Annotated in this window: 40 protein-coding genes; 32 read left to right on the top strand and 8 right to left on the bottom strand. The window is 37.1% G+C overall.

Annotated elements, in window-relative coordinates; genetic code table 11:
• Positions 1 to 7,458 (top strand): PKD domain-containing protein (locus BVC88_RS20580; protein ID WP_083639241.1); only part of this gene is annotated, 7,458 nt, incomplete at its 5' end.
• A gap of 80 nt (positions 7,459 to 7,538) precedes the next feature.
• Here the strand turns inward: BVC88_RS20580 and asnB are convergent.
• Positions 7,539 to 9,416 (bottom strand): asparagine synthase (glutamine-hydrolyzing), encoded by a 1,878-nt coding sequence (asnB, locus tag BVC88_RS20575; protein WP_075352625.1) that lies wholly within the window; start codon positions 9,414 to 9,416, stop codon positions 7,539 to 7,541.
• A gap of 530 nt (positions 9,417 to 9,946) precedes the next feature.
• Here asnB and BVC88_RS20570 point away from each other — a divergent pair.
• The 6 genes from BVC88_RS20570 to BVC88_RS20545 all read left to right on the top strand — a co-directional run bounded on the left by BVC88_RS20570 (position 9,947) and on the right by BVC88_RS20545 (position 15,441).
• Entirely contained in the window at positions 9,947 to 10,642 is a 696-nt protein-coding gene (locus BVC88_RS20570) for an acylneuraminate cytidylyltransferase family protein (protein WP_075352624.1), read from the top strand.
• Positions 10,629 to 11,666, top strand: coding sequence for an N-acetylneuraminate synthase family protein (locus BVC88_RS20565; RefSeq protein WP_075352623.1), 1,038 nt, complete (start codon positions 10,629 to 10,631; stop codon positions 11,664 to 11,666). Before BVC88_RS20570 ends, BVC88_RS20565 begins: the two co-directional genes overlap by 14 nt.
• A complete protein-coding gene (locus BVC88_RS20560; protein ID WP_075352622.1) occupies positions 11,659 to 12,450 on the top strand; it encodes a glycosyltransferase in 792 nt (263 codons plus the stop codon). Before BVC88_RS20565 ends, BVC88_RS20560 begins: the two co-directional genes overlap by 8 nt.
• Entirely contained in the window at positions 12,447 to 13,568 is a 1,122-nt protein-coding gene (gene neuC / locus BVC88_RS20555; RefSeq protein ID WP_075352621.1) for a UDP-N-acetylglucosamine 2-epimerase, read from the top strand. Before BVC88_RS20560 ends, neuC begins: the two co-directional genes overlap by 4 nt.
• A 29-nt stretch (positions 13,569 to 13,597) precedes the next feature.
• Entirely contained in the window at positions 13,598 to 14,479 is an 882-nt protein-coding gene (locus BVC88_RS20550) for a glycosyltransferase family 2 protein (RefSeq protein WP_075352620.1), read from the top strand.
• Between the two features lie 194 nt (positions 14,480 to 14,673).
• Positions 14,674 to 15,441, top strand: a complete 768-nt coding sequence (locus BVC88_RS20545) for a class I SAM-dependent methyltransferase (protein WP_075352619.1) — start codon at positions 14,674 to 14,676, stop codon at positions 15,439 to 15,441.
• Between the two features lie 57 nt (positions 15,442 to 15,498).
• Here BVC88_RS20545 and BVC88_RS20540 read toward each other — a convergent pair whose 3' ends face one another.
• From BVC88_RS20540 to BVC88_RS20515, 6 genes are all read right to left on the bottom strand, one after another.
• Positions 15,499 to 16,599, bottom strand: coding sequence for a DegT/DnrJ/EryC1/StrS family aminotransferase (locus tag BVC88_RS20540; protein WP_075352618.1), 1,101 nt, complete (start codon positions 16,597 to 16,599; stop codon positions 15,499 to 15,501).
• Positions 16,596 to 17,174, bottom strand: coding sequence for an acyltransferase (locus BVC88_RS20535; RefSeq protein WP_075352617.1), 579 nt, complete (start codon positions 17,172 to 17,174; stop codon positions 16,596 to 16,598). Before BVC88_RS20535 ends, BVC88_RS20540 begins: the two co-directional genes overlap by 4 nt.
• Positions 17,128 to 17,499 (bottom strand): sugar 3,4-ketoisomerase, encoded by a 372-nt coding sequence (locus BVC88_RS20530; RefSeq protein WP_245803693.1) that lies wholly within the window; start codon positions 17,497 to 17,499, stop codon positions 17,128 to 17,130. Before BVC88_RS20530 ends, BVC88_RS20535 begins: the two co-directional genes overlap by 47 nt.
• 61 nt (positions 17,500 to 17,560) lie before the next feature.
• Entirely contained in the window at positions 17,561 to 17,956 is a 396-nt protein-coding gene (locus tag BVC88_RS20525; protein WP_075352615.1) for a sugar 3,4-ketoisomerase, read from the bottom strand.
• The gene (locus tag BVC88_RS20520; protein ID WP_075352614.1) at positions 17,953 to 18,915 is read right to left on the bottom strand and encodes a polysaccharide deacetylase family protein; all 963 of its coding nucleotides are present in this window, start codon (positions 18,913 to 18,915) and stop codon (positions 17,953 to 17,955) included. Before BVC88_RS20520 ends, BVC88_RS20525 begins: the two co-directional genes overlap by 4 nt.
• Positions 18,916 to 18,917: 2 nt before the next feature.
• On the bottom strand, positions 18,918 to 19,730 hold the full coding sequence (locus tag BVC88_RS20515) for a formyltransferase family protein (protein ID WP_075352613.1): 813 nt from the start codon (positions 19,728 to 19,730) through the stop codon (positions 18,918 to 18,920).
• 177 nt (positions 19,731 to 19,907) lie between these two features.
• On the opposite strand from BVC88_RS20515, the gene BVC88_RS20510 reads away from it, so the two are divergent.
• From BVC88_RS20510 to BVC88_RS20465, 10 genes are all read left to right on the top strand, one after another.
• Positions 19,908 to 20,849 carry a hypothetical protein gene (locus BVC88_RS20510; RefSeq protein WP_075352612.1) on the top strand — a complete coding sequence of 314 codons (942 nt, stop codon included), beginning with the start codon at positions 19,908 to 19,910 and terminating at the stop codon, positions 20,847 to 20,849.
• Positions 20,850 to 20,876: 27 nt separating this feature from the next.
• Positions 20,877 to 22,043, top strand: a complete 1,167-nt coding sequence (gene wecB / locus BVC88_RS20505; protein WP_075352611.1) for a non-hydrolyzing UDP-N-acetylglucosamine 2-epimerase — start codon at positions 20,877 to 20,879, stop codon at positions 22,041 to 22,043.
• A gap of 17 nt (positions 22,044 to 22,060) precedes the next feature.
• Positions 22,061 to 23,023: an MraY family glycosyltransferase gene (locus tag BVC88_RS20500; protein ID WP_075352610.1), complete on the top strand. Its 963-nt coding sequence runs from the start codon at positions 22,061 to 22,063 to the stop codon at positions 23,021 to 23,023.
• A gap of 637 nt (positions 23,024 to 23,660) precedes the next feature.
• Entirely contained in the window at positions 23,661 to 24,131 is a 471-nt protein-coding gene (locus BVC88_RS20495) for a nucleoid-structuring protein H-NS (protein ID WP_075352609.1), read from the top strand.
• Between the two features lie 26 nt (positions 24,132 to 24,157).
• Positions 24,158 to 24,736, top strand: coding sequence for a hypothetical protein (locus BVC88_RS20490; RefSeq protein WP_075352608.1), 579 nt, complete (start codon positions 24,158 to 24,160; stop codon positions 24,734 to 24,736).
• On the top strand, positions 24,733 to 25,572 hold the full coding sequence (locus tag BVC88_RS20485) for a hypothetical protein (protein WP_075352607.1): 840 nt from the start codon (positions 24,733 to 24,735) through the stop codon (positions 25,570 to 25,572). Before BVC88_RS20490 ends, BVC88_RS20485 begins: the two co-directional genes overlap by 4 nt.
• Positions 25,559 to 28,009: a leucine-rich repeat domain-containing protein gene (locus BVC88_RS20480; RefSeq protein WP_075352606.1), complete on the top strand. Its 2,451-nt coding sequence runs from the start codon at positions 25,559 to 25,561 to the stop codon at positions 28,007 to 28,009. The genes BVC88_RS20485 and BVC88_RS20480 overlap by 14 nt, the downstream gene beginning before the upstream one ends.
• 606 nt (positions 28,010 to 28,615) lie before the next feature.
• A complete protein-coding gene (locus tag BVC88_RS20475) occupies positions 28,616 to 30,139 on the top strand; it encodes a hypothetical protein (protein ID WP_075352605.1) in 1,524 nt (507 codons plus the stop codon).
• Positions 30,140 to 30,732: 593 nt separating this feature from the next.
• Complete coding sequence (locus tag BVC88_RS21240) at positions 30,733 to 31,620, top strand: hypothetical protein (protein ID WP_139316617.1); 888 nt, start codon at positions 30,733 to 30,735, stop codon at positions 31,618 to 31,620.
• A gap of 347 nt (positions 31,621 to 31,967) precedes the next feature.
• The gene (locus BVC88_RS20465) at positions 31,968 to 32,783 is read left to right on the top strand and encodes a hypothetical protein (protein WP_139316616.1); all 816 of its coding nucleotides are present in this window, start codon (positions 31,968 to 31,970) and stop codon (positions 32,781 to 32,783) included.
• Here the strand turns inward: BVC88_RS20465 and BVC88_RS20460 are convergent.
• Positions 32,744 to 34,117, bottom strand: a complete 1,374-nt coding sequence (locus BVC88_RS20460) for a hypothetical protein (RefSeq protein WP_075352602.1) — start codon at positions 34,115 to 34,117, stop codon at positions 32,744 to 32,746. The genes BVC88_RS20465 and BVC88_RS20460 overlap by 40 nt on opposite strands.
• Before the next feature lie 613 nt (positions 34,118 to 34,730).
• Here BVC88_RS20460 and BVC88_RS20450 point away from each other — a divergent pair.
• The 15 genes from BVC88_RS20450 to BVC88_RS21500 form a co-directional block, all read left to right on the top strand.
• A complete protein-coding gene (locus BVC88_RS20450) occupies positions 34,731 to 35,084 on the top strand; it encodes a four helix bundle protein (protein ID WP_075352600.1) in 354 nt (117 codons plus the stop codon).
• Positions 35,085 to 35,207: 123 nt separating this feature from the next.
• Positions 35,208 to 35,714, top strand: coding sequence for a winged helix-turn-helix domain-containing protein (locus tag BVC88_RS20445; RefSeq protein WP_075352599.1), 507 nt, complete (start codon positions 35,208 to 35,210; stop codon positions 35,712 to 35,714).
• 229 nt (positions 35,715 to 35,943) lie between these two features.
• The gene (locus tag BVC88_RS20440) at positions 35,944 to 36,837 is read left to right on the top strand and encodes a glycosyltransferase family 2 protein (RefSeq protein ID WP_075352598.1); all 894 of its coding nucleotides are present in this window, start codon (positions 35,944 to 35,946) and stop codon (positions 36,835 to 36,837) included.
• Between the two features lie 27 nt (positions 36,838 to 36,864).
• Positions 36,865 to 37,830 (top strand): ATP-grasp fold amidoligase family protein, encoded by a 966-nt coding sequence (locus BVC88_RS20435; RefSeq protein ID WP_075352597.1) that lies wholly within the window; start codon positions 36,865 to 36,867, stop codon positions 37,828 to 37,830.
• A gap of 47 nt (positions 37,831 to 37,877) precedes the next feature.
• The gene (locus BVC88_RS20430; protein ID WP_075352627.1) at positions 37,878 to 38,654 is read left to right on the top strand and encodes an ABC transporter permease; all 777 of its coding nucleotides are present in this window, start codon (positions 37,878 to 37,880) and stop codon (positions 38,652 to 38,654) included.
• A gap of 485 nt (positions 38,655 to 39,139) precedes the next feature.
• The gene (locus tag BVC88_RS20425; protein ID WP_075352596.1) at positions 39,140 to 39,418 is read left to right on the top strand and encodes a GIY-YIG nuclease family protein; all 279 of its coding nucleotides are present in this window, start codon (positions 39,140 to 39,142) and stop codon (positions 39,416 to 39,418) included.
• A 448-nt stretch (positions 39,419 to 39,866) separates the two neighbouring features.
• Positions 39,867 to 40,781: a glycosyltransferase family 2 protein gene (locus tag BVC88_RS20420; protein WP_075352595.1), complete on the top strand. Its 915-nt coding sequence runs from the start codon at positions 39,867 to 39,869 to the stop codon at positions 40,779 to 40,781.
• A gap of 203 nt (positions 40,782 to 40,984) precedes the next feature.
• On the top strand, positions 40,985 to 41,653 hold the full coding sequence (locus tag BVC88_RS20415) for a GNAT family N-acetyltransferase (RefSeq protein ID WP_075352594.1): 669 nt from the start codon (positions 40,985 to 40,987) through the stop codon (positions 41,651 to 41,653).
• A 527-nt stretch (positions 41,654 to 42,180) separates the two neighbouring features.
• A complete protein-coding gene (gene rffA / locus BVC88_RS21635; protein ID WP_245803694.1) occupies positions 42,181 to 43,437 on the top strand; it encodes a dTDP-4-amino-4,6-dideoxygalactose transaminase in 1,257 nt (418 codons plus the stop codon).
• A 299-nt stretch (positions 43,438 to 43,736) separates the two neighbouring features.
• Complete coding sequence (locus tag BVC88_RS20405) at positions 43,737 to 44,927, top strand: ATP-binding protein (RefSeq protein ID WP_075352592.1); 1,191 nt, start codon at positions 43,737 to 43,739, stop codon at positions 44,925 to 44,927.
• A gap of 774 nt (positions 44,928 to 45,701) precedes the next feature.
• Complete coding sequence (locus BVC88_RS20400) at positions 45,702 to 46,787, top strand: DegT/DnrJ/EryC1/StrS family aminotransferase (protein ID WP_075352591.1); 1,086 nt, start codon at positions 45,702 to 45,704, stop codon at positions 46,785 to 46,787.
• Complete coding sequence (locus BVC88_RS20395; protein WP_075352590.1) at positions 46,784 to 47,386, top strand: acetyltransferase; 603 nt, start codon at positions 46,784 to 46,786, stop codon at positions 47,384 to 47,386. Before BVC88_RS20400 ends, BVC88_RS20395 begins: the two co-directional genes overlap by 4 nt.
• An 87-nt stretch (positions 47,387 to 47,473) precedes the next feature.
• On the top strand, positions 47,474 to 48,151 hold the full coding sequence (locus BVC88_RS20390) for a class I SAM-dependent methyltransferase (RefSeq protein WP_075352589.1): 678 nt from the start codon (positions 47,474 to 47,476) through the stop codon (positions 48,149 to 48,151).
• A 16-nt stretch (positions 48,152 to 48,167) separates the two neighbouring features.
• Positions 48,168 to 48,824, top strand: coding sequence for a class I SAM-dependent methyltransferase (locus tag BVC88_RS20385; RefSeq protein ID WP_083639238.1), 657 nt, complete (start codon positions 48,168 to 48,170; stop codon positions 48,822 to 48,824).
• 14 nt (positions 48,825 to 48,838) lie between these two features.
• A partial coding sequence (locus tag BVC88_RS21500; protein WP_217694778.1) for a hypothetical protein occupies positions 48,839 to 49,134 on the top strand: 296 nt, incomplete at its 3' end.

Below are 49,134 nucleotides of genomic sequence, written 5' to 3'. Positions count from 1 at the left end.
GGTGGAGTTGCCCTGAGTGGATCTAGCGGAAATTTTGCTGGAGGTACCTATACCGTCACACCTGGAATTGGGATTGAGCCTCCGACGCTGACTTTAGAAAATATTGCCCCAGCAGATTATATTTTTACTCTGGAAGTAAGGGGAGGAGGAAGTTGTGATCTGGATTTCCCAATTGATATCACTGTCAATCCTTTGCCAGTCACTGATTTTGAAGTCCTAGATGTGCTTTGTTTTGGTGGTACAGGGTCTATAAATTTGATTTCAGGTTCTGAAGCTGGGCATACTTACACCTTGAGCAATGGTGCAACCAACAATACTGGAATTTTCTCAGGTTTACCTGCTGGGGATTATACAGTTACTATTACAAGTGCATTGGGATGTTCTCAAATTCTGGATTATACTATCAATCAACCGGCTGAGCTTTTAATAAATGCTATTGATTCTAAAGATCCGACCTGTGGAGCTGCCAATGGTGAAATTGTTTTTGACATCATTGGAGGTATAAAGGAGTATGAAATCACAGTTAATGGAACTGAATTAAATACTTCAAATTTTGATGTGGCTATCAGTGGCGACACTTACACTATTCGAGGTTTGGCTCCAGACTTTTATTCAATTGCTGTTATTGATGCAAACTCTTGTCCCGTTGATGCTCCAAATCTTTTTGAATTAGTCAATGATGATGGGTTTGCAATTAGCATACTCCCTATGGAGGATCAGATTTGCGAAGGAGGAACTGCTGAACTTACTCCACAATTGACAGTTCCAGCTGGTGCAAGCCCTGTTTTGAATTGGTACCTCGATAATTCGCTTACACAAGAAATCACTTCATCCACTAGCCCTGCGCCTGATGGGAATATCTACCAGATTTCAGGAACTGGTACCTTAAGTATATCGGGCTTACCTGTAGGTACCAGTACTTACTATCTGGTAATCTCTGGAGACAATATTTGTGATTTTGTCACAGAGGCCACGGTTACAGTTGTTCCTCCAATCCAAACGAATGCTAGCGCTACTCCGGTTATTTGTTTTGGGGATCCTTCGGGAACAATTCAAGTGGATACTCCATCTGGAGGAAGTGGAGTGTATGAATTTAGCTTGGATGGAAATACATGGCAGACTAACACACTTTTCGAAAATCTTCCAGCTGGAAATTATACAGTTTTTGTAAGAGATGATAGTGGATTAAATGGCTGTGAACTCCAGATTCCAGATTTAATTGTAGATACTCCATCTGGGCCAATTGAAGAAAACCAAGCGGTCACACTACCTGTTTCTTGCGGTTTGGATAATGGAGCAGTTCGTGACGTTTTGGTGACGGGGGGCTGGGGTAATTATACCTTTGAATGGAGGAAAGATGATCCACAAAATGGTCAGGTTTTGGCTCAGGGGACAATTACAGGAATTGAGGACTTAGCATCCGGAGATTATTTCCTAATTATCACGGATGAGAAAGGATGTATTGAGATTTTTGAATATACTGTCGGAATAGCCTCTGATCCTGTATATGAACTAGTCGATCCAATAGATAATTGCCTAGGGGAATTAATTGAAATCAAGCCTGTACATATTGCTCCGGATCCTAGTCTGCCTCCTTCAGCAGGAACAGAGATAAGATGGTATAAAGAAGCAAATCAGGTTGATTTAATAAGTAATGGCCCGGATTCAACAGATCCTTCCATTGTTTACACTATTGATGACACGGATTGGCTAAACCCAGTTCTTCAAATTGAAAACTTACCTATAGGCATTCATGATTTTTATTTCTATGTGGTCTGTACGGGTCAGGAAATCAAAATTGAAGTTGAAGTATTTGATAAGCCTAATGTAGTTTTTGAGACAGACCCAGTCAGTTGCTTTGGCGGTACAGATGGAAAGATCAGATCTATTTCGGGTACTACTCCTGAATATACCTACTCGGTAGATGGAGCATCTCCAATTTCAATCACTGATTTGGAAGCTCTAAATCTTGCTGCAGGAACTTATGAAATTCAAGTTTTAACACCTGCAGGATGCCCGCAAGTAGTTAGTTTAGTTGTTGAAGAGCCTTCTGGACTCCTCGAAATACAACTGGTATCTGAATTAGATCCTTCCTGTAGTCTGGAAAATGGAGAAATTCGATTAAGCCTTTTGGGAGGAAATCCTGATTATACGCTTACCATGAATGGTATCGCTGTGACAGGATTTGATCCTTCAGTAGATGGAACTGAAGTGATAATCCAAAATTTGGCAGGAGGTACTTATACCTTTGAGCTGAATGATTCTAAAAACTGTACTTCGGCAACTCTTGCTGTGACTTTAGATCCATTGGAAGTTCCTGAATTCAGTGCTAAAGGGGATGAAATTTGTGCTTTTGATCCAGTTTCTGGCTTGGCGAATACAGGGATTCTGAGACCTGTGGTGGTTAATCTGGCAGGTTCTTCTCCTGCTTATACTTGGTATTATGAAAATCAATCAGGAAATGAGGTTCAAATTACCGATGGAGATCAATTATTCGGAGGGACAGCTGTAATAAATGGATCAGGTGAACTGGAGTTGACTGGCGTCGTTGCCTCAGATACACCTTATAAATTCTTCCTTGAGGTAACAGGAGATTTGGTTTGCCCTATTCCAAAGATTGAAGTTGACTTAAAAGTCAATTTTACTCCGGAGGTAACTTTTGAAAAAACAGATATCATTTGTTTTGGTGAAACTACCGGGGAAATAAGAGTGCAGTCTGGAGGTTTGGCAGGCTATGTTTATACGCTTAATACCGGAGAAACTAATACCAACGGGGAATTCCAGAATTTACCAGCTGGTAATTATACTATTGAAATCAGTAATGGAACCAGCTGTATTCAAACGGTAGATGTTGAGATTGTTCAACCTCAAGAACTCTTAATCGCTGCTGTAGACTTCACCGATCCTACTTGCGATGCAATCAATGGTGAAATCAGATTTGAGATTTCAGGTGGAACCCAAGCTTATGATATCTTCGTCAATGGCGATGCTCTAAACTCATCCAATTTTTCCTTCACTGAAGCGGGAGGAGTTTATACTTTACAAAATCTTGCTCCTGGACAATTCTCGATTCGTGTACTTGATGCGAACGGTTGTGAGGTCGAGTCAACGGATTTGTTTTCCTTAACAAATAATGCCGGGATTGATATTATTTCAAATCCTGTCTCTGATGAAGTCTGTGAAGGTGAGACTGCCCAGTTGACTCCGGACCTTACTTTGCCAGGTGGAGTCACACCAGTTTTGCGTTGGTATAAGGATGCTGCTACTACTCAAATAATCAATTCTTCTCCAACACCTGATGCAAATGGCATCATCTATCAAATCGATGCTCAGGGTGTTTTGAGCATAAGTAATTTGCAGGCAGGAGATTATAAGTATTATTTGAGAATAAGTGGACCTGGAATCTGTACTCAGGTGACAGAGGCTACCGTCACAGTAGTAGCTCTTCCTGCCGTGACTATAGATATTTCTAATATTTCCTGTTTTGGGGCAAATGATGGTTCAATTCAGATTTCTTCAGGTAATGACCCATCTTATAGCTACACACTTAGCAATGGAGAGTCCAACTCTACTGGGATCTTTGTAAATCTTACGCCAGGAATTTATTCGCTTGAAGTTGCAACTCCTTCTGGTTGCCCTCAACTGCTGAATTTTGAAATTCTTGAACCTGCCGATTTGATCATTAACGACCTTGACTTTGTCAATCCATCTTGTGATGAAGACAATGGTCAAATTACCTTTGAAGTTATTGGTGGAACGGGAGATTATAGTATCAGTATTAACGGCCAACTGTTAAATGACTCGAACTTTAACTTTATTGAAAACGGGCAAGAGTATACGGTAAAAGGACTTTCTCCAGGGGATTATTCAATTCAAGTGACGGATGAAAACGGATGTTCTGAAATAGAAACTGATCTTTTCACCTTGGTAAATGAATCAGGTATCTTAATCGGATCTAATCCATTGTTGGAAGAAATCATGCTAGGAGAGGTGGCCACCTTAACCCCTGACCTCACTATTCCAAGTGGTGCAGTGTTTACCTTGTCCTGGTATTTTAATTCTACTGCAACTCAAATCATAACTTCCGATTCAAACCCAGCTCCAGATGGGGTTATTTATGAAATAGATGCTAACGACGTACTTACAATTACTGGCCTCAATCCAGGAACATACACTTATTATTATGAAATAAGTGGACCAGGTATATGCGTGACTATTACAGAAGCGATTGTAGTTGTGAAATCTCCACTGACTGCAGATATTGTCAGCACTCCGGTAACCTGCTTTGGAGGAAGTGATGGTAGTATCTCTGTAGAAAATATTGTGGGTGGTAATCCTCCATTGAGCTTTAGTCTTGATGGAATCACTTGGCAATCCTCACCGGTCTTTGAAAATTTACCGGTAGGTACCTATACCGTTTACATTACCGATCCTTCAATTACTGTTGGTTTCTTGACCACTTTCCCTAATGTGCTTATTGAAACTACAGCTACTCAAATTGAAATTAATACTCCTGATCTGATCAGCGCCTCCTGTGATCTGCCTAATGGTGCAATCAGGAATTTGCAGGTGATTGGCGGGACAGGAAGTTATTCTTTTGAATGGAGAAAAGACGACGCCCTTTCAGGAGAACTTCTTTCCAACGGAACTTTGACTGGACTTGAAGATATTTTTCCAGGTGAGTATTTTATTACAATTACAGATAGCAACGGTTGTTCAGAGACTTTTTCTTTTGTAATCGACGAACTGCCTGATCCTGTTTATGAATTAGTACCTCCAATCGATATTTGTATCGGAGAGGAAGCTACAATTCGTCCTGTTTTCATTGCTCCTAATCCTCCTGTACCTACTTCTCCCACAGATATCATGTGGTACAAGGATGCTGGGCAAGTAGGCTTGATTTCTAATGGACCTGATCCTGATGATGCTTCTATTATTTATACTATAGATGATACGGATTGGATTAATCCTCAATTGACAATAGCTAATCTACCTATTGGTGTACATGACTTCTATTTCTATGTTGTTTGTACTGGACAGGAGATCAAAGTTGAGGTAACTGTATTTGACAACCCTGACATGGTATTTGAGACTTCTCCAGTCTCATGTTTTGGGGGAACAGATGGTAAAATACTATCGATTTCAGGTGATATGCCTGAATATACTTATTCATTGGATGGTGCTGCTGCCCTTACGCTTTCAGAATTAGAGGCGCTTGAACTTGCAGCTGGTAATTATTCTCTTGAAGTTTTGACTCCTGCGGGCTGTAATCAAATAATTCCTATTACAATTGAAGGACCTGACTCAGAACTTTTACTTTCTGGAATAACTCAACTAGACCCAGGGTGTGGCGCTGATAATGGAAAAATACAAGGACAAATTACTGGAGGATGGGCTCCTTACACGGTAAATGTATTTAAAGATGGTCTACTGCTTAACTCCTTTTCTCAGAGTGTAAATTCTTTCAGCCTTAATGATCTTGGCATTGGTCAATATACTATTGAAGTGATTGATGATAAGGGTTGTACAATTGTTTCTGACATCATAGAATTGGTTGATGGACCAACGCAATTGCTGATTGAAAATGAAGAAATATGTGAGGGTTCTCCTGTGACCTTGATCCCTAGATTGGATCCTCCTGTATCTGATTTTACGATTCAATGGTTTTTTGATCAAGCAGGTAACCAACCAATAATCTCGAGTCCAAACCCAGCTTCAGATGGAGTGATTTATGAAATTTCTGCGACCGGGGAGTTGACGATTACAGGTCTTCCTTATAGTTCCAGTCCTTATGCATTCTATGCAACAGCTACGGGACCGGATGTTTGTCCGGGTTTTGTTGAAAATTCTTTAGTCCAAGTCAATGAGGTGCCAAATGTAACTATTTCTATCACAGCTGAGCAGTGTTTTGGTGAAGGAGGAATAATCACAGTCAATGCATCAGGCGGATCCGGCGGTCTTCAATACAGCTTAGATGGAGTGAATTTCCAAAGTTCTAATGTGTTTAATGTGCCTCAGGGTATTTATTCTGTTACTGTTCGTTCTGGTCAAGGTTGTGATTTGATTATTTCGGATCAAGAGGTGACTGGTCCAGCCAGTCCAATTGAGGTTGAAGATTTAATCCAAATCGATGCGACTTGTGGGGAATCAGACGGTTCAATTAGCTTTAGCTTAATAGGTGGATTTGGAGGGTATGAAGTGGATTTGATAAGAAACTCTACGGTGATTTCTACTCAGAATACGCAAGCTGATGGTTCAATCTCCTTCACTGGCTTAGGCGCAGGTACCTACTCTATACAAGTAAGGGATGCAGGTTCTTGTAGTATCACTTTTGATAATTTGGTACAAGTTGAAAATATCCCAACTCCAATTCTGGTCGATGATGTAAGTATTTGTGAGGGCGAGATAGCCACATTGATTCCAACAACATTGGTTAATAACGGCGACACCCAATTTACATGGTATTTTGATGCCCAAGCTACCAATCCTATTCCGGTAGGTGCTTCTGGCGATCTTACCTACTCGATTTCTCCGGAAGGACATTTAGCTGTAGCAGGACTTCCTGCCAAATCAACACCATACGAGTATTTTGTTTTGGCTAGTGGAACAGATATTTGTAGTACAATTCCTGAAAAAGCGCAAGTAAAGGTGATTGAAATTCCAAATCTTAGAGTTTCAAACCCATCAATTGTTTGTGATCCAACAGGCACAGTTGATCTCACTGCCTATATTGAAGGATTTAATCCGGCTGTATACGATTACAATGTAGTTTCACCAAATGGATCACCAATGAGACTTGATGAATTGGATTCTGTAGATCTTTCGGGTGATTATAGAGTAAGCAGTGCGGTTAAAGGAACCTCTTGTTGGAATCAGCCTCAACGTATTCTTGTCATCATTTCACAAAGTTTACTTGAAGCTGAGTTTAATTATCTTGTTGATTTTGGTGGAGGAAATATCTTCCAAAATGAAGATATCCCCTTGGGTGAAGATGTCTATTTTAATGATCTCTCTAGAGGTAATGCAGTGATTTGGAATTGGGATTTTGGAGATGGATTTACAAGTAATGAAGAGAATCCGGTTCACACCTATAATGAAGTTGGTTCATTTAACGTCAAGCTAAGAGTAGTAGATGACATAGGATGTGAATCTATTTATGAAATGGTAGTCAACGTCATAGATGATTTTGAAGTTATTATACCAAATGCATTTACTCCAAAGGGTAATAAAAACCAATATTTCAAACCTGAATATAGAGGGATTGCAAGTATGGAATTCTACATCTTTAACACATGGGGTGAATTGATCTATAAGGCCACTTCACTAGAAGACATAGGTTGGGATGGAACACTTAATGGAAAGGACGCACCAAATGGAAATTATGTGTATAGAGGAATTTTTACCTCTAGAAATGGTATAAAAATTGAAAAAGCTGGAGTATTTATTCTGATTAGATAAATTTCCAAGCCTGTCATAAATGGTAAAAAAAACGGATAGCCGCTAAGCAGCTATCCGTTTTTTTTTAAGCCTCATCTATATCAAGGAACCATTTTAATATGACTCATAATCCTATCCTCAACTTCTTCCATAGACTGATTTGAAAAGAAAAGACTTCCCCATATTTCTACTGAAGCTAACTTGGCCAGTAAGTAAGGATGACAATTTCTTTTAAGTAGGGTTAGACTTTTTTCGTTGAGATCAAGAGCTGTTTCCAAAAAACCGTTTTTGAAAAAGTCTTTTTCGACTTGAACATTCATAAGCCCCGAAACTGGGAATCCTTTTTTCTGGATGTAGGCAAGCTTTTCGTTTAAAACCTTTTGGGTTAATTTTCGGACGATGTGCTTATCAATACGGAATGGGTGTTTGAAATTGTGGAATTTGGAGCTATTCCCAACTTTATATTTTACGGGAAGGTTAACTGCGAACTCTAGAACATCCTCGTATAAAAAGGGAAATCTTGATTCAATACTATGCATCATTCCCATTCGATCGTTTCTCCAAAGTAAGCTATGAATGCTTCTTTCCAGCATGTTCAAAGTCATAGCTTGATCAATCTGATTATTTTTATCCTTTATAAACCCGTAGACTTCCTGGTTTTTTACTTCCTTTTCTGAGAATTCATATCCTGTTAACAGTTTTGAAAAATCTTCTTGGAAGTTGTTCTTATCAAGATTGAGGTAGCGAGGCAGGCCAGGTACTTTCTTGTACACACTAGTAATTAATGTGAAAGGGAACTGAATAAATTTATCAAGCCTGCGGGTTAGCAGTCTCGGATAGCCTAGGAAAAGTTCATCAGAGCCCTCACCGGTTAACACTGCCTTACAGGAATTTGTATTTGCCAGTTGGCTTACAAATTGAAATGGGATTGCATTTGGATGAGATAGAATAGGTGATTCATAATACCAAGTTGTTTTTGCCCATAGTTTCAGAAACAAGTCAGGAGTAAAATCATGTTGATGTAATTCGGCATCTAATACTTTAGCCAAATAGGTTGAGTTTTCAAGTTCAGAATGTTTTCCTACAACGTTAGACGTGAATAAGGAAATTGGGCTTTTTTGAAAAGCGATTCCCGCACATAGGGAGGAATCAACACCACCACTGACAAAGGCACCCATTTTGGCATCTGCAGCCATGACCGAATGGACAGTTTTAGTGAAAATATTTTCAAATTCAGAATGTACTTCAGATTCTTTTTGAAGTTCTCTTTTTAGGAATTTTTCTTCTGAGACATAGTCTGACATTCTGAAGTAAAACTCAATTTCACTTTTTCCTGTAGGTATATCATAAACCAAAAAAGTACCTGGTTCCAATTGTTTTACATTTGTCAGCGCAGTGATAATTCTTGAGTATTCATATTCCCCAAAAGCTGCCAGACTCAAGAATCTGTCGTTGAGATTCCTGTACTCGTCTAGACACCATATCCCTTTTAATTCAGAAGAAAAGATTAGTTTACTATTTTTTGTACTATAAAATAGGGGCTTCATTCCTGTACGATCTCTTGCGAGTAAGACTTTGCCCTCAAGAAAATCATAGAAAGCAAAGGCAAACATTCCTTTGAGTTTTTTTAGAGTTAACTCCAGACCCCAATGAATTAACCCAAAGAATAACACCTCAGTATCCGAGGTGGTTACAAAAACCTGCTGATGGTTCTGTATCAACTCCTGTTTAAGATCAAGATAATTGTAGATCTCACCGTTGAAGACCAAGGCAAACTTATCATTCTCAAATGGTTGGTTTGACCTTTCGTTCAAATCGACTAAGGAGAGGCGGTTATGCCCAAATACGGCATCTTTGTAAGAAGAGATAGTGGTGTTGTCAGGTCCTCTGTGATGGAGGATTTTACACATTTTCTCTACAGATTCTTTGGTATTCTCTGGCCTTGAAGAATAGCTTGCAATACCTGAAATTCCACACATAAAATGTAAGAGATTAGAAATTTGACGCGAATGTAGAGGGAATTTTTCAATTCAAAATCTGACCTAAAAGAATAATATTTTGTGAATGCAATTATAAAACAATAATTATTAATCGTGGTTTGTTTTTGATTCGAATATTAATTTTTAACTAATTGAAATTCAGTGTTTTGAAATTGATTTTCTCAATTAGTGTCCCATAAACTTCGACTTAATTATTTTTAATTTTTTTTAGAAATTTTATAAAATTACCTGTGGAAATTCACAGAGAAGCACTTGATTAATCGAACTGCGAAAAATTTAAGAATTTATGAGTTTTTCACTCCGTTGAAGCTGCTTCATTTAAAGCTTTATTTCCACTAAACTTGTTTTTCGAAAACTAGGTTTCAAAAGCAAAAATAACTTTTGCAAATGAACAGGTTTGTGTTTTGGATCAAAATCTAAAGGCAATGTAACCTTCTTTTAGATTTTTTAAAGTATTTTTGAAAATTATCCCATAAGGTAAAAGCACAAAGTGATTTTCGAAATCCAGCATGTCCCTACTGAACTATCAGGTAATTATTCCCGCTCGAAAAGGATCAAAAAGATTTCCAGGAAAAAATAAAACACATTTAGCCGGAAAACCTTTGTTCCAGCATTCTATTGAATTTGCGCTCAAAGAAGGAATTCCCGCCAATCAGATCTGGATAAATTCGGATGATGAAGAGCTGTTGGAACTAGCCAAAGGATTTGATGTTAATACTTATCGTAGAGAAGAGGCATTGGCAGGCGACCTCACATCCACAGCGGCAGTGCTACGGGATCAGGTGGTATTTTTTCAAAATAAGAATATTGCCTGTGATGCAGTTATTTTATTACAGGTCACAAATCCGCTTAGACCGACAGAACTACTTTCAAAAAGTCTTGAGATTTTCAATTCCTCAGATAGATCAAGTCTTTGTACGTTTAGTCGACTCAATAAGAAGTTTGGATCCATAGATAAGGATTACTTCTTTCCCAAAAACTATCTTCCAGGTCAGAGAATGCAGGATCTTGAGCCTTTGTTCTTTGAAAATGGACTTCTCTATATCACTAAAGTAGACTTACTCCTTCAGGCTGAAAAAATCATTGGTGACGATGTGTTTCCCATGGTAATGGACCATATCTATGCTCAAGTAGATATAGATGAGCCGGATGATCTTATTCTCGCAGAATATTTAATAGAAAATTATATAAATGAAACCTTTTAAAATAAAAGACAGAGAAATTGGAATAAATTTCCCTCCCTTAGTAATCGCTGAATTAGGTATTAATCATGAAGGAAGTCTGAAAACAGCTTTTGAAATGGTGGATGCTGCGGCTAGAGCAGGTGTAGAAGTTCTCAAGCATCAAACTCATATTGTCGAAGATGAAATGAGTGCGGAAGCCAAAAATGTAATTCCCGGCAACGCAAAAGTGTCCATATATGAGATTATGGAGCGCTGTGCACTAAATGAAGAGGATGAGATTCGACTCAAAAATTATGTGGAGTCCAAAGGGATGATTTTTATTTCCACTCCATTTTCAAGAGCAGCAGCTGACCGCCTTCAGGCAATGGATGTTCCGGCCTTCAAAATTGGTAGTGGAGAGTGTAATAACCTGCCACTCTTAGAGCACATCGCTTCCTTTGGAAAACCAATGATCCTAAGTACAGGAATGAACACTTTGGAAAGTGTAAGAAAGTCAGTGGAGACAATCAGCAAATTTGATGTTCCCTTGGCCTTGCTGCATACTACCAATTTATATCCTACTCCTTATCATTTGGTAAGATTAGGTGCTATGCAACAGTTAATGGAGACTTTTCCAGGAATACCTGTAGGCCTTAGTGATCATACGGTTAGCAATCATGCTTGCTTTGCTGCTGTAGCTTTGGGAGCATCTATTTTGGAAAGGCATTTTACTGATTCCATGGATAGAAATGGACCGGATATTATTTGTTCTATGGATGAATCAGAAACTGCAGAACTGATCAAAGGCTCAAATCTGATCTTTCAAATGCGAGGTGGAAAGAAAGAACCTGCCAAAGAGGAAAAGGTAACCAGCGATTTTGCTTTTGCTACTGTTGTGGCAATTAAAGATATTAAAGAAGGAGAGGAGTTTACAAAGGATAATATCTGGGTAAAAAGACCAGGAACTGGTCAGGTTTTGGCTGAGAGATTTAATGAAGTCTTGGGGAAAAACTCAAAAAATTTCATCAAAAAAGATCAGCACCTAAAATTCTCTGACTATGAGTAAGAAAGTTTCGGTTCTCATCCGAAATAAAAATCAGAAGGATAGTCTTAAATTCTTGCTTAAGAATTTAAATAATCGGTATAAAGAGGATATCGATGAGATCATAGTGATTGATAATGAGTCTACCGATGGAAGTATCCAAATAGCAGAAGAGATGGGGGCAAAAGTCGTCACTATCGTGGATTTCGGCTATGGAAGTAGTGCTAACCTCGCGGCTACTTCAGCATCACATGAAATTGTAGTCATGTTTAGTGCACATTCCTTTCCGGTGAGCCAGGATTTCTTTCAGATTATAAAAGCCAAATTCAACGAGAACGATAACCTCGCTGGAGTAAGAGCTGTTCATAGATCAGGTGATTACAAACTAATGATCAATGGAGTAAAATCAAAAGATGAGCCTAATCTGGCAGGATTAATGTTTTGTGGCTCTGCTTTTTCCAAAGAGGTATGGAGAAAACATCCTTTTCAAGATGATATTGTGACTTTTGAGGATAAGGAATGGACGCTAAGAGTATTAAATGAGGGCTATGATATTGAAATGGTTCCCGCGGTATTTTGTTATGATCTCAAAAGAACTCAGGCTTCCAATTACAAAAGATTTAAGGACGAAACATTAGGAAATAGGGATATATGGGGGAAAAAAGTCACAATAGGTCAAGTCTTCCTTAAAATGGGAAGAAGCTGGTTCGGTTATTTAAAGATTTTTCTAGTAGAAACTTTTTATGTTTTTAAAACCGGGTTTTTCCTTTTGCGGTACGTCCTCTTCGAACAATCAAAAAATAAATGAAAAGATTATTATTTCTGACTGGAACCAGGGCAGATTTCGGTAAAATCAAATCCTTGATTGAAGTATGTCGAAATAATCCTGAATTTGAGGTCCATATCTTCGCTACAGGTATGCATATGCATAAGCAATATGGAGAGACCGTAATTGAAATTGAAAAATCAGGATTCAAAAATATATTCAAATTCATCAACTATACTTCTGAAGCAAGTATGGATCTTACTTTGGCAAAAACCATTGATGGGCTATCAGGCTTTGTCAAAGAAAATAAGCCGGATTTGATAATGGTACATGGTGATAGAGTAGAAGCTTTAGCCGGAGCCATAGTAGGAGCCTTGAATAATATTCTTGTTGGCCATATTGAAGGGGGAGAAGTTTCCGGTACTATCGATGAATTGATCCGACACTCTGTGAGTAAACTAAGTCATATCCATTTTGTGTCGAATGAGCAGGCTAAAAAACGACTCATTCAAATGGGGGAATTGGAAAATCAGGTTTTTGTAATCGGCTCGCCCGACATAGATATTATGTTTTCCGATAAATTACCTGATCTGGATACTGTTTGCGATTACTATCAAATCCCATTTAGGAAGTTCTCTGTCTTAATGTTTCATCCGGTTACCACTGAGTATAATCAGATTGGAGAGTATGCCAGAACCCTGGTGGACGCACTCCTGGCGGACGACTCTAACTATGTGGTAATCTATCCGAACAATGATATGGGGACTTCTAAAATTCTTGATGAATTTAAAAGACTCTCTAATAACAACAGGTTTAAAATATTTCCATCCCTAAGATTTGAATACTTTCTCACAATTTTAAAAAAATCCGATTTTATCATTGGAAATAGTAGTGCTGGCATTAGAGAAGCTCCTTATTATGGGATTCCAAGCATCAATCTAGGTACCAGACAGCAAAACAGAGCCTTTGGAGAGACTATCATTCATGCTGACTTTGACTTGGAATCCATTCAAAAGTCGATAGAAAAAGCTCGGACAATGGGGAAATCCGAACCTGTTTTTGGTTTTGGAAAGGGGGATAGCTTTATGCTATTTAATGAAATTCTATCAGATCCAAACTTTTGGAATTCTTCCCATCAGAAACTCTTTAATGACCTCTAATCTGAAATAAGTGAGGTAACTTTCGAGATATGCATAAGCCATTGATATCCATAATAATTGCATCGTATAATCAGGGTCAATTTTTAGATGAATGCCTGAAAAGCGTGGCTGATCAGGTGTATCAGGATTGGGAATGTATTATCGTCGATGATGCAAGTTTGGATCAAAGTGTTTCGATTGCAGAATCATGGGTAAAGAAAGATCAAAGATTTAAATTGATTGCTCTTCCAAAAAACATGGGGGTTAGTTATGTCAGGAATAAAGGATTAAAAATTTCGAAAGGTGATTTCTTTCAGTTTTTGGATGCTGATGATGTTTTATCATCAAACAAACTCAACCACCACGTTTCATTTATAGAAGGGGATCTTATTACGGTTTCCGGTTCTAGGTATTTCTATAATCAGGAAGGGAAAAATCATCAACGCATAATTGGAAAAAATGGGGCCTTCACTGAAGTAGTGATTTCCCGATGGGATCAGACAGACGTTTTAGAGGTTTTCAAAGAGAGAAATCCTTTTGTAGTAAGTGCACCTTTATTTCCAAGATCAGTATTGACTCAGGTTGGATATCAGAACGAAAATCTTAAAGCTTTCGAAGATTGGGAGTTTAATTTCAGGTGTGCTTTAAAAGGTTATAAATTTCATCATATCGGATATGCTCAAGACGCTCAAGTACTGGTGAGGTTACATTCTTCGAGTATGACCACACAGCGGGAAGAGATGCTTCAAAGAAGAAGAGAGTTTAATTATACCATCCGAAGTAATAAAGATTATCAGGCTGTTTTTGGATATTCTCCCACACTTTCTGATCGCCCGCTTTACCAAAAGGGAAAAACGCTTCTTAGATCTCTGATACCACCATTATTTTTAGATTTCACAAGAAAATTCAGTGGATTCCTTAAGAGGAAATAAAATCATTGGATCCTGTAGTTAAGTAGAGGATCTAATAGATGTATCGGCTCTCTCGCTAGTAAGAATATATAATCTGCTAGAAATTGAGTGAAAATCTGATTTTAAAGCCTCTTCTATCTATATGATCTAAGGTTAATCGAATGTGGACAGATTATGAAAGAATAATATTTACATTTGAAATAACCCATTTCTAAATGAATTTCATAAAACGTTTCTATTCTTATTTTTCTTTTGGTAGACAGTTTTTTCAAGGCAAACATTTTCTTTCTACCCAAGAATCAAGCCTCTTTGAGGAAAAGAAAAAGCCAAAAAGGACCGATATAATTAATTATTTGATCAAGTTTTTAAATAGAGATATCTGCTATTTGGAGATAGGAGTTAGAGACCCAAATTCCAATTTTTCTAAGATCCTAGCCAAGCAAAAATACAGTGTAGACCCTGGATATGAGCAAGATGTCAATAAGGCCGACTTTCCTTTTACGAGTGATGACTTTTTTTTAAAACTTCAAAACGGAGAACTCTTAAACCCTCAAATCAAATTTGATGTCATTTTCATCGATGGTCTTCATTTGGCCGAACAAGTAGATAGAGATATCCAAAATTCTTTAAAACATTTGAAATCTGACGGATTTCTAGTTTTACATGACTGTAACCCTCCAAGTGAGTGGCATGCAAGAGAAACGTATTCTCATATGCTTTCCCCGGCTCTTGTTAAATGGAATGGGACTACTTGGAAGGCATTTTTCAAATGGAGACAAAATAAAGAGCTAAACTCATGTTGTGTAGACACAGATTGGGGAGTAGGGATATTTTCGAAAACCCATCCAATTGGTAAGGCCTTGACCGAAAATTCTAACCCATTTTATGAATTTGATTCCCTGGATAAAAACAGGAAGGAGTGGTTAAACTTGGTTTCCTTTGATCAATTGAAAACTTCCTTGAATCTGGAAAAGCATAATTAAAACCATCGACTTAAGAATTAATAAATCAATAGGTCCCAACTCTTTTTAGTACATAACTTATTGAAAATCATTGATTTTTTGACATACAAAATCAATCATTTCTTCATCCATTCCTGGCCAAATAGGAAGACTAAGGGAAGTCTCAGCTAATTCTTCAGCAATAGGGAAGTCTCCTTTTTGATATCCAAGCCCAGCATAAGCTTCCTGAAGATGTGGGGGAGTTGGATAATGGATTAAGGTTCCTACTCCTTCTTTCTGTAGATGCTGCTGTAATAAATCCCGGGATTGATGGCGAATGACAAATAAGTGATAAACATGCGTCGCACCCTCTGCTGTTTGAGGAAGAATAATTTGCTTGTTGGAGCTTAGTTTACTTTTATATTGCGCTGCAATCGACTGCCTTTCTGCAATCCAATTATTTAAATATTTTAATTTAATTGATAAAAATGCGGCCTGTAATTCATCAAGTCGCATATTGTGACCAATAGACTCATTTTTGTATTTTTCACGACTTCCATAGTTGCGAAGTTTTCGGACTTCAGCAGCTAATTCAATACTGTTTGTCGTTACTCCTCCAGCATCTCCAAGTGCACCTAAATTTTTTCCGGGATAAAAACTTGTTGCATTTATATCACCCCAGCTCCCGGTAATTTTATCCAGGTATTTAGCTCCATGAGCTTGCGCATTGTCCTCAACAATAAATAAAGAATGCTGCTCGGCGATCGATTGGATAGCCTGCATTTCACAAGCCTGCCCGTATAAATGTACAGGAATGATAGCCTTGGTATTTGAAGTGATTACTTTAGAAATACCAGTCGGATCAATATTGTAGGTGTGCTTGTCAGGTTCGACAAATACTGGTTTTGCTCCCACAAAAGAGATAGCCAAAACTGATGCGATGAAAGTATTTGATGGCACGATCACCTCATCCCCAGGTCCAATTCCCAAAGCCTTTAAGGAAAGATAGATTGCATCTAGACCATTTGATATTCCAACACAATGGTCTACCTCATTGAATAATGCATATTCGTTTTCAAATTTTTCTAAAGAAGAACCTAAAACATAGTATTGTCTATCATAAAAATCAGTAAATGCACCAATCATCTCTTCGCGGATTGGGTCATGCATACCTCCGAATTTTAAAAAAGGAACGATCATAGTTTTTTTACCAATTCATTATTTAATACTTGCCAAAGAGTCCCGAATTGATCCTCAAATTCATCTCCTTTTTGATACATTCTACTTCCATCTTCATTCACCCAGCCCACCTGCTTTGCAGGATTCCCCAAGACCAGCGCTCTAGCGGGCACATTTTTGGTCACTAAGGCCCCTGCTGCAACAAGTGCGTGTTTTCCAATTTCAACACCACCTAAAATCACAGCTGCGGCACCTATACTACAACCTTCTCTCAAAATGGTTTTTTCAATTTTAAAATCTTTGTTCTTTGAGCGAGGGTATTTATCGTTTGTAAAAGTTACGTTAGGACCTACCATAACCTTATTTTCAATTTGTAATCCATCCCAAAGATAAACGCCGGATTTGATAGTCACTTGATCTCCCAAAACCACATTATTTTCTATGAATGTGTGGCAGTTGATGTTACATTCCTTACCGATTTTTGCGCCTTTTAGAATTACAGAAAATTGCCAAATGGTAGTCCCTTCACCAATCTCCTGAGATTGGACATCAGCGCTGGGGTGGAGGTAATATTTTTGATTCTCTGAACTCTTCATAATTTCTAATGTAATCTTCTTCCAAATAAACCTCCGATGCAAGTACCAAACAAATTGCCCCACTGGAAAAGTTTACTAATTCTCTCCAGATTCCGGGGGGTAAAAGTACTCCTTGATAAGGTCTGGCCAAATGCATCTTCATTTTAGAAATACCATCACTTAATTCTAAATCAAAACTTCCACTTCCTGCAATTATTAGCTGTTGAAGCCCCTTATGTGCATGACCTCCTCTTGACTCTCCACCCGGTATATCATATAGGTAATAAACCCGCTTAATAGCAAAAGGCACCTCACTATGTTCATTGATCGAGGTGATATTCCCCATGAGCCTATGGTTTTTTTCAAACTCAATCAGTTTACAGTCTGATAATGAAGTGTATCGAAAGTCAATCATTAGAACTTAGAAGATTAATGTCTCTAATATAATCCTGCTCATCAAAGACATGACTACTAAGGTGAAGACTAAATGAATTGGTTGAAAAATTCTCCATATGTCTCCAGGTTTCTGGGGGTAGATATAGCCCATAATAGGACCTATTCAAGGAATATTTGGTTGTATCTCCAAATTTATCGGTAATGATGATATCAAAACTGCCACTCAAAGCAATTATGACTTCACTTTGAGTTTTATAAGCATGTCCCCCTCTTTGTTCACCTCCCGGAATATCGTAAGTCCAAAAAACTCTTTTAATGTCAAAGGGGATCTGATCATAACCTTGAACAAAAGTGAGGTTGCCTCTGGGATCTGAAATTTTGGGAAACTCTATTATTCTGACACTCATATTGAATAACTTGAAGAATGAACCTTTCCAATTCTTCTTACTTGACCAAATGGAAATTCATTACAATCGTAACGCGGGAGGGCCTGTTTTCTTTCCGTCAGATCCTTTTTGGAAATATCTCTTGACTCCACATTAAAAGAAAAACGACATTTTTCCATTTCCAGTAAGGCCTCTGTTTCCTTTGTAAAAGTATGAAACCCTCCGTAAGGATAACAGAAAGATTTGCAGGAGAGCTTTAACCCAAAGTTTTTTAAGTCACTAAAAGAAGATTGTATTTCTATTTTCTGGGTTTCCAAGTCTAATTTCGACATTACTGGGTGACTTGCGGAATGACTTCCAATGATCATACCCGCATTTTCCATTTCTACCATTTCTTCCGCAGTTAGGTAAAAATCAAGGACATTCAAATCCTCCTTTTTCAAAAATAGCTCACACAAATCATCTATCACCTTTTCTCTATAGGTATATGAAATGTAATAATTAAGTATTTTTTTCACCATTTTGGTAAAATCGTCATTTATCTGTCTGGTGTAGGTGAGTTTTTTAAAATCCTCTCTCACAAAATCTACCAAATAATCCTGAGGTATTTTTTCGTTTAAATACTCATAAATCTTTTGATTATTCTCTTGCCCCAAAAGTAGATGAATACGGTGGACATCCGAAAGTTTTTGGGTTCTATACATTTCTGTTGCTACATAAAATATTCCCCAAAGTCCTCTTTCCTTTAGCACCGGAAAAACTTGATCATAATGACATTTCAATCCATCGTCAAAAGTTAAAACCACCCCTTTTGGTGGATCTCCTGATTCTAGCGCATCTTGAAAATCTTTTTTGGTCACAAAGCCAAACTTGTTCCCCAGATAATCCAATTGTTTTTTAAAATCTTCAATATGTAAGTGGTTGAAATTCGGAAAGCTAGGGTCATCCTCTTTTACATAGTGGTACATTATAGCTTTCATAATTAGAAAAAATTTGAATTTTGAATAATTGGACTTGATTTCGTGATTTTCTCTACGTTTTCAAGATATTCACTAATCATCCCATTTTCAAAATTATTGTACAATTTCACTACGGACTCTTCACTAAAATCTTTATTCATATAATATCTTTGTTCATTTTCCGGAAGGGGTAAATCATCAAAGCCAATGATTTTTTCGGCATTTTCAATAATCTTTTCAGCAACGGCTGCTGTATCCTGAATCAACCGGTTTCCTATCGTATGTACTGTGTCAAGAGGATAGACCCGCCCTCTGATTTGGTGAATTATTTGTCCAGTATCCACTCCTTCATCTATGTACATAAATGTAGTACCTACAAATTGAGGCTCTTTATTTACCAAAGGCCAGTAATTAGTACCACTTCCTCTATAATAAGGAGATAGCCCAAGGTGTATATTGATAAATCTGTTTGGAAAAGCAGATATCAGATCACCTTTAATGATTGAGCAACCATAAGACAAAATGTAGTCTGGATTGAGAAGAATTATTTCCTCTTGAATTTTTGGATCATTTATCATCCCCCTAGGAATAAATTTTGGGTTAGAATGATCCTGAATCTTTTCTGTAAAAACTCCAAAAAAATCAAGTTCAGTTTGTTTTCTACTTTGCAAGTGGATTCGACGTAATTCAGATGTCGATCCTGATTTAATTATCCGTTCTGGTTCTGATTGTTCACAATAACTTTTCAAAACTTGAAAATGTCTTGAAGATCCCATATACTTCCTGAAAAATTCATGACGCTTTTCATCCCCGGTTAGAATTATTACTTTATTCATTCAAAGGCCTCTATTTGTTTCATTAATTTTTAAGTCAAGTGCAAAAATCTAAAAAAATTGGTATTTACAGGTGGATTAGTCTTCTTAAATTATCTATTTTCGTTCAATTTTAATCAGAAACATCATATAATACTCAAAATATGTTAAAAGATATAGTTCCACTAATTTGTTTTTAACATGATTTTGCATCTACTAAACGTGCCCAATTTTTATTGCACGTACTACCTGAAATCACTTTCAATTCTTGCAAAGATCAATTATACCCCTTCTTCAGAATTCGAAAAATATGATTTTTCCCCATTATTAATCTTTGGAATAAATGATAAGCTTATAGTAATTGATAATAATGATCCGGTTGGAATTGACCCTGCCTTATACCAATTGGTTGATTATTATTTTGTAACCAACAAGCTGATCGATCATCCGGATTATTCCCAGGAGAAAGTTTTTCCTTTGTTTCCTCATTATCCGATTAATGTTAAGACTCTTTTTTTCAACATTTTCGCGTTTAAATTACCCCTGAAAAAATACCCTCGATTTTTTTTGGAAGTCTATCGAATTAGTAAAAGACCTTTTTATTCTGATATAATGGTCAAAAAGAGCAGTAGGAATTTTGTCTTTTTCTCCGGATCGATTTGGGAGAAAGAATCTGATGCAAACAAGGCTAGAGCTGATTTCATAAAATACTGTATAGAAAGTGATTTTATCGAATTCGAGGGAGGTTTTATTTCAAGAAATGACGGAAAGAACCAAGGATTTGACAGCTACTTGAATTCAAAAAGTTATTCTCCAAAGGAATTCACAAAGCTTAGCAGAGAATCAGTATTGGGTTTTAACAATCCCGCTGTTTTGGGAGCGGTCAGTTGGAGATTTGCTGAATATCTTAATATGGGAGTATCAGTTGTTTCCCTACCTTTTAAAATTGAATTACCGGTTTTACCAAAACACGGGAGCGAAATTTATTATATAAAAGATACCAACTTTTTAGCTGATGAATTAGACCCTATCTTATCTGATAGTTCTGCTTTAAATCGGCTTAGCTTTGGAGGGAAAAAGTATTTTCAGGATTATTGTACAATTGAAAAGCAGGCAAATTATTTAGAGAAATTTATTTTCTAAAAACCTGCATATTTTACCTTTCTTAAAATGAAAAAAATTCTGGTGGTCTTTGGAACACGGCCCGAAGCAATAAAAATGGCGCCTTTGATTTTAGAGATCAGGAAATTCCAACACCTTGTAGATTTAGAAATTTGTGTGACCGGGCAACATCGGGGTATGCTAGATCAGGTTTTGAAATTATTTGAAATCAAACCTGATTATGATCTTCAAATCATGAAAAAAGAGCAGGACCTTTTCGACGTTTTTACAAATACAATGATGGGAATGCGGGAAGTCTTGAAGAAGTCTAGCCCGGATTTAGTATTGGTTCATGGTGACACCTCTTCTTCTTCGGCGGCTGCTCTTAGTGCCTTCTATTTTAAAATCCCCGTAGGCCATGTAGAAGCTGGACTTCGAACTTATCAGATATACAGCCCTTGGCCTGAAGAAATTAATAGACAGTTAACAGGCAGAATAGCAACTTATCATTTCTCACCTACTAAGTCCACAGAAATAAACCTGATAAGTGAAGGGGTAAATCCTGATAATATTTATGTTACCGGAAATACTGTAATAGACGCTTTAAAACTTGCAGTAGAGAAAATCGAAGATTCCTTAAAAGAAGGGGATGTTTTCCTAAGTGAAAATTTCCCTGAGATTCACCAAGAGAAATTGTTGTCCTGGATTAACCATAAAAGAAAATTGGTTTTGATTACAGGCCATAGGAGAGAGAATTTTGGGAAAGGGTTTATTAATATCTGCGAAGCAATTCTAGAACTGGCAAATCTTCATCCGGATGTTGATTTTCTATACCCTCTTCATTTAAATCCAAATGTGAGATCGGCCGTTTCTGATGTGTTTGATTCGAGTTCATTACCCAAAAACGTTATTTTTACAGATCCAATGGATTATTTGCCCTTCATATTTCTTATGAAGCAAGCATATATTGTATTGACAGATTCAGGAGGAATACAAGAAGAAGCCCCTGGCCTCGGTAAACCGGTTCTTGTTTTTCGGGATACAACCGAGAGGCCAGAAGCAGTGGAAGCCGGAACTGTTCTGTTGGTTGGAACTGAGAAGGATAAGATAATAGAGTACACCTCCGATTTGTTGACCAATGAGGATTCTTACCAAAATATGGCGCAGAAGAAAAATCCCTATGGAGATGGATTCGCTGCAGAACGTATAATCTCAAAAATTTTAGAGTTTATTTAGCCTGAGAAAAAAAATTAATGTTGAGCCACTTTGTAGTCTTTTTAGTTTTATTGGTACTGGCATTGATCTATCAAAAACTTGCCAAAAAGTTTAAGATCATTGATGTTCCAAACCATCGTAGTTCCCATACTCAATCTACAGTAAGGGGAGGGGGTATACTTTTTCCGCTTGCAGTGATTCTTTGGTGGTTTGTCTTCGGCTTTCAGCATACTTGGATGCTGCTGGGCTTGATTATGATTTCAGGTATCAGTCTTTTAGACGATTTATATGAATTATCCCGAAAACTGAGATTTGGAATCCAATTCCTAGCCATTTCCTTCAGTTTCTATGATTTAGATTTGTTCTCTACTTTTCCAGCTTACACCTGGCCAGTGTTTTTCTTTATAGCATTGGGAATTATTAATGCGATTAATTTCATGGATGGAATTAATGGAATTACAGGAGTTTACGGAATTGTATTTTTCGGAAGTTTAATGGTCCTAAATGTCAGTCTGCAAATTTTTGATGAGGATCTTGTTCAATATATTCTTCTTTCACTTTTAGTATTCCTGCTATTTAACTTTAGAAAAAAGGCACTCATGTTTGCCGGTGATATCGGAAGTATTTCCATCGCTTACCTCATGATATATTTTATGACTCAATGGTATATTAAAACAGGGAGCTGGACTGTTATCTTGGTTCTAATGATCTATGGAATAGATGTATTTCTTACGATGATTCAAAGATACCGTAGAGGAGAAAAGTTGACAGAACCTCACAGAAGTCACCTGTATCAGCTTCTGGTGAATCAGAAAAAAATCCCTCACATTCTAATTGCTATTCTCTATTCCTTCCTTCAGTTGCTGGTTAATATTTTACTTTTCTTTAACTCTCCTACAGGTTTACCGAATTTCTATTTGGCAATAGGATTATTGGTTGGGACAGCTATCGCGTATTTGCTTGTTAAGAGTAGTATAAATAAAGCCCCTGTTTCGAATTAGCCTTGCCGCTGATAGCTCCAAATGATTTTCTGGCCTAAAGGGCAAACTGCACTTAAGTTCAGGTTAACCTAATTTTCTTTTGGACGGATCATATTACTGCTATCCAAAGGGCAATTAATAAATTCGATGATGCTTTTTAATGGGAAAAGAATTGTCGATCCCAATTCGATTGGAAAATACAATTAGCCACATTTGGCCTTTGAATAGTTGATTTTGCAATAAAAAATATAAATAAAAAGGCCTTGGGATCCCCAAGGCCTTTTATGTTTCGGCTTATGCCTGATATAAAACTTAACACTGGATCAAAGTTGGGCCCAAATTTCGGTTAAAAAAATACCCATTTATGGGTATTTTTTGAATGTTTTAAAGTTTTAAGAGCGGTTTTTCAGCACTTTTCCCCTTTAAATCTTTAGGTCTCTTGAAAATCCTGTAAGCTAGAATAATCCTACTAAATGTTTAAATTTTACAATGGTACTTACCGTTTAAACCAGATTAAATTTTATTAACAAAAAGCTTCTTGGAATTGGAATTGGATTTGCTCTTATAGATTTGATTTTTATTACTTTTGGGTCAAGTTTCGAGCAAATATTAGAAATCAAACAAAACCTTTTCCTTAAATCACAATTAAAACCCTAAAATGAAGCAAAAACTTATTTCCTTCTCGGTAAATCGCTCGCTATTGATTGCTATGGTTGCAATGCTTGCAATGGGCGCATGTAAAAGTAAAAAGAAGGTTGTGGAACCAACTCCTGTTCCGGCTAAAGTCGAGCAAGTGGCACCAACACCTCCTCCAGCGCCTCCAGCAAGATCTGCAGAGGAAATTGCTGCAGAAAATCTTGAAAATGCATTCAACAGTGTAGCTAATGCAGGCAATGTGACTGTAGCTAACCAGTCAATTCAGCAGGCATTGGGAATGTTTTCTAATCAAGAAACTCCTGTTTTGATCGTAATCCATGAAGAGAATGGCATCAAAGATTATGATGAGCCAACTACAATCAAGAAATACTTGGATTACCTTAAAGACACTAAGAAAAATCTAAACTATATCAGCGACATCAGATTAGATGCCAATGGTAAAGTGTCTGAACTTGAGTTGAGAAGAAAATAAAAGCCCAACAGTTAAAATTTAAAAAAATGAAAAATAAACTTATTCTATTCCTGGGCCTATTCCTTGCTACTTCAATTGGAGTATTTGCTCAGTCAGACAATATCAGCCCAGCTCGTAAGCAGGCAATAGACTCTCTTGCTCTTGAAAAAGTAAAAGATCTTTCAAAATATATCAGCATCATCGGTAGCAAAGAGACACAATTCTCTGAGGCTAACCGTGTGATGGACAGAGCTGAGGAGCTTTTCGCTCCAGGAGCTGAAATGGGTGTGTCAAGCATCAATTCAAACGATATCGCTTATTATAAAGTAAGAAGATACTTTGAGCGATTGATGGCTTTGAACTATGACCGAGTGAATATTACCTGGTACGACATTCAATATATCTCTGATCTTGAGCGTCAACCTGACGGCAGATATGTGGGAGTAATCACAATCTATCAGCGATTCGAAGGTACATCTATTGAAACAGGGATGAACTACAAGGATACTACCAAGAAGGACATTACCATCTACGTTGAGAAAAAGCAAACCCAAATTGCAGGTAGAACCATTGAATTTTGGGATGTCATGCTCGGCGATGTGAGAGTGACAGAAACCTCAGCATGAGAATAATTCTTTTAATTCTTGCGATCAGTTTCGCAAGCATCTCTTTAGTTCCGGGGCAGGGCATAGGCAGCCCCGGAACTATCAAGGATGACGGCAGACTCGCCGCATCCACCAAACAACTAAACCAATTCTTCCGAAGGTTCAATGCCGAAGAATCTCCTTCAGGAGAGATTCGCTATTACCCGGGAGATTCCCTTTACCATAATGTTCCGCTTAGACAGGGATTTATCCAAATCCTTTTTGACAATCAGACTTCCTCAATCTCCAAAGAGCTAAAGACAGAATTTATAAATACTGTTTTGAGCTCCAGCTATCCTCAATACATCAATTTTCACAGAGAAGGATGGTTCTCTGAGGTTCAGACTGATTTCATTTATAAAGGAAAAAGAGAAAAGGTCACCATAATCTTAAAGCTTCAGCCTGAAGGCCTAGGCTACGAATGGGTATTTGATGCAGTTTCTTTTGACCCATTCAAGAATCTGTTTAACAAACCTGTGGGTGATGAAAAAGACTTTCTTCATCCGCTTAGTCATGAGCTAGGATTCATGAATCTTAGAAGGGCTTTTCAGGATTCTAAATCCCCGGAAGCTTATACTGAGACAAGTTTTACTCCCGATTACCTAACCTTATTCTTGTACGAAATGAAGTTGGGAAACTTACGTTTTGATAACGTAAATGGGGTCCGTTTTCATTTCTTCCAAATTGAAGGCTGGTACTTTGAGGTAAGTCAGTTCAATCGACCGGGTTTCAATACCGGATGGCTGATTTCAAATTTGGTCAAATTAAAACCAGGGGATAAAGAGACCATACAGAAATACATTTATGATCAGAATTAAAAGGACAGTTCTAAGTTTCGCCTTGCTTTTGCTTTGCAGTATTGGGTTTTCCCAAACCATCAAAGGCTATACAAAGGATGAAATCGATGAGTATTCCACTAAAGTGGAGGATCAAGTCCGATTTTTAGAATATTTATTGAACACAATAGGTTCACAGGAAACCCCTGCTCGGGACAAGGATGTAGTGATCCGTGAAAGCTATTTGAAAATTTTTAGAGATGGATTGGTTCAGGTAGAAGATGATCTTTTGCTGGATCGCAAGGTAGTAACCAACAAGGATGTCACATCCTATTTGAAGGATATAGAGTTTTTCTACAAAAACATCAATTTTAAATTTAAAATCAGAGATGTCAAGCCAAATCAAAAAGAGGATGGCCAAGTATATTTTGTGGTTTCACTTGACCGAACCATTACAGCTGTAGGTACTCAAGGTGAAAAAGTCTCCAATACCAAGCCGAGATTTGTAGAAGTCAATCTTCAGGATAAATCAGGCGAATTGAAAATCGTAAGTATCTATACCACAAAGGTAAGCCGGGATGAGGAGCTGATAGAATGGTGGGGTAGTATCAACCCCAACTGGAAAGCGTATTTTAAAGAGCGATTTGGACTTGCAGAATATGATTCTGTGGATCTGGATCAACTTTATCGATTTGTCAGTGTGGATTCACTGGATATTTCAGGCACTGATTCTCTATTGGATCTTAGTCCTATGGAAGCTTTGAGACAATTGAGATTTGTCAACCTGAGCAATACACTTATTACAGAGCTTGGGCCTATTTCAAATGTGACTTTCTTGGAGGATTTGGACGTTTCAAATACTCCCACTTCAGATATTCAATTCATTAAGTATTCTGATAAATTAAAGCGACTGAATATTTCGAATACGCAGATCTCTGACATAAGCTTATTGCCAAATCTTAAATCTTTGAAATCACTCGAAGCTGAAAAGACTCCGATTAGAAGTTTCGCGGTTTTGAATCAATTTGACAGTTTGGAAAGATTGATTCTGCCACAAAGTGGATTCAACAATGCAGAGAATATTTCTCAATTGAAAAATCTTAAAGAGCTGGATCTAAGCAATAATTACATCATCAACTGGGATCTGTTTAAGAATCTTAATTCACTGGTCTATTTGAATCTTTCGAATACCAATATTCAGGATCTGTCACCATTGATAGGCTTGAATCAATTGGAAATCATAGATCTTACCAAAACTCCTATTTCAGATATTTCTCCGCTAAATAAAAAAGAGAATTTGAAGAAGGTGTTGGTGGATGAGACTGAATTATCCGTATTGGCTGCAAATAACTTTACCAGAAATAATCCTACAGTACTGCTTATCCACCATGTAAAGGATCTGACTTCCTGGTGGAATAATTTGTCGCCAAACTGGATGGAAGTGCTGAAAAAAGCAAATCCTAATCTGGCAGGAACGAACCCAACGGTAGAAGTATTGACCGAGACAATTGGATTGACAACTTTGGATTTGAGTAACTCGGGAATAGAATCACTCAATCCAATTACCAGATTTGTTAAGCTGGAGAAACTGGACTTCTCAGGCAATCCTATTCAGGATCTTATTTCCCTAAGTGAAGTCAAAACACTCGTTGAAATAACTGGGAAGAATACTCTTGTCAAGGATATTTCTCCTATTAACCAAAATGAAAATCTAGTTCGAATTGATTTGGAAGCTAGTCCAATTTCCAGTATTCTGGATGTGACCTCTCTTCCTAATTTGGAATACATTAATGTAAATGAAGGAGCTATTTTTCCTGAAGAAGTTCCTGAGATTCTATTAAAAAAACCAGCTCTGACAATTGTATTCAGAACCTCTGAGCTTCAGAATTGGTGGGAAGCCCTAGATCCTTCCTGGAAAGGAATCTTTAGAAGACAGAATTCACTTCCTGAAGATCCTTCTACGGACGAGCTTCACCGCATGACTTCAGTACCAAGCTTGTCATTCGAGAGTCTATCCATAGGAGATATTTCCCCGGTCACTGCATTTATCAATCTCAGAGCCTTAACGGTTTTTGATGCTCCTATTGGGGATATTTCTCCGATTGCCGAATTGAAATTATTGGAAACATTGACCATCTCACAGGTTCCTGTGGTAAACTTCTCCAGTGTCAGCCAATTGCCAAAACTCACGAAATTGAATATCAGCAATACCGGCATTGAGGATTTAACAGCCCTTTCTGCATTATTCAACCTAACTTATCTGAATATCTCAGGAACAAATCTTAAAACCCTTAAAGGTTTGGAGCCCTTGATCAATTTGGAGGAACTGGATGTAGCAAGCACCAACCTGAGATCGCTGAAGCAAATTGAAGGATTGATCAATCTTAAAAAGTTATCCTGTTTCAATACTCGACTTACAACTCGATCGGTGGATAGCTTCAAAAAAGCAAATCCAAACTGTGAAGTTAGATTCTATTGATCAAAAAGCTGGAATTTCATTCTTTGTATATCTGTAATTACATCAGCATAAAGGGATAGCCCTTATAAATTTAGGGTAAGACCTGAATTTGGTTTGCATCGGTCACCGGTCATCCGACATCCGTCTAGAAAAGCAAAGAAAATAAGGCTACTGGCAGCCTTTCGGATAATCATAAATCTCATTTGCAAATAGGCAAAGAAAAAATCCCGTTGCCGGGATTTTTTCAAAAAATGATATGTCAAAAAATATGGAAAATTGGCCTTATGATTTTTAAAAATCGGTAGAAAAGTTGCTTAATCACCCTGATATAAAGGTATCCACACATTTGCTTTAAAAAATACCCTATACAGGGTATTTATTTTGATTAACTGCGATACTTTTCCACATTTTCAAGTGTTTATAATTTTTCTATTTGGCCACATAGCCTGCCCCGAACTTGTTTCGGGGGAATCTCGCATTTGGATCCAGATAGCCATCGGGACATCCCACTGTGTGACGTTATCGTTATGCTCGATTTCATCTCAAGACAGGAATCCTCGATAAAAATACACTTGACTTACAAATGGTAATTTTTGAGTAAAAGGCTAAAATTGGCTACTTTTCGTGATGTTTCGGGTATTTCTATTCCTATCATTTATCGCTATAGTTTTTGGAATTCCTCGAGGCTTTGATTTTTCCGATGAGGGACTCTATGTTTTCCTCGCGGACCCCAATCAGCAAAATATAGGTGGAGTATTTAATTATGATCTTTTTTTCAAACTCTTCTATAGAATTTCCGGGCTAGAATTCGGCATAGTAGAATTGAGGATTCTTCGATTACTGACTTACATGGCCGGAGCATTTGGCTTGGCTCTTTTTTGGAAAAACCTTTTCGATGCTGAAAAAATATCCCTGTCCATCTTTTTGATGGCATTGATCGGATTGTTTTCTGGCTATGGGTTTTTACCGCCTACGCTGTCTTATAATTCCATTTCAGTAGTTGCAGCCTGTCTCTGGTTGGGGATTATTTCCAAGCAGGAACAAAGCTCAATCGATTGGCTTTTTCTTGGACTGGTTTTCTTGATTCTTTTTTATGCAAAGATTAGTGCAGGATTCCTTCTTGGGCTTTTTACTCTGATTTATTTACTCTGGAAGAAAGATTTGAGTTTCTCCGGTTTGCTATTTCTTTGCCTTCCCCTACTTTTTTTTGAAGGCTTATTTTATTTCTTTTTTGGAGAAAATGGTCTAAGCCGATTGACAGGTGAATATGGTTTTCTCTTCCAACGAGAGGATTATAGTGTTTTTAAATTAATCAAATACACTACGGTAGGAGGGTTTTGGTGCTTTTTGGCGGGACTGTTTTTCTTTATTCCTGCAAGATTAAAACAGGCTAACTTCAAGTTTTATCCTGTGCTTTTGATTTTCGCCATCGTAGGATTTTTTCTGGTCTTTTACCATACTTTCATTACTTCAGAATGGAGTCATTTTCTGATTTTGGCTACATTCTCAGCGATTAGCTGGCAAATGGGAAGTATTTCTATGAATGAATTCAGCAAAAGAGAAACCCTTTTTTTTCTGATTCTGCTTTTACTCCCTTTCTTTCTTCATTTTGGTAGCAATGTGTATTGGTTGCGACTTGGAATTCATTATTGGGTTTTTTGGCTTTTTGCGCTTATGATCCTCTTGAAGGGCGCCTCTCCTGAATTCAAAATGCGATTTAATGTATTTGCCTCTTTCTGTTCTATGGTTCTTGTACTATTTGGGATTTGGTTTACGCCTTTTGAAGGTGAATATTTATGGAATGCTACAAGAGCCTGGGAATACAAATCAGGAAAGAAAATCTTGCTCTCAGAGAAGCAAGTGGAGTTTTTGAATGCTATAAAAACTGAAATTGAAAATAACGATGACACCGAAATTGTATCTTTATTTAGAAACCCGGGGATTCTTTACCTTTTGGATATGAATTCCCCCTTTTCCGCAGCTTATTGGAAAAGCTCCCAGGCGATTCTCTTTTTGAAAAATGGAGATTCCTTAGACTTTATTCTTTTTAATGAATTAGAACCTTTTCCTTTTGACAGATCAGCCTGGGTTTTGAAAAAGGAATTGATTCAACCCAATGGTGAAAAGTTACAGATTCTATGGAAAAAGTAAGCACAAAGTCTTTTTTCTGGTTCTGGGCTTTGCTGGGTTTAGCTTCGATGATTCTAATTTGGTTTTTGCCTTGGCGATTTCAGACCAACGACGATGAACTGATGATGTGGCTGGTTTCTGGAGCCTACACAGGTGAGCCGGAATCCTTTGCTGTTTTTATTCACCCTATTTTAAGTTGGAGCTTTTCCAAACTTTATACTTTTTTCCCTGCAATTCCCTGGTATCCGTTGACCTGGTTTTTGGGTATGTATTTGAGTTATTTGGTCTTTCTGGACTTGGTGTCGAAGAAGAATTTCCAGCAATTATCTTTTCATATCTGGGCTCTTTTTCTCTTTGCTTTCTTGATCCACTTCTCTTTTTTTCTTCAATTTTCCATTGTTTCAGCATTTGCTGTTGCAGCAGGAATTTCTGCAAGAATCCTAAAATGGAATAGCCCCAAAATCGCATTAACCTTTTATCGCACGGATATTCTGATTCTTTTAGGCTTTTTGATTCGAGTGGAAGTTCCGTTTTTGATTCTTACCGGGTTGCTTGTTCTAAATTTAATTTTGAGACAAAGGAGGATTTTTCAGGCTGTCCTAATTCCCCTTCTGTTGCTATTTGTCTTTTTTGGATTAACTCAATTAGGAGTTAATCAAATGGGTTTGGGCGATTTTCAAAAATTGAATAAGCTAAGATCTCAGGTTTTTGATCATCCAGTATTACAGCTAAATAAAGATGATTTTAAAGAGGATGATCCCTCACTTTATTATTTTGCAAATGGACTGATTGATTTTGGAACTGACGATTTATCAATAAAAAAACTACAAGATTGGAAACAATTACTTGATCAGAAAAGAGTGGCTTATCTAAGCTTTGAATCAATAGTTAAATCCTTATATTTTTTCATCATTCATGAACGCTTTTTCCTGCTATTAATAGGTAGCTTTTTTTGTTTTGGTATTGTAAAAGATTGGAATTTAACATTAAGATTAACATCGTTCTTAAGTATTGTTGTTCTTTTTTCATCCCCATTCTTTCTATTGAAGGTCCAAATTTATGTACTCGTTTTTATAGTGTTTTTTTGTTTGTTTTTTATTTTTTCCAAAAATGATACTAGGAATCAATCCTTTAATCTGATTTATTTTCTCTTCCTTATTTCAATAGTCGTTTACCATGTCTTTAGTTTAATCAGCTATTCAAATATTGATAGTTCTACGACAAAAATGGAAAAATTAATACTTAAAGCGAATGCAAATAATTCCGGGGAAGTATTTTTAATTGCATCAAATGTAGATTATATGAAGATTATTCCAGGACGTCCAGCTAATTTTAAGCTTTTAGGCTGGATTACATTGTTAGAAAAGTGTCAAAAAAAGGATTTAAATTCAAATAGGATATACCTTATTGAAAAAGAAATTTATGAATCAAATTCCATGTACTTCGAAAAGTCTGCCTCAAACTATTCAGGAAGCATGAGAATTATACTTTTTGAAAAATGAATAAATTTTTAAGACTTCTTAAAACTTCGAAATTTGATTTAATTGTTATTGCTATAAATCTTTTAACTATTGGATATTTTATTAAGTTTTTTGGATTCATAGATATCAAAGATCATAATTTATTACTTGAAAAGTATTTATTAGCTGGTAATTTCCCGATACCACCAGGATACTATTTTCTTATTTATTTATTGGATCTTATTGTTAGAGTTAAATACCCTTTTTTAGTTAGTTCAGCTTTTATTTTAATATTTTTTCTTTGGTGGAAATATAAAATAGTCTTTGGCTGGATAAGCAAGGAAATTAAATTTAGTGCCTTCACTTGTTTTTTGCTTTCATTATCTTTTTTGTTTTTATCTCCCATTTTCATCCCTGCTATTGATGGTCCATTTTGGTATCTGGGAAAATTCACTCAGACTATTTGGCACAATTCCACACTGATTGCATCTTTCCCGTTCTGTATCCTACTTTTTAAGAAAACTTTCGATTGGTTTGAATCGCAGAAAACCTCGGACTACTATGCTCTTATTGCACTTTCTTTTCTGATTCTCTTAATCAAACCCAGCTTCCTATTTTGCTATGTGCCTGCATTACCCATTTATTCCTTTTGGAAAGAAAGAGTATTTTCTACTGAAGTAAGAAATTCCCTCTTTCTAAGTCTAGGTATATTTTTCCTTATCCTAATTGAGAAATTCCTGATTTTTTCCTGGGATCCTATGATTGAAGAACTCTATACCGAAGGAGAAATATCGCAAGTGGTGATTAATCCATTTTATGTATGGCTTAGCTTATCGGAGCAACCTTTCTTCGACTTTGTTTCGAGTATTCCCTTGATCCTTATGTATTTAATTCTTTGGAGAAAAAAGGCTTTCGAGTCTCAATACTTCACATTTTCCCTCTTATTACTCTTTTTTGCCTTTTTTATTTATGCGGTATTTGCTGAATCCGGATACCGGGAATTACATGCAAATTTCTATTGGCAAATTCCTGTGGCACTCTTTCTGACTCATTTGAGTATTTTAATTGCAGTCGCAAAATCCTACTTCAAAAGTCCTGGAAAAGTTTCAATTCAGATAAAGGTGATGATATTCATTTATCTGATTCAGGTTGGATTTGGATTAGCCTATTGGCTTAGAATTTTTACGGGACTAACCTTAAGTTGACCTTTCTCTTCGGTAATCTTATGGGTTGGTTGTTCTATTTCAACCTCATAAAATGGCAAAATATACCTTATAGTCTTTTTTTCCCGGGTACTAATTGGAAGTTGATCCAATGAATATTCTTGTAAGGCTTGTTTGCTGATCAAAATCAAAGGTTGATTGAGGTCCAATAATGCTTCTTTGGTAGATTCCGGAATGTTTTTAAGATCTGAAATGATTCTATAACTGATCAATTTCTTGCTTAAAGGGATAATAAGAACAAATGAACTCAGTCCCATTACCACCAAACTTTTTGAAATAAACTTGTGATTTGAGGAAGCAATCATGCTTAGGTTGATGAACAGCAGGATAGGAGTGTACATCCTTAGATCTACCCAACTGTAGTTTTTATAAAAAAACATATTGAACAAATAGGTCATCCCAAAAATCAGCAAACCTACCTGAACAAGTTTTTCCTTTCTGAAAAATACCCAAGCAAAAGCTATAGAAGCCAATAGCCAGATTTTTTGTATAGTGTAAAATTTTCCTTCCGAATAAGTACCCACGAAATATAGGTTTCGCTTAAGGTTAAAGATGAGTACTTCTACAGCCTCGCCGTAGTTTTTAGATCTGACCAATTCGCTAAGTTCCGAAAATGTATTCGGGACTGGTTCATGAAATAAAGCTTGAGAAAAATAGGAAAGACTCAGTGCTAGTAGTAATAGCCCTAATCCTACACGCCAGTTTATTCCTTTTGGAGAGATCATCAATGCAATCAATGCAAAAAACCATATGGTCCGGATCATTCCCAGCGATAGGATTAGAAGCGTAAGAAGAATCAGATCGAATTGCTTTTGGGTTCTGTAATACTGTTTGAATTGCAAAAAAAGAAAGATTGCACCTGCGATTTGAAGCAATTCGGGTAAAAAGCTAAAAGAATAAAAAAGGGTTACAGGACTTCCCAGGATTAGAATCACTTGGATGTATTTGAGTTCTAAAGACTGTCCTTTTTGGAGAAACAGACAAAATAGGGCAATTATCAAAATCCCACAATTGAAGATCGGGATTAGGGGACCATGCCATCCAATGAGTTTAGCGACTGATCCATAGAGGATAGGATAGGCAGGACCATGTGGATCAAATCCCAAAAGTTTTGAACCTTTCCCTGAATAAGTGAATGCTCCGTGAAATTCGGAAAACTGATAAAAGGATTCGGCATTTTTAAAATAAAAAAACTCATCTCCATAGTAAGGCGAGTAATCTGATCCTATAAATGAAAAGAAATAGAAATAGACTGCGAAAAGCCCAAAAATCAACACTACTAAAAAATTTGATTGTGTGATTATTTTAGATTTCATTCAGTACAAAATTCTATTGCTAAACAGCGGGAGTTGCTTGGTTTTCACGCTAAAGATTGAGAATAAAAAGCCAAACTCCAATTTGCTTACAGACCAAAAGCTTTCCTTTATCGATTTCAGAAATTATTTGCTTTTATCCATGCTCCCCTTAAATTTGTTCACCGAGTAATTTTTTTACTCATTCGCTAATTTCTGTAATGGGACTGACCGGGCGAAGCTTTTTAGAATTTAGAATTTAAAATAATTTTAATTTAAAATTATTGCCAAAAAAGCATCAATGAGTTTAAAACTTTTGAATTAACTTAATGATTAATATTTGGTTAGGTTTCGCAAAGCCGAAATGCGAATACAAATGTTAGGTAATTTTAAATTTTTAATTAATCAATTTATAGGGTACCTGTATCTTACTATAAGCAATTTCAGTCGTGGGATGATTTGGTTGATCTGAAGTCTCCAGTCAAACAGCATCTCCCAACTTGAGATGAAAAGAATCAATGAGATTAAAACTTTTGAATTAACTTAATGATTAATATTCGGTTAGATTTTTAAAGGAGAAACGCGAGTACAAATGTTGGGTAATTTTAAATTTTTAATTAATTAATTTTAAATTTTTATGGCAAATGTAATTTTAGACAAGTCTTTCCATTATGCACAATTGACCATTTCAGCCTATTTGACTTTGAGAGAAAAAGGGCATTTCAGACTTGCTGATCAATTAGTAGGTTCAGGAACATCGATTGGTGCAAACATTGAAGAAGCTCAAGTAGCTCATTCTAAACTTGATTTTATAGCCAAGCTGACTATTGCTAATAAGGAAGCTAGGGAATCAAAATATTGGATCACATTATTAGATAGGGATCAGTTACTTAAGGATCATAATGATATCCCTGAAATGAAAAAAGAGATAGATGAAATTATTTTACTGCTGAATTCAATAATTAAGAAATCAAGAGAAAATCTTAAATAAAACTTTTCATTCTAGATCTAATTGAAATAGACCCATTCTTTGACCATAAATCTCAATAATTAACGTCAACCTTTCAGCTGGAGATAATTTTAAATTTTTAATTATAAATTTTAAATTCAAAACTTGCTCGACTCCCTAGTTACTTCCAAAACCCGAATTAAACTTCTTCTGAAGTTCTTTTCACATGCCAATTCGGGATATCTGCGTTCACTTGCCAAGGACTTTGATGAATCTACCAATTCTGTTCGTGTCGAACTCAATCGACTTACAGAGGCAGGATTGCTAGTGTCAGTGGATGAAGGAAAAACCAAGGTCTACCGTGCAAATGAACGTCATCCCTTTTTCACCGAAATCCAGGCCATGGTTTCCAAATTCCTCGGCTTGGACGAACTGGTCGAAAAAATAGTTTTACGGATGGGAGCCGTGGAGCGCGCTTATATAATAGGTGATTACGCCAAAGGAATAGATTCAGGGACAGTGGATATGATCCTGATTGGAAAAAATCTTGATCAAGACTATCTGAATTTCATTTTGGAAAAAACCTATGAAAAAGTTAAACGAAAAGTGAAAGTAGAAATTCTAGAAGAGGATCCAGGTGATATTTCGGGGATTCTGGTTTTCGGAAAATAATTACAATGACCCTGGACTTAAGCCTGAATCAGTTATCTGGAAATGATAAGAAAGTAACTCTATTTTCGGATTCCTTTCTAAACCAAGACCAATCGGGCACCAAGCGAGGTTGAGGTGCTTTAAATTAAAATTCGGCTACTTGCAGAATTGCTTATATCCAAATAAGATTTTAACTATTTTAGAAAATCGAAATTTCTTTTCCCACTAACCTCAAGTGATAGTTTAAATTATGCAAAAGGGACTTGTTTCAATCTTAATGGCCAATTTCGATAAGGATAGGTATTTGGAAAACACCCTTTCATCCATACTTGAACAGGAATACAAAAATTGGGAATGCATCATCGTGGATGATGGGAGTACGGATTCTTCCAGGAAAATACTTCATGACTTCCAGAAAAGAGACTCCAGATTTAAAGTTTTTGATCGACCGAAACATATTCCAAAGGGCTCGAATTTTTGCAGAAATTTTGCTTATGGCCTCGCCTCAGGAGATTACATTCAGTGGTTTGACAGTGATGACATCATGTATCCCTGGTTTATCAAAATGAAAGTCGAGACACTTGAAAGCAACCAAGAAGTTCCATTTGTAGTGACAAAAGCAGATTTGAAATTTGAGGAAGAGTTTGATGGAAACCGCAAGTTTACCCAAACACTCTCGTCCCAAAATCTGATTTCGGATTACCTTCGATTTAGAATTTTGTTCTTTACCGGAGCCCCTCTTTTTAGAAAGCATGTCTTTGAAGAAGTGGGCCTGTTTAACGAGAATTTATACCGACATCAGGAATGGGAGTTGTACCTCAGGGTTTTACTCAGGTTTAGAGATTTTGAAATAATCAAAAAGGTAGGCTATGCTTACTATGTAGTATCAAAATCCATCACCTCTTCCTACCAAGATAGACACAGGATTTTAATGAGTGAATTAGAACTTTTCCTTCAGGTTTTAAGCAGAAATACCAATCCACTCAAGCAAGTTATTCCCCAAAAGGAAAGGGTAAGGATCGCGTTCAAATATTTTTTGGTGGCTACCTATCATAGGAAATTCAGTTTTTCATTGACTTATTTTGAAAGATTGATCCTTGAATTGGTAAGTCCAACTCAGCCTCTCGAGACAATCGATAATTAATAAAGAATCATTATTTGACTAGTAGCCTTGAGTAAAATTTCAATTGAGATACAGCGAATCAGGGATAGTTTCTACAATTTGAGACAGAGGGTTTTAGGCTATCCTAAGCTTAAGAAATCGTTTTACTTTCTTCATGGGTATAAATTGAATTTAGAATCTCCCACTACGCTCCCTGAGCGGATAATTCACAAAAAAATTCATGACCGTAATCCGCTAATCGTACTTACTTCCGATAAGCTAAAAGTTCGGGATTATATCAAAGACGTATTGGGAGAAGAAGCTGCAAATGAGATTTTGATTCCCATCTATCATGTGAGTAAAACTGGATTGGATATTCCCCATCAGGAATGGGATTTTGAGTTCTTTATGAAGGCCAACCATTTCTCGGGTGGAAATATGCTCGTTAAACCTGGAGAAGATCCGGATTTAGTTAAAGAAAACTGCCAAAAATGGCTTTCCTCTAGTTATGGACAAGGGATGCACGAGTGGGCTTATCGGGATATTCCGCGAAGAATAATCTGCGAGAAAGTTCTTCGGGATGAAAACGGAAAGATTCCTCAGGATGTGAAGATTTATTGCTTTCACGGAAAAGCCAGAATGATCCTTTTTGTTTCTGATAGATTCGAAGGTCAGAAACGCTTATATACGGATGAAAATTTAAACCCTATTTATGGAGTGATGATGGATGGTTCCTTGCAACTCGAGCAAATCCCAAACTTTCCATTGCTGGATCAAATGAAGGAAATAGCCGAAAAACTGGCCAGTCCTTTTGAATTTGTCCGGGTGGATCTCTACTCCATAGGTACCAGGATTTTCTTTGGCGAAATCACTCAGTATCCCGGTTCAGGCCACAGTGTGATAGATGATTATGACTACAGTTTGGCCTTGGGCAACCTTTGTATTCCGGAAAACAAAGACATTACTTTTTACGAAATGCTGGATTTGGTAAAGAAAAAGAAAACTTCAAAAACAGATAAAACAAGATCAGCTTGAATACTAAACCGAATGTGAAAATCATCCAAGCCAGTTCAGGCTGGAAAATGGTTGATTTTCAGGAGCTCTGGCGCTATAAAGACCTGTTGTACTTCCTCACCCTTCGAGGAATCAAAGCCCGTTATGCACAATCTGTTTTAGGCGTGGCTTGGGCAATCATACAGCCACTATTTACCACGCTGGTGTTTACAGTCGTTTTTGGAAATCTGGCAAAAGTAGATTCGGACGGTATTCCTTATACGCTCTTCTCTTATCTAGCACTTTGGCCCTGGAATTACTTCTCAGGTACACTCACGGAGTCTGCCAATTCCCTGATCCAAAATGCCAATATGATTACTAAGGTTTATTTCCCTAGAATGGTATTGCCGCTTTCATCCATTCTTTCCAAACTTCTGGATTTTATCATTGCCTTTGTGGTGGTTATCGGAATGCTGATTTATTTCCAGATTACTCCGGGTTGGGGGTTATTGTTTTTGCCTCTTTTGATCATCCAACTCCTGATGTGTAGTCTGGGGATGGGAATGGTACTTTCTGCCATGGCAGTGAAATATCGGGATGTCAAGCATGCACTTACTTTTGTGGTTCAACTCTTACTCTATGCTGCACCGGTAGTCTACAGCACCACAGCTGTTCCGGAGCAATACCAAAAATTCTATATTCTAAACCCTATGGTAGGAGTGATCGAAGGTTTTCGAGCAGCTTTCCTGGATAGACCTATGCCTTGGGAGTGGATCTGGCCGGGGACGATTGTGGCATTTATCCTATTTATTTTTGGGATGATGTATTTCCGAAGGATGGAAAGAATATTTGCGGATGTTGCCTAGGGAGTTTAAAGTTTAAAAGTTTAGAGTTTAAAGAGAGGAGTTTAGAGTTTAAAAAGTGATATCAAATGTTGCTTTTAGTCATTTCGACGGTCTACTTGGTCATCTCGACGACCGCAGGGAGGACTTGGTCATTTCGACCGCAGGGAGAAATCTCATCAATTAACCAGATTTCTCAGTCGGCTTGGGATTAAATGTAAAAGCAACTACTGTTTGCCTCCTTCGAAATGACCAGCGTTTTAGTCATTTCGACGGTCTACTTGGTCATTTCGACCGCAGGGAGAAATCTCAAAGGAGGGGTCTAATCGGTCAAAGAGATTTCTCAGTCAGCTCGGGATTATGTATAAAAGGAACAACTGTTTGCCTCCTTCGAAATGACCGGCATACTAGTCATTTCGATCTGCCGCGGCGGAGAAGAAATCTCAAAGGAGAGATCTCCGGTATAAGAATAATTTGATAAATCTCTCTTTTTAAAAAGCCATTCTTTAATGTTCGTTTACATTCTAACAAACAAGACAAAATCAACACTTTACATAGGTGTGACTAATGATCTTCAAAGAAGGTTGTATGAACATAGAACAGGCCTAGGATCCTCCAATTCATTTACATCAAAATACAAATGCCACTTCTTAGTTTATTTTGAAGAATATGGAACTCCTAAGGAGGCAATTACAAGAGAAAAAGAGCTTAAAAAGTGGAGGAGAGAAAAAAAGAATAATCTTATTGAAGCTGAAAATCCCAATTGGGATTTTTTACAAATTGAATAGAATTGAGATTTCTCCTTTCGACTGTCTATTTGGTAATTTCGACCGCAGGGAGGACTTGGTCATTTCGACCGCAGGGAGAAATCTCATGGTTTAAAAGAGATTTCTCAGTCGGCTCGGGATTATTTATAAAAGCAACTATTTGTTTGCCTCTTTCGAAATGACCGACATCTTAGTCATTTCGACCGCAGGGAGAAATCTCAAAGGAGGGGTCTAATCGGTTAACCAGATTTCTCAGTCGGCTCGGAATTATGTGTAGAAGCAAATTCTGATTGCCTCCTTCGAAATGACCGGCGTACTAGTCATTTCGATCCGCCGCGGCGGAGAAGAAATCTCAAAGGAGAGATCTAAATCTTTACATTTCTCCATTCATACTACGTTCAATCCCGATTTCTACTAATTTTAAATTTTAAATTTCTAATTCTCAATTCTTTCATTTTAAATTAAAAAAGTGCATCTATCCATAATTTCTCCAGTTTACCAATCCGAAGCGATTCTGCAGGAACTAGTAGATAGAATCCGGAAAGCTGTTAACGGAATCACTGACTCCTATGAAATCATCTTAGTAGAAGATGCGAGCAAGGATAATTCCTGGATTGAAATTGAGAGATTGGCTAAAAAGTATCCGGAACTTTCAGGCATCAAACTTTCCCGCAATTTTGGTCAACATTATGCAATCACTGCAGGCTTGGATGCAGCCAAAGGGGAATGGATTGTGGTAATGGATTGCGACTTGCAGGATAGGCCGGAGGAAATTCAAAATCTCTACGAGGAAGCCCAAAAAGGCTTTGATGTGGTTTTGGCAAGAAGGGCAAATAGACAAGATAGCTTTTTCAAAAGACTTTCTTCCAGAATTTTCTACAGAAGCCTCGCTTGGCTTACAGGATCCGATCAGGATGAGACCATAGGTAATTTTGGGATTTACCATAAAAAAGTCATAGATCAGATCGTTCTGATGCGTGAAAGCATTCGCTATTTTCCTACGATGGTGAAATGGGTAGGTTTCCGACAAACCACATTGGATGTAATCCATGCAGAACGAGAGCAGGGAAGTAGCAATTATAATTTCAAAAAGCTTTTTAATCTAGCTTTAGATATTATGCTGGCCTATTCAGATAAACCCATTCGCCTGACAGTCAAGCTTGGAATGCTTGTAGCGCTTACGGGTTTCATTTTCGCACTTTTTACGCTTTACAAATACCTACATGGAGATATCATCGTCGCAGGATATGCAAGCCTGATTATTTCGATTTGGATGCTAACCGGCTTTCTGCTTGTAACGCTAGGTATGGTGGGGCTATATATCGGTAAAACCTTTGAAGGAGTAAAGAATAGACCGATTTATATTATAGAGAAGAAGATATAGCCTCGTTCCTCGGCTGAAAAAGGCTTCGCGAAATATAGCCTTCGGCTGAAATAGGCTTAGCGAAATATAGCTTCGCTGAAATACTGAATTCATATTTCTCCCGAAGGGACTATTTCAACAGTATTTCCATAGTATTTCAATAAACCTTCCTCGCACATAGGACCTATCCTATCATTTAAAAAACACCTTCCAGAAGGTTTACAATGAAAATCTCCTTTCTCCCTTATGACTCTCAACTATTCGGCTACCCAGTGGGGAAAGTGGAAATTTCTGATGACTGGAATGAAGAGGAGTTCTTAGAAGAAACCAGGTTTTTTAGATTGACCTATATTTTTTCAGGGAAGAAACAAGAAATCAATTCAAAGAAAATCCTTCAAATGGACAATACTGTCACTTTTGAAAAAGACTTAAAAGACGTTGGTTTTGATGTTGTTAAGTATTCGAAGTATACCGGTGACTGGGATTCGAGACTTCTGGATTTAGCTTTTGAAAGCGGGAAATATTCCAGATTTAAAACTGACCCCCGTCTTTCCAACGGTGAATTTCAAAATCTTTACCAAGCATGGATTCAACGGGATTTCGAAAATAAAAATCTTTTTGTGGCTGGTGAATTTCAGGGTTTCGCCTCTTTTAATCTTTTTGAAAATTATGGAAAGATTTCTCTGATCGCAGTGGAGGAAAAGAGGAGAGGAAGAGGAATTGGGAAAAATCTGTTGGAAAGCATAGAGTCTTACGCGTTTCAAAACCAGTCTAGCAAACTTATTATCTCCACTCAAAAGTCGAATTCTGCCGCAGGGCAACTCTATGAAAGCCTAGGCTATAGTTTAATAAATGAAACCTTTGTCTATCATTGCTGGAACCCTTCAGTTTAAATTCATAGGATGATAGCATTTCTAATCTCTCAAATCATCATAAGGTTTTAAATGCGGATTTCCCCTTTTCTTTCTTCCGTATTGTCCATTTCCAGTGGATTACTGGTATATAAAAATGCGATTAGCCAGAAAGAATTGAAATCACTTCAGAAAGAACCTTCTATAATAGAAGTAGACCCTATTTTATATGACTATTCGTAATGTTGCACGTTCCCAAATAAAGAATGGCATGATCACTAATTGAATATTGCTATGGACCGTGGACCGTGGCATGTAGACGTGTATCCGCTACCAGTTTACCTCAATTTTCTCGACGTGCAACATTGCGGATACACATGCTATTTTAAATACATTTTCTTCCTAAAAAAAAGATTATACATCCTAAATCTCAAATCTCAAGTCTTAAATCCTACATCCTAAATCATACATCCTACATCCTAAATCCTACATCCTAAATCCTACATCCTAAATCACACATCATAAATCCCTCCATCCCCTTCAATAAACCCTACCTCACAGGCAATGAACTGAAATACATTCAGGAAGCAGTAAGCTTGGGTAAAATCTCCGGCAACGGAGAATTCACGCATCGCTGTCAATGCTTTTTTGAAGCGCGATACGGTTTCCAAAAATGCCTGCTGACAAACTCCTGCACTGACGCCCTTGAGATGACAGCATTGCTTTGCAATATTGAGCCTGGTGATGAAGTGATTATGCCCAGTTTCACTTTTGTGTCCACCGCCAATGCCTTTGTGTTGCGAGGAGCAAAAATCCGATTTGTGGATAGTAAAGGGGATCATCCCAATATGGATGAAATGCTGATTGAAGAATTAATCACTCCAAAGACTAAAGCAATTGTGGTGGTGCACTATGGAGGCTTAGCCTGTGAGATGGATACAATCATGGATATTGCCAATCGACATAAGCTCTTTGTGATTGAGGATGCTGCGCAGGCGATTGATTCTTTTTATAAAGGAAAAGCTTTGGGAAGTATAGGACATCTGGGAGCCATGAGTTTTCATGAAACCAAAAACATCCAATGTGGGGAAGGAGGGATGCTGATGATCAATGATCCCTCCATGATCAGAAGAGCCGAAATCCTCTGGGAAAAAGGAACAGAAAGAGTGGCATATTCTAGGGGAGAAATCAATAAATACGGATGGGTAGATGTAGGAAGCTCTTTCCTGCCCTCCGAACTAAACGCTGCCTTCCTTTGGGCGCAGCTGGAAAACTTAGACCAGATTCAAGCAAGAAGAAAAGAGATTTGGGAAGACTATTATAGTGCTTTCAATAGCGATTTCGCTAAAACAAATGTTTTGAGTCCTTCATATATTGAGTTAATCAAGAATTTAAAATTTAAAATTGAAAATGGATTGTCATTCCGAGCAGAGTCGAGGACAACCGACTTCGAACCTCTAGACTCCCGTCTCTCGATTGCTCAGCCTGACAATGTATACAGTTCAACTTCAAATAGCGATCAGGAGCTTTCAATTTTAAATTCCTCCATTTTACATTTTAAATTCATTTCCAACTTCCACCTCTTCTACCTCCTTTTCCCAAACTTGGAAAGTAGAACTCAATACGCTGCTGCCTTAAATGAAAAAGGAATACTCTCGGTGGTTCATTATCAAAGCCTTCATAAATCAGAATTCGCCAAAAAGCATTTCCCGGACCAATATGAGCGCCATTTACCCAATTCCGACCGCTATTCTGACTGCTTATTGAGATTGCCTTTGTTTTATGAATTACCGGAGGACAGTAGGCAGTGTGACAGTGATCAGTAGGCAGTGTGACAGTGATCAGTAGGAAGTGTTCAATATGCAGTGTTCAGTAGGCAGTAGGCAGTGATCAGTAGGCAGTAGGCAATCGATCCGCCTCGGGGTACAGGCAACCCAAAACCACCAAGGCGAAGCCAATATAAAGTACTGTAGGGAAAGGGCATTTTAAATTCTCAATTCATTCATTTTAAATTCTTTAGTTTCCAACACCTTCATTAAAATTTCAATTTCCTGAAAAACGTATTATAAATTGCACACCATGATATACAAAATTTATCTATTTTTGTGTATCATAATAAACAATAATGCAAATCCTCTTTGAACTATATAGAAAGCTACTTTTAAAAACTGATCTTGGATTTCAGAGAAGTCTGATGGAGGATATCGAATGGAGAACACGTCTCATTGGCATTACAGGGTCGAGAGGAGTGGGAAAGACCACACTAATCCTACAATATTTAAAAAAGGAATTCAAAGGAAGGGAAGAACAATCCTTATATGTTTCTTTGGATCATATTTGGTTTGCTACGCATTCTCTCTCTGATCTTGCAGACCAATTTGCCAAACAAGGCGGTACTCAATTAGTATTGGATGAGGTTCATAAATACCCAAATTGGTCAAGAGAAATCAAAAACATTTATGATTTTTACCCGGAAGTAAAAGTAGTTTTCACAGGCTCATCCCTGCTGGAAATTATCAATGCTTCTGCGGATCTCAGCCGAAGAGCCCTTATTTATCAAATGACCGGTCTCTCGTTTAGAGAGTATGTTAATTTGGAGAAAGGCATGCAATTCCCAATCTTCTCATTGGAATCCATCTTTGAGAAACATATGGTCCTAGCAAGTGAAATAAGTAGTCAGTTAAGACCCTTACAATATTTTTCAAACTATTTGAGCTTTGGCTATTACCCTTTTTATAGAGATTTTGGAAACCTTACAGATCAGCAAATAAGGTCTGTAGTGAATTTAATTCTCGAAGTCGAACTACCCCAATTGCGAAAATTTGACCTGGCTTATGTGCCAAAAATTAAACAGTTGCTAGGCGTAATTGCTGACTCAGTCCCCTTTATTCCAAATGTTTCCAAGTTGAGTCAAAAAATAGGCATCAACCGAACTACCTTGCTTATTTATCTCAATTACCTACACGAAAGTAAGCTTACCACTAATCTCTATTCGTCCAGCACAGGTATTTCGGTATTGCAAAAACCTGAAAAGCTGTATTTAGAAAACACCAATTTAGCCTTTGCACTTGGGCGAAATGTGGATGTTGGAAATTTAAGGGAAACATTCTTTCTTAATCAAGTTGGCTATAAGCATAACGTTACTTTACCTGCAAAAGCTGATTTTAAAATAGATCAAACATGGACGGTGGAGGTAGGAGGCAAAAACAAAGATCTACCAGATCCTGACTTGACTGATTGTTTTGTAGCAGCAGACGGAATCGAGATAGGCTTTGGTAAGAAAATCCCGCTTTGGCTATTTGGGTTTTTGTATTGAAAAAATAGAGTGGCTTAGAACCTACGGTCATTTCGACTGTCTACTTGGTCATTTCGACCGCAGGGAGAAATCTCATCGTTTAAAAGAGATTTCTCAGTCGGCTCAGGATTATGTGTAAGAGCAACTATTTGTTTCCCTCCTTCGAAATGACCGGCGTACTAGTCATATCGATGGTCTCTTCTTAGTCATTTCGACCGCAGGGAGAAATCTCAAAGGAGGGGTCTAATCGGTCAAAGAGATTTCTCAGTCGGCTGGGGAATATTTGTAAAAGCAACTATTTGATTACCTCCTTCGAAATGACCAGCGTACTAGTCTTCTCGACTGCCTACTTGGTCATCTCGACGACCGCCGGGAGGACTTGGTCATCTCGACGACTGAAAGGAGGAGAGATCTTATCACATAGAAAGAATTCTCATTATCAACAGTCCTTAAGATTTGTTATTACCAATCAACCGAGTAATTTTATTACTCAGTCACTCTGCAACCTCTTCCCGATAGCTATTGAAGGGAAGCAAAGGGGAAGTAAAAAGGATAAACTCTGATAATTTGCTGGGAGTGAAAGGGCGAAGCTGTGCCCGGAAGATAGTTAATAGTTAAAAGTTAATAGTGAGTAGTTAAAAGTTTAATGTTTAACGCTTAACATTTAACCTCTTAAACTTTTAACCTCTTAAACCATAAATAATTAACAATTGACGACTTAACCCTTTAAACTTTTAAACCCTAAACCTTTCAAACCCATTTTAAATTTTACATTCTCAATTTTAAATTATTTTCTTGATCCCCGTCACCAAACCCTTCCTTCCTCCTAAAGCTGAGTACGACGCGTATTTACATGGTATTTGGGAGCGAAACTGGCTAACGAATAATGGGCCGCTGGTGAATGAACTGGAGCTAAAACTCAAGGAGAATCTTGGGATAGATCAAATGCTCTATGTAGGTAATGGCACTATTGCGCTCCAAATAGCAATCAAAGCCCTAGGCTTGAAAGGGGAAATTATCACAACACCCTTCTCTTATGTGGCCACCACGAGTAGCATTGTTTGGGAAGGATGCACTCCTGTTTTTGTAGATATTTTACCAGATAGACTGACGATTGATCCGGCAATGATCGAAGCGGCCATCAACCCGAAAACTACCGCAATCCTGGCCACGCATATCTATGGAATTCCCTGTGAAGTAGCGCGCATTCAGGAAATAGCAGATAAATACGGTCTGAAAGTTATTTATGATGGTGCACATGCCTTTGGGGTAAAAGTGAATGGAAAATCAATTTTTGAGTATGGGGATATCAGTACTTGTAGCTTCCATGCCACAAAGCTTTTCCATACCATCGAAGGAGGTGCGGTTTTCACGAAAGATCCTGAGCTGCTAAAGCGAATGAGCTATTTAAGAAACTTTGGGCATGATGGTCCGGAAAAATTCAATGGGGTAGGAGTAAATGGTAAAAATTCGGAATTCCATGCAGCGATGGGATTAAGTATACTTCCAGAAATGGAGGAAATAAAGAAAAAGAGAAAAGATCAATTTCAACATTATAAGAAACTACTTGGCGGGCTTAAAATAACCTATCCGGAAACAAGTAATATCGAAAATTACAATTACAGCTATTTTCCGATTCTTTTTTCTTCGGAAGATCAACTCCTGAAAAGCATCAAAATTTTACAGGAAAATGGGATAGGAAGTAGAAGGTATTTCTATCCTGGATTGAATCTGTTGGATTATACATCTGGTTGTTGTCCCGTTTCGGATGACACTTCATCCAGAGTGCTTTGCTTGCCAATTTATCATACACTCTCTAAAGAAGAGCAAATAATGATCGCAAGACTACTTTTAAGAGTCCAAAATAATCCAAATCTATGATAATCGCCGGCGCTGGAGGTCATGCGCTTGAGTTGCTGGATATTCTGATTTCAGAAGGGAAAACAGAAGGATTATGCTTTTTTGATGAAGTAAACCCGGGGGATTTATTCCAAGGGAAATACCCTATCCTTCATAAAGAAGAGGAGATTGCAAAAGCATTTCTGGAGGATCCTAAGTTCATTTTAGGCACTGGAAATCCAAAAGTTCGCTATCAGTTTTACCAAAGATTTACAAGTTTGGGTGGACTGCTTCACTCGGTGAAAGGGAGGGGGATAGTTTTTAGTAATTTCAGTACTGACAATGAAGCCGATATTTTCAATCTATGCTTTATCGGAGCAAATACACAAATAGGCAAAGGTTGTCTGATCAATACAGGAGCACAAATCCATCATGAAGTCGTGATTGGGGAATTCTCCGAAATCAATCCAGGAGCCGTCTTATTAGGAAAGGCTCAGATAGGAAGCTTTTGTTCCATAGGCGCAAATGCTACTATTCTTCCCAAAGTGAAAATCGGAAATAATGTGACTGTGGCAGCAGGGGCTGTGGTGATTGAAGATGTGCTGGATGGGGTACAAGTGGCAATCGGCTATAGATGTTAAATTAAAATGGAATAATCTCAACAATAAACTATAATCTTTAAGATTACTTGTTGTTTGAGAAATCTAATAAACATTAATAGTTAAAAGATGAAAAAACTTTTATTAAGTATTACTCCGCGATATATAAAAAGTAAACTTTATTTAATTTTTTTAGAATTGATCAAGGAAAACAACAAGAAAGCTTCAAGTCAGATTCCAAAGTTTAACTTGGAAAAAAAGTTAATAGCTAATGCACAATTACTTTTAAATAGAGAAGAATTACTTAAAAAAATGCCTAAATCTAGCATAGTTGCTGAGCTTGGAGTAGATGAGGGGAAGTTTTCAGAGTCAATCTTGAATATATGTAAGCCAAAAAAGCTTCATCTAGTTGACCTTTGGGGTAGTTCAAGATATAATGAGGGGAAGAAGAATGATGTTAAACAAAAATTTAAAGATCAAATTGATTCTGGTCAAGTTGAAATCAATCTAGGATATTCAACTGAAGTAGGAGGGCAATTTGAAGATGAATATTTTGATTGGATATATATCGATACCGATCACTCCTATAAAACTACGATATTAGAACTTGAGGTCTGGAGTAAAAAGATCAAGCCTGATGGGATAATAGCCGGACATGACTTTATTATTGGAAACTGGGATGGAATCGTTAGGTATGGAGTGATTGAAGCTGTTTATGAGTTTTGTAATAAAAATGCTTGGGAAATAGTTTACATCACAATGGAACTTGATAGTCATCCAAGTTTTGCTATAAAAAAAATTAGTTAACAATTAGGTTAGGTATATGAATCCGATAAAAAAAATTGTAGGTAGAATTTATAAAAACTTGTACAAAAATTATTTTCTTTTCAAAGACTCAAATTCTTACTGGAATGCTAGATATAAATCTGGTAGAAATTCAGGTGATGGATCCTATGGGAGATTAGCCGAATTTAAAGCAGCTTTTTTAAATGATTTTGTAGATAAAGAGAATATTAATTCTATAATTGAGTTTGGATGTGGTGATGGAAATCAGCTCTCATTAATGAATTATAAGAATTATCTGGGTTTAGATATTTCAGAATTTATATTAAATAAATGTAGAAAGAAATTCAATTTAGACAAAAGTAAAAGGTTTGAGTTAACATCGAATTATGCAGGAGAAAAAGCTGACTTGTCAATATCTTTAGATGTAATATTCCATTTAGTCGAGGATTCGGTTTTTGATCTGTATATGAAAAATCTTTTTACTGCCGCTAATAAATTTGTTATTATTTATTCGTCAAATGAGGAAATATCTCAATCTGAGGATTCCCTTCATGTTAGACATAGAAAATTTACTGATTGGGTAGACTCAAATATTATAGAATTTGGATTAATAGAAACTAAAAAGAATGAGTTTGATTTTACTGGAGAAAAAGGTACGTCAAAATCTGATTTTTTCATTTATAAGAAACTTTGATTTTATTACAAAAGATGAAAATCTTATTTTTTCTAGATTCCTTTCCTGTTTATTCGGAAACCTTTATCTATAATCAAATAATTTTCTTGTTGGAAAATAATTATGATGTTCAGGTTTTTTCAATTAAGAGGGGTAAATCATTTTCACATGAAAAAGTCCTCTCAAATCATATAGATAAAAGGGTTTCTTTTTTAAGGAATGGATTTAGTTTTTATTTGATTAAAAATATATTTTATAATTTTAATTTTTCAATTTCTATATTTAAAAAAACAAGTTTTAAGAAATCACTTTTTTATATTAATAATTTAGA

The sequence above is a fragment of the Algoriphagus marinus genome (assembly GCF_001936475.1).
In the GTDB taxonomy this organism is placed as follows: Bacteria; Bacteroidota; Bacteroidia; order Cytophagales; family Cyclobacteriaceae; genus Algoriphagus; species Algoriphagus marinus.
Note: the sequence above shows the minus strand (reverse complement) of the source record. Positions and strands in the feature narration are given on the sequence as shown.

Excerpts from the sequence above, each read along its gene's own strand:
- BVC88_RS20510 (WP_075352612.1), top strand. The coding sequence starts at position 19,908 with ATGATTTTGCATCTACTAAACGTGCCCAATTTTTATTGCACGTACTAC.
- BVC88_RS20515 (WP_075352613.1), bottom strand. The coding sequence starts at position 19,730 with ATGAATAAAGTAATAATTCTAACCGGGGATGAAAAGCGTCATGAATTT.
- BVC88_RS20440 (WP_075352598.1), top strand. The coding sequence starts at position 35,944 with ATGCAAAAGGGACTTGTTTCAATCTTAATGGCCAATTTCGATAAGGAT.
- BVC88_RS20490 (WP_075352608.1), top strand. The coding sequence starts at position 24,158 with ATGAAAAATAAACTTATTCTATTCCTGGGCCTATTCCTTGCTACTTCA.
- BVC88_RS20395 (WP_075352590.1), top strand. The coding sequence starts at position 46,784 with ATGATAATCGCCGGCGCTGGAGGTCATGCGCTTGAGTTGCTGGATATT.
- BVC88_RS20540 (WP_075352618.1), bottom strand. The coding sequence starts at position 16,599 with ATGATCGTTCCTTTTTTAAAATTCGGAGGTATGCATGACCCAATCCGC.
- BVC88_RS20415 (WP_075352594.1), top strand. The coding sequence starts at position 40,985 with ATGAAAATCTCCTTTCTCCCTTATGACTCTCAACTATTCGGCTACCCA.
- BVC88_RS20535 (WP_075352617.1), bottom strand. The coding sequence starts at position 17,174 with ATGAAGAGTTCAGAGAATCAAAAATATTACCTCCACCCCAGCGCTGAT.
- neuC (WP_075352621.1), top strand. The coding sequence starts at position 12,447 with ATGAAAAGATTATTATTTCTGACTGGAACCAGGGCAGATTTCGGTAAA.
- BVC88_RS20450 (WP_075352600.1), top strand. The coding sequence starts at position 34,731 with ATGGCAAATGTAATTTTAGACAAGTCTTTCCATTATGCACAATTGACC.
- BVC88_RS20480 (WP_075352606.1), top strand. The coding sequence starts at position 25,559 with ATGATCAGAATTAAAAGGACAGTTCTAAGTTTCGCCTTGCTTTTGCTT.
- BVC88_RS20385 (WP_083639238.1), top strand. The coding sequence starts at position 48,168 with ATGAATCCGATAAAAAAAATTGTAGGTAGAATTTATAAAAACTTGTAC.
- BVC88_RS20430 (WP_075352627.1), top strand. The coding sequence starts at position 37,878 with ATGGTTGATTTTCAGGAGCTCTGGCGCTATAAAGACCTGTTGTACTTC.
- asnB (WP_075352625.1), bottom strand. The coding sequence starts at position 9,416 with ATGTGTGGAATTTCAGGTATTGCAAGCTATTCTTCAAGGCCAGAGAAT.
- BVC88_RS20550 (WP_075352620.1), top strand. The coding sequence starts at position 13,598 with ATGCATAAGCCATTGATATCCATAATAATTGCATCGTATAATCAGGGT.
- BVC88_RS20545 (WP_075352619.1), top strand. The coding sequence starts at position 14,674 with ATGAATTTCATAAAACGTTTCTATTCTTATTTTTCTTTTGGTAGACAG.
- BVC88_RS20500 (WP_075352610.1), top strand. The coding sequence starts at position 22,061 with ATGTTGAGCCACTTTGTAGTCTTTTTAGTTTTATTGGTACTGGCATTG.
- BVC88_RS20460 (WP_075352602.1), bottom strand. The coding sequence starts at position 34,117 with ATGAAATCTAAAATAATCACACAATCAAATTTTTTAGTAGTGTTGATT.
- BVC88_RS20530 (WP_245803693.1), bottom strand. The coding sequence starts at position 17,499 with ATGGGGAATATCACCTCGATCAATGAACATAGTGAGGTGCCTTTTGCT.
- BVC88_RS20520 (WP_075352614.1), bottom strand. The coding sequence starts at position 18,915 with ATGAAAGCTATAATGTACCACTATGTAAAAGAGGATGACCCTAGCTTT.
- BVC88_RS20495 (WP_075352609.1), top strand. The coding sequence starts at position 23,661 with ATGAAGCAAAAACTTATTTCCTTCTCGGTAAATCGCTCGCTATTGATT.
- BVC88_RS20560 (WP_075352622.1), top strand. The coding sequence starts at position 11,659 with ATGAGTAAGAAAGTTTCGGTTCTCATCCGAAATAAAAATCAGAAGGAT.
- BVC88_RS20475 (WP_075352605.1), top strand. The coding sequence starts at position 28,616 with ATGTTTCGGGTATTTCTATTCCTATCATTTATCGCTATAGTTTTTGGA.
- wecB (WP_075352611.1), top strand. The coding sequence starts at position 20,877 with ATGAAAAAAATTCTGGTGGTCTTTGGAACACGGCCCGAAGCAATAAAA.
- BVC88_RS20390 (WP_075352589.1), top strand. The coding sequence starts at position 47,474 with ATGAAAAAACTTTTATTAAGTATTACTCCGCGATATATAAAAAGTAAA.
- BVC88_RS20425 (WP_075352596.1), top strand. The coding sequence starts at position 39,140 with ATGTTCGTTTACATTCTAACAAACAAGACAAAATCAACACTTTACATA.
- BVC88_RS20485 (WP_075352607.1), top strand. The coding sequence starts at position 24,733 with ATGAGAATAATTCTTTTAATTCTTGCGATCAGTTTCGCAAGCATCTCT.
- BVC88_RS20565 (WP_075352623.1), top strand. The coding sequence starts at position 10,629 with ATGAAACCTTTTAAAATAAAAGACAGAGAAATTGGAATAAATTTCCCT.
- BVC88_RS20570 (WP_075352624.1), top strand. The coding sequence starts at position 9,947 with ATGTCCCTACTGAACTATCAGGTAATTATTCCCGCTCGAAAAGGATCA.
- BVC88_RS20405 (WP_075352592.1), top strand. The coding sequence starts at position 43,737 with ATGCAAATCCTCTTTGAACTATATAGAAAGCTACTTTTAAAAACTGAT.
- BVC88_RS20525 (WP_075352615.1), bottom strand. The coding sequence starts at position 17,956 with ATGAGTGTCAGAATAATAGAGTTTCCCAAAATTTCAGATCCCAGAGGC.